Consider the following 54,323-nt stretch of genomic DNA (forward strand, 5'->3'; position numbering starts at 1 on the left):
CAGTCATCGATCTTGACGTACAGTGCGGTGAGAAGGGTGTTGATGTCTGTCGTCACAAACGGATCATCGACACCCTTCGCCCTTCCCCACAGTCCGCCTCAAAGCGACTTAGGACTTACTCGTCTAGAGGAGGCAACGATGAGACATCGGCACTCGCTCCGCGACCTGCTGCACGGGGCGACCCATCGCGTTCCGGGGATTCCCGCGCACGCCGAGCGGCCGGCCGGGCACCAGGGCCAGGCCCGCCACGGTCATGGGTGGCGGCACTCGCTCACGCACCGCCGTTCTCACCACCACGGGTTCAACCACTCTCCGGCCCGTCCGCCTCGCGTCCTGGCGGCGTGGCAGACACGGATCGCCCGCCTGTTCGGTCAGGAGCTGGGATGAAGGCAGCGGTGCTCCACGAGGTCGGGGCATCCCGCGCTATGAGGCGGCCGCTATCGAGCTCGCCCTCGCCGGGTCGAGCCTGCGCACCTCCGGTATGGAGATCTACGGCGCGGCCAATCACATAGACCGCAGGTCAGGCGCTACTTCGTTCAAGATTTCTTCATTGCTACCGCGATCCCCCGTTGTCCAGACCGTTACGGATCTCGACCATGGCAGAAGGAGGATCATCCGAAGAAGAGCGGAGAATCACGAGCATGGATCCGGTTGTCATCCGCCGTCTCGGCGGCGAGGACTGGCGTACCTGGCGCGATCTCCGGCTGGCGGCGCTCGCCGACGCGCCGGGCATCTTCCACGGGGACCTGGAAGAAGAACGTGCCTACGACGAGGCGCGGTGGCGGAGGTGGACCGAGGACGGCGTCAAGGTGGCCGCGTTCGGCGCGGATGTGCCGGTGGGTGTGGCCGCGGGGCGTGTCCCGGCGGACCGGGCCGGAGCCGTCGAGCTGTTCGGCATGTGGGTGCGTCCCGAGGTCAGAGGTGGGCGGATCGCCGAACGTCTGGCACTGGAGGTGACGGCCTGGGCGCGGGAGACGGGACGCTCCCGGGTGGAGCTGTGGGTCGTCTCCGGCAACGATCCCGCTGAACGCGTCTACCGGCGGCTCGGATTCCGCGGCACGGGCGAATACCAACTCCATCCGCGCGACCCGGGCCTGCGCAAGTACGTCATGGCCAAAGGCATCGGCTAAGGCATCGGCTGACGGTGGGCCGGATCCCCCGCTGAGTCGGGTGAATGCCGTTGTCGGTGAGGTCGCCGTGAGGCGCGGGATAATGCCGGCGTGTACCTGGAGAAAGCCTCGCGCGTGCCGGGGGCGGTGCTGTGGTGGAGCACCTCCCCCGGCTCCGGCGCCGCCGAGCGGCGGGTGCTGCCGGACGGGTGCATGGACGTGATCTGGGCGGACGGCACGCTGCTGGTGGCGGGCCCGGACACCGCCGCGCACGTGGTGAGCGACCGGCCCGGCGCCCGCTATGTGGGGTTGCGCTTCGGCCCCGGCACCGGTCCGGTGGTCCTCGGGATCCCGGCGTACGAGTTGCGCGACCGGCGGGTGCCGCTGGCCGGCCTGTGGCCCGGCGCCGAGGTACGGCGGCTGACCGAGCGGGCGGGCGAGACCGCCGACCGGCACCCGTCGCCGGATGTGTGCCTGGGCGCGGTGCTGGAGGAGGCGGCGGCTCGCCGGCTGGACGTCGCACCCCGTCCCGTCGACGCCGGTCTCGTCGGCTCCGTCGTGAACGGCGTGCGGGCGGGCCTGCCGGTGGCGCGGATCGCCGCCGACGCCGGGGTCGGCGAACGGCGGCTGCACCGCCGGTGCCTGGACGCGTTCGGGTACGGGCCGCGCACGCTCGGCCGCATTCTGCGGATGAACCGGGCGGTGGACCTGGCCCGCCGGGGCGCGCCGTTCGCCACGGTGGCCGCCGTGGCCGGGTACGCCGACCAGGCCCACCTGTCCCGTGAGGTGAGGTCGCTGACCGGTGTGACGCTCGGCGCGCTGGCCCGCTGAGCGTCACACCGGCCCCGGGGGGCGGGACCCGGCGGTGCGATGCCGCTGACCAGGGGAGATTCCGGGCAGCGAGAGTAGACTCGAAGCACTGCCTGAGACAGATGCCGGGTTGCCCAGCCTTCCGCGACAGATGATGAGGGGCCGGTGAGACCCGCGCGCGGAGGCATCGTGTCGACCAGCCGGATTCGGGGGTCTCGCTGTGACACGCGACTCGTCAACCCGTCCTCTCCGTTCCGGCGACGGGTGCGGTCTGTTTCGGCCACCACCGGGTGTGCGGCACCGAGGGCGCTGAGCGGGTGTGGCCCGGCTGCTGAGGGAAAGGGCGCGTCCGGCTCGTGTGCGGGGGCACCGGCACGCGCCGTGGTTCGCGGTGGCGGCGGTGTGCGTCGGTGCGTTCATGGGGCAGCTGGACGCGAGCATCGTCACGTTGATCTTCCCGGCTCTTCAGCGCGGGTTCCATGCGCCGCTGGCGGCGGTGCAGTGGGTGGCGTTGGCCTACCTGCTCACCGTGGTCGCCTTGCTGGCCGGTGCGGGCCGCCTGGCCGACATCGCAGGGCGGAAGCTGGTCTACCTGTACGGGTTCGTCGTCTTCACCGTCGCGTCGGCGGCATGTGGGTTCGCACCGTCGCTGCCCGTCCTCGTGGCCTGCCGGGTGGCGCAGGCGGCGGGGGCGGCGATGTTGCAGGCCAACAGCGTGGCTCTGGTGGTGACCAGTGTCCCCCGGCACCGGGCGAGGGCGGCGCTGGGGGTCCAAGCCGCCGCCCAGTCGCTGGGGTTGGCCCTTGGCCCGCTGGTGGGCGGACTGATCGTCGCCATGGCCGGCTGGCGATGGGTCTTCTGGATCAACGTGCCGGTCGGGCTGGTGGCCGTGCTCGCCGGACGTTATCTGCTGCCTCGCACCCGCGAGCGGGCGCATGGCCGTGCCTTCGATCTGGCCGGCCTGGTGCTGCTCGCATGCGCCACGTCGGGCCTGCTGCTGGCCGTCTCGGCGGCGTCCGGAATGGGATGGCCGATCTGGGCGGTCATCGCTCTGCTGGCGGCCGCCGCGGCGGCCGCGCTGGCCTTGCGGGGCAGGGAGCGGCACGCGGCCGCCCCTCTCCTCGATCCCGCCATGGTGGGCAGACGCACTGTGGCGCTGGGGCTGGTCGGCGCGATGTGCGGGTATCTCGTCCTGTTCGGCCCGCTGGTGCTCATCCCGCAGGTGCTGCTCGCCGCCGGTCTGAGCGAGCCCCATGCGGGGCTGGTGCTCAGCGCGCTGCCGGCAGGATTCGCACTGGCCGCGCTCGCGGCCGATCACCTGTTGCCGCGCCGGTGGGGGAATCGGCCGCGCTGTCTGGCCGGTGCTGTGGCGGCCGCCGCAGCGGTCGGGCTGGCGGCGGTCGCGCCCACCGCTCCCGGTCCGCTCGCCGTCTACCTGACCGTGCTGGGCGCCGGTCTCGGCGTGTTCGTCCCGGCCAACAACGCCGCCGTGATGGCCGCCGTTCCGACACGGTTGTCGGCGACTGCCGGAGGATTGATCAATATGTCGCGCGGTGTCGGGACCGCGCTGGGCATCGCCGTCGTCACCCTCGCTCTGTACACCGCGGGAGGACCGGGAGCCGCCGGAGCCCGGGTCGCGCTGGCGGGGCTCGGGGGCGCGGCGCTGGCCGCCGCGCTGACAGCGGTTCCGCCACCCAGGACGGGTGCCGCCCACGACGGGGAGGACGACCGTGGACATGACACGATCACATGAGGGGGACGACCTCGCGACACAGATCCGGCTCACCGCACGGCTCCGGTACCTCACTTCGCTCACCGCTGCCGCGGCGGCTGCGGTGATGCTGGGCTTCGCTCGCAACGACACGGTACTTGCGGCGGGCGCTCTCACGCTGACCAACGCCTTGGTGATAGCCGTCTATGCGTTCCGGCGCCGCCCGCGCCCCATGACGTCGGGCCGGACGCCGGGCCGATGGCGCATGGCCCAGCCCTCGGCCGGGTTCATCCACTTGATCGCTGTGTTGAGCACGGTCGCCGTGCTCCTCATCATGGTCAGCCTGCTGCCTGGATAGGCTGCACGGCCGCCGCCGATCATGAGGAGCCCGGCAGGCGTCGTGGGCTCGTGAGCGGGGCGGGTCAGTCGCCGGGCAGGGCGGCGAACAGGTCCACGCCGTTGCCGTCCGGGTCGTGCACCACCGCGTAGCGCTGCCCCCAGAAGGCGTCCCACGGCGGCAGGTGCCCCTCGTATCCGGCCTCGACCAGGTCCGCGTACACGCGGTCGACCTCCTCGGGGGCCTCGCAGCGGAAGGCGAGCGACATGCGCGTCGCGCCCTCCATGGGCGTCCAGGAGGGGTCCAGCGCGCGGACGGTGCTTTCGGTGTCCCAGGCGAGGCGCAGCCCGCCGGGCAGGGTCACCTCCACATGGGGCTCGGTGTCTGCCGAGGGCGGGATGTCCAGGCCGAGCCGGCGGTAGAAGGACAGGGAGGCGGCCATGTCGGTCACGACCAGGCCGATGAGATCGAACGTGGGTGCCATGCCTGCCACGTTAGGGGGCGGGCGGGCCGGCCGTCTTGAACGCTTCGGACAGTCAGCGGGAGAAAGGCGTGACGGCGGTGACGGCGGCCACCGGGATCGGGCCGTAGATGTGGGGGAAGGCCTCGTTCGCCCCTTCTGGCACCTCCCGCCTGACCGGGCAGCCGAGCCGGTCCTCGTCTATCTCCAGCAGCACCAGGGGCTCGGCGACGCCGGCGTAGTAGCGGCTCGCGACCCCTCGCGCCTGGGTCAGGTCGGCGGAGGCGTGGATGTAGCCCTCCTCCGCCAGGGTCCGGCCGAGGGTCGAGACGCGGTATTCGCCCGCCGTGACGGCCGCGTCCCAGTCGGCGGCCAGCGCGAGATGGAAGATCATGGGCTGACCCTAGCGGGCGGTCCGAGCGCGGCGAGCGCGCGGGCCACCGCCTCCCCGGCCCGGTCTCTGGAGTCGGGGCGGGCCTCGACGACGTCTTCGACCCACAGTCCCGACAGCAGCCCGGCGACGAAGCGGACCTCCGCCGGCCCGCAGGGGTAGCCGGCGCGCTCCAGCACCGCGGCGACGATCCCGTCGCAGCCGTCGGTCCAGGCGCGGGCGATGGCCTGCAGCGCCGGGTCGCGGCCCGCCTGGAGATACAGCTCCCACAGGCCGAGCTGGCGCAGCCGGTCGGAGGCGTACACGCCGGTGAGCGTCTCGGCGACCTCAGGCGGCGTACGGCCGGGCGGGCGGTCCACCGACTCCCGCATGCGGGCGAGTTCGCGCTCGACGAGCAGGGCGAACGCCTCGGCCAGCAGCTGGTCGCGGCTGGTGAAGTAGTAGGAGGTGGCGGCGAGGGGAAGGCCGGCCCGGCGGGCGACGGCGCGGTGGGTCACGGCGGCGAAGCCGCCGTCGCCGAGCAGGTCGACGGCCGCGTCGAGCAACGCCTCCCGGCGGCGTACGGCACGCTCCTGCGGGCGCCGCGGGTGGGGTGTGACCGCCCGCACGGCGACGCCGCGCGGGGAGGCCGCCGCGGGGACGGGTGCGGGCCGGTCCTGATCGGGCACGCCGTGATCCTCCCCTGGATCGTCAGGGCTCCCCCTCGTCCGGGGAGCCGTCCGGATCACCCATAGGTCGCTGACAATCATGCCCTGCCGTGCGCAGCTCCGCGTCCGGGTGACAACGGGAACGGCGGGATCACAGCCCGGTGGTGGTCCTCGTCCGCTCCCCCTCTGTGTCGGTCCAGGAGCCGTGCCGGTTCAGGAGACGTGTCGGTTCAGGGGCCGAGCGGGTGCCCGGTCGTCGCGTCGACGTGGCCGGGGATCTCGGCGTGGCGGTCGCCGACCGTCGATGTCCCGGTGGGTTCGAACATGAGGATCGCGGCTCCGGCGGGAGCCGACGGCTTGTGCTCGGTGCCGCGGGGGACGGTGAACACCGCGCCCCGGGGGAGCCGGACCGTGCGCTCGCCGCCGGGCTCCCGCACGGAGATGAACAGCTCCCCGTCGAGCACCAGGAAGAACTCGTCGGTGTCGTCGTGGGCGTGCCAAATATGCTCGCCTTCCACCTTGGCGACGCGTACGTCGTAGTCGTTGACGCGGGTGACGATGCGCGGGCTCCACAGGGCGTCGAAGGAGGCCAGGGCCTCGTCGAGGGCGATGGGTTCGTTGCTCACGAGTGCATCCTGGCCCCTGCGGCGCGATCGGCGTGAGTGCTAGGAATAGCGCATGACGCAAGGATCCTCGCACGACGCGCGCGGGGCCGGCCCGCACCGGGTCGTCGTGATCGTGGACGAGAACTCCAACCCCTTCGAGCTGGGCTGCGCGACCGAGGTGTTCGGCCTGCGCAGGCCCGAGCTCGGGCGCGATCTCTACGACTTCCGCCTGTGTTCCCCCGAGCCGCGCACGCTGATGCGCGACGGGTTCTTCACGCTCGCGGGCGTCGCCGGCCTGGAGGCGGCCGAATCGGCGGACACGTTGATCGTCCCCAACCGTCCCGACGTGGAGGTGCCGCGCCGCCCCGCCGTACTCGCCGCGATCCGGCGGGCGCACGCGCGCGGCGCCCGCCTGGTCGGCTTCTGCAGCGGTGCCTTCACTCTGGCGGAGGCCGGGATTCTCGACGGGCGCCGGGCCACCGCGCACTGGCAGTGGGCGGCCTCCTTCCGGGCCCGCTTCCCCGCCGTCCGGCTCGAGACGGACGTGCTGTTCGTGGACGACGGTGACATCCTGACCTCCGCGGGGAGCGCCGCCGCGCTCGACCTCGGCCTGTACATCGTCGGCCGCGATCACGGCGCGGAGGTCGCGAACTCCGTGAGCCGGCGGCTCGTCTTCGCCGCGCACCGGGACGGCGGGCAGCGGCAGTTCGTGGAGCGGCCGGTGCCCGATGCGCCGGACGAGTCCTTGGCGCCGGTCCTGGCCTGGGCGCAGGAGCGGCTGGACGCCCCGCTCACGGTGGCCGATCTCGCGGCTCGCGCCTCGGTCAGCGCGGCGACGCTGCATCGCCGTTTCCGGGCGCAACTGGGCACCACGCCGCTGGCGTGGCTGACCGGGGAACGGCTCGCCCTGGCGTGCCGGCTGATCGAGCGGGGAGAGTCGCGCTTCGAGACGGTCGCGCGGCACAGCGGGCTGGGCACGGCCGCCAACCTGCGCGCGCTGATGCGCCGCAAGATCGGGCTCACTCCGCTGGAGTACCGGCGCCGGTTCGGACCGGTGACAGCGGTGCGTGTGCCGCAGGGGTGACGGTCAGTGCGCGCCGGAGAGGTTGAGCACGGCGACCCCGGCGATGATCAGCGCGATGCCCGCGGCCTTGACCAGGTTCATGTGCTCGCCGAGGAACAGGGCCCCGATCAGCGCGATCGCGGCGGTCCCGGTGCCCGCCCAGACCGCGTACGCGATGCCGACGGGCATGCGGAGCTTGAGCGCCCAGGCCAGCAGGACGAACGAGGCGATGTAGCCGGCGGCCACCACGATGGTCCAGCCCCAGCGGCTGAAGCCGTCGCTGAGTTTGAGCGCGGAGGTGGCCAGGACCTCCGAGGCGATCGCGCCGACGAGCAGGAGCCAGGCCATGGGGAACCTCTCCGAACAAAAACTGTACGCTTGTCCCAATTTTACTCGGCAAGGCGCCGCAACACCATGGGCGGGCCAACCGGGTGCTCCAGGCTTGTGAAGCAGCGGGAGCACGGGCCCTGTTCGCCGGGCGGGCGGTGAGGGATGCGTTACGGCGGATGAACGCGCCCGTGACGACGTGGAAACGACGGCCCCGTACATATCTGTCAACCGACAGAAATCCCCCCAGCTCCGGGAGCCCCGATGGCCGTCACCGTCCCTCCCTCGCCCCCCACCGACGAGAGCGCCCTGCAGACGTTCGGCTACCGCCAGGAGCTGCACCGCAGCATGGGCAGGTACGCCTCGTTCGCCGCCGGATTCTCCTTCATCTCCGTGCTGACCACGGTCTTCCAGTTCTTCGCCTTCGGGTACGCCTCCGGCGGCCCGGCCTTCTTCTGGACCTGGCCCGTCGTGCTGGCCGGGCAGATCATGGTCGGCCTCTGCTTCGCCGAACTGGCCGCCCGCTACCCGATCTCCGGCGCCATCTACCAGTGGTCCACCCGGCTCAGCACGGCGGCGTTCGGCTGGTTCGCCGGATGGATCATGATTCTCGGGCAGATCGTCGTGATCGCCGCCGCGGCGCTCGCCCTGCAGGTCGTGCTGCCGGCGATCTGGCCGGGCTTCCAGCTGGTCGGCGGCGACCCCGCGCCCACCACCGCCACGGGAGCGGCCAACGCCGCGATCCTCGGCCTCGTCCTGCTCGCGCTCACCACGACCGTGAACGCCGTCGACAACCGCGTTCTCGCCCGGATCAACAGCATCGGCGTCACCGCCGAGATCATCGGCGCGGTGCTCATCGTGGTGCTGCTGTTCACCCACGCCGAGCACGGGCCGGGCATCACGTTCAGCACCGGAGGGCACGGCGGGGCCGTCGGCGCGCTGCTGGTCGGCTCGTTCACCGCCGCCTACGTCCTCATCGGGTTCGACAGCGCGGGCGAGCTCAGCGAGGAGACCCGCAGCCCACGGCGGGTCGCCCCGCGCACCATCCTGACCGCGCTCACGGCCGCCGGGCTGCTCGGCGGGCTCATCCTGTTCGCCGGGCTGCTCGCCGCGCCGAGCCTGACCGACGGAAGGCTCGCCACCGAGGGCCTGTCGTACGTGCTCACCAGCAGCCTGGGCGACTGGGTGGGCAAGCTGCTGCTGGCCGACGTGGTGCTGGCGATCACCGTGGCGACCATGGCGATCCAGACCGCCGCCACCAGGATGCTGTTCTCCATGGCGCGCGACGGGGTGATGCCGCTGTCGGGCACGCTGTCCAGGGTCTCACCCCGCACCGGCATGCCGACCGGGCCCGCGCTGGTCACCGGGGTGGCCGCAGCGGCCGTCCTGCTGCTCAACTTCGCCTCTCCCGAGGCGTTCCTGGCCATCGGCACCACCTGCATCGTGCTGCTCTACCTGGCGTACGCGATGGTGACGGGCCCCCTGCTGTTCCAGCGCCTGCGCGGCGGCTGGCGGGGCGGGGCGCCGGCCGGGTTCGCCGAGGACGGCAGCCCGCTGTTCAGCATGGGCCGCTGGGGCCTGCCGGTCAACGCGCTGGCCCTCTGTTACGGCCTGGCGATGGCGGTCAACCTGGCCTGGCCGAGGGCCGAGGTGTACGCCCCGATCACCGGCCACTGGTTCTTCCAGTGGTTCACGCTGCTCTTCCTGGCGGCGGTCGTGGCTCTCGGCGCGCTCTACCGGCGGCTACGCCGGCCCGTGGCCCTTCTTCCGCAGGTCGGGCAGATCCCCGTCGGCAACACCGGCCAGGCGTAGCGCCGCGTTGGCGGTGGCGGCGGCCAGCGTCTCCAGGACGCCGGCCGCCATCGCGCCCGGGGTGTCCCTGCGGATCAGGATGACGCCCTCGATCAGCGCGAACAGCAGATCGGTGCGCAGCGCCCGTTCGGCGGGCGTCAGCGCGGCACCGGCGGAGGTGGCGGCCAGCAGCCGCCCGTAGGTGTCCTTGAGCTCCCCGTGCATGCGCCGGAAGCCGGCGAACCGCTCGGTGTGCACCTCGGGCAGGAGGTAGAGCGCGCCCAGGTTGTGCGGGCCCGAGCACAACAGCCTGGCGTCGCAGTGGCACAGCTGCCACAGCCGCTCTTCCGGCGTGGCGCCGGTCAGGGCGCGGGCGGTCTCCAGCGAGGGCCGCACCGTGCTCTCCAGCAGTTCGGCGAGGATGTCCTCCTTGCCGTCGAAGTAGTGGTAGATCGACGCCTGCCTGATCCCGGCCCGCTCGGCCATCACCCTCGTCGAGGTCGCGGCGTAGCCGTGCGTCGTGAACAACTCCGCCGCCGCCATGAGGATCTCCTCCCGCGGGCTCAGGTCGCCGCGCGGGCGCGCGACGGCTCGCGGCCTGCCGACTCTCCGCACGCCGGAGCCGGTCCCGCCGGAGCCGGTTTCGCTGGAAATGGGCACGTCGGAAATGGGCAGGTCGGGACGGGCACTCACCCCACGATCGTCGCACACCTCCCCCGAACCCTCGCGGCTGTGCGATCTCGGTAACGGACGGGAAACCTCGCGACGCGTGAGAGGAAACACGCGACGCCTAATTTCTGTCGCACGACAGAAATTCCTGCCCCCTCTCACAGGAGATCGCGTCATGGCGACCAGCACGACGTACGGCGCGCGAGAGCACGCCCGCGCCCAGGAGGGCACCAGAAGCGACACCATGCCGGTGCTCCCGGCCTCCGACTGGCCCGCCCCGCCGGACGGTGTCGCCCCCGCCGACCTCGTATGGGCCGAAACCGTCGCCGGGGGCGGCTACACCCACAAGGTGCTGGCCCGGGGCACCGAACTGCGCCTCACCGACCTGGCCGGCGACGCCTGCGCGCACCTGCTGCTCTACGTGGCGGGCCTCCACTGGGAGCGGCTCAACGTCGCCGACACCGTCAAGGTGCTGTGGAACGCCTACCTCGGCGAAGGCCACCTGCTGCTGTCGGACCAGGGCCGCGTGCTGGCCTCCGTGGTCGCCGACACCTCCGGCCGCCACGACACCGTGTGCGGGACCTCCACCCTGCGGCGCAACACCGAACGGTACGGCGACGGCACGCCGCACGGCCCCGCCCCCGCCGGGCGGGAACTGTTCACGCTGGCCGCCGCCAAGCACGGCCTGGAGCCCCGGGACCTGCCCCCGTCCATCTCCTTCTTCCAGGGCGTCCGGGTCGGCCCCGACGGCCGCCTGACCTTCACCGGCTCCGCCGGGGCCGGCGCGTCGGTCACCCTGCGCGCCGAGATGCCGCTGACCGTGCTCATCGCCAACACCGCCCACCCGATCGACCCCCGTCCCGCCTACACCTGCACGCCGCTGGAGGTCCTGGCCTGGCGCGGCCGGCCGACCGGCCCCGGCGACCCCCTGTGGCAGGCGAGCCCCGAAGGCCGCCGCGCCTTCCTCAACACCGCCGAGGTGACCCGATGACCCCGCCCGACGTGCTCGCGCTCGACGTTCCCGTACTCGATGTCACCGTGCCCGCCCGCGCCCCCTGGTCGGCGATCGTCCGCGCGGGGCAGGAGCTGACCATCACCGACCTCGGCGGAAACCAGGCCGTCGACTGCCTGCTGTACGACGCGCACGACACCGCCGTCCGCTACAGCGCCCCCGACACCGTCCACGCCCAGGGCGGCATCTTCCTCACCACCGGCAGCGTGCTGATGTCCAACGAGCACACCCCGCTGATGACCGTCGTCGCCGACACCTGCGGCCGCCACGACACCGTCGGCGGCGCCTGCTCCAAGGAGTCCAACACGCTGCGCTACGGACACCACACCTCCTCCCAGCACGCCTGCGTGGAGAACTTCCTCATCGAGGGCAGCCGCCACGGGCTCGGCAAACGCGACCTGGTGAGCAACATCAACTGGTTCATGAACGTCCCGGTCGAACCCGACGGCACACTCGGCATCGTGGACGGCATCTCCGCCCCCGGCCTCGCCGTCACCCTGCGCGCCGAGACCGACGTGCTGGTCCTGGTGTCGAACTGCCCGCAGATCAACAATCCGTGCAACGGCTTCGACCCCACGCCCGTGCGGATGACGGTCCGATGAACACCCTCCTCGTCGCCAATCGGGGCGAGATCGCCGTCCGCGTCATCGCCACCGCCCGCCGCCTGGGCCTGCGCACGGTCGCCGTCTACTCCGACGCCGACCGGGGCGCCGCCCACGTCCGCCTGGCCGACCACGCCGTACGGCTCGGCCCCGCCCCCGCCCGGGAGAGCTACCTGGACGCCGGCCTGGTGCTGCGGGCCGCCCTGGACAGCGGCGCGGACGCCGTCCACCCCGGTTACGGCTTCCTGTCGGAGGACGCCGCCTTCGCCCGCCGGGTCGAGGCCGCCGGGCTGGCCTTCGTCGGCCCCACCCCCGAGCAGCTCGACCTGTTCGGCGCCAAGCACACCGCCCGCGCCGCCGCGGAACGGGCCGGCGTGCCCCTGCTCCCCGGCACCGGCCTGCTCCCCGACCTGGACGCGGCTCTGCGCGCCGCGCGGGACATCGGCTACCCGGTCATGCTCAAGGCCACCGGCGGAGGCGGCGGCATCGGCATGCGCGCCTGCCGCGACGCCCGTGATCTGGCCGAGGCGTGGGACAGCGTGCGGCGCACGGCCGCCGCGAGCTTCGCCTCGGCCGGGCTGTTCCTGGAACGCCTGGTCGAGGGCGGCCGGCACGTCGAGGTCCAGGTGTTCGGCGACGGCATGGGCGGCGTCGTCACGTTCGGCGACCGCGACTGCTCGCTGCAGCGGCGTCACCAGAAGGTGCTGGAGGAGGCCCCCGCCCCCGGACTGCCGCCGCGGGTGCGGGCCGGGCTCGCCGGCAGCGCCGCCGGCCTGTGCGCCTCGGTGCGCTACCGGTCGGCGGGCACGGTGGAGTTCGTCTACGACCCGGTGCGCGCCGAGCCGTACTTCCTGGAGGTCAACACCCGGCTGCAGGTGGAGCACCCCGTCACCGAGGCGATCTACGACGTCGACCTGGTCGAATGGATGCTGCGCCTGGCCCAGGGCGACGTGAGCCACGTGCGCGCCGCGCTGCGCAACCCGCCCCGGGCCGCCGGCCACGCCGTCGAGGCCCGAATCTACGCCGAGGACCCGAGCCGCGACCACCGGCCCGGCGCGGGCCTGCTCACCCGGGTCGAGTTCCCCGAGGGCGTACGGGTCGACGGCTGGGTGGAGACGGGCACGCAGGTGAGCAGCGCCTACGACCCGCTGCTCGCCAAGGTGATCGCGCACGGCGCCGACCGGGACCAGGCCCTGGACCGGCTGGCCGCGGCGCTGGCCGAGACCCGGATCGACGGCGTCGAGACCAACCTCGGGCTGCTGCGCGCCGCCGCGGGCGATCCCTCCGTACGGGCGGCCACGCACGGCACCGCCACCCTGGCCGGGCTCGCCGACGGCTCCCGCCGCATCGAGGTGGTCCGGCCCGGCACCCTCACCACCGTCCAGGACTGGCCGGGACGGACCGGCTACTGGCAGGTGGGCGTGCCGCCGTCGGGGCCGATGGACGACCGCTCCTTCCGGCACGGCAACACCGCGCTGGGCAACGACCCCGGCGCGCCCGGTCTGGAGTGCACGTTGCGCGGCCCGGCGCTGCGCTTCAGCCACGCTACGACCGTCTGCGTCACCGGCGCGCCCGCGCCCGTCACCGTGGACGGCACGCCCGTTCCCCAGTGGGAGCCTGTCACCGTGCCCGCCGGCGGCGTGCTGGACGTCGGCGCCGCAGAAGGGCCGGGACTGCGTGTCTACCTGCTGATCGCGGGCGGGTTCGACGTGCCCGCCTACCTCGGCAGCGCCGCGACGTTCACGCTCGGGGGGTTCGGCGGCCACGGCGGCCGGGCCCTGCGCGCCGGGGACGTCCTGCATGGAGGTTGTCTGAGGCACGGTGGGCACCTCGCCCCGCACGCGAGCGCGGAGCCCGGCGAGCGGCCCGAGTTCGGACGCGAGTGGCGGATCGGCGTGGTCGAGGGCCCGCACGCCGACCCCGAGTTCTTCACCGGCGACGACATCCGCGACTTCTACGCCGCCCAGTGGAAGGTCCACCACAACTCCGCCCGCACCGGCGTACGCCTGATCGGCCCCAAACCGCGCTGGGCGCGCCTCGACGGGGGCGAGGCGGGACTGCACCCCTCCAACATCCACGACACGCCCTACTCGGTGGGCGCGGTGGACTACACCGGTGACATGCCGGTCGTGCTCGGTCCCGACGGCCCCTCGCTCGGCGGTTTCGTCTGCCCCGCCACCGTCGTCACCTCCGAACGCTGGAAACTCGGCCAGCTGCGGCCCGGGGACACTGTCACTTTCGTCCCCGTGCCCTCTGCGGTCGGCGCCCCCGGCGACGGCGGCGTGCTCCACCGCCTTCCCGAGACCGGCGAGCGGCCCTGCGTCACCTACCGGCGCAGCGGGGACGACAACATCCTCGTCGAGTACGGGCCGATGGAGCTCGACCTGGGCCTGCGCATGCGCGTGCACGCCCTGTCCGAGGCCCTCCCGGAGGCGCTCGCCGCCCGGGATCTGCCCGGCGTCGTCGACCTCACCCCCGGGATCCGCTCGCTGCAGATCCACCTTGACCCGGCCGTGCTCTCCCAGCGCGACCTGCTGGACGAACTGCTCCGCGTCGAGGACGGCCTGCCGCCCACCGGGGAGCTGGAGGTGCCGAGCCGCGTCGTCCACCTCCCCCTGTCGTGGGACGACCCCGCCACCCGGGAGGCCATCGCCCGTTACATGGCGGGCGTGCGCGACGACGCGCCCTGGTGCCCGTCGAACATCGAGTTCATCCGCCGCGTGAACGGCCTGGAGGACGTGGCCGACGTGCACCGCGTCGTCTTCGACGCCGAGTATCTCGTGCTCGGGCTCGGCGACGTCTATCTCGGCGCGCCCGTGGCCACGCCGCTCGATCCCCGGCACCGGCTGGTCACGACCAAGTACAACCCGGCCCGCACCTGGACCGCCGAGAACTCGGTCGGCATCGGCGGCGCCTACCTGTGCGTCTACGGGATGGAAGGGCCGGGGGGTTACCAGTTCGTGGGCCGTACGACGCAGGTGTGGTCGAGCTGGCAGCAGCGCGGCGCGTTCCAGCCGGGCTTCCCCTGGCTGTTGCGTTTCTTCGACCGTATCCGCTGGTATCCGGTGACGGCCGAAGAGCTGCTCGAACTGCGCGCCGACCTGGCGGCGGGGCGGTTCGAACCCAAGATCGAAGAAGGTGTGTTCCGGCTCGCCGACTACCGCCGTTTCCTGGCCGAGCACGCCGAGTCCATCGCGGCCTTCCGCGACCGGCAGGCCGCCGCCTTCGCCGCCGAACGCGCGGCCTGGCAGGCGGCGGGCGAGTTCGACCGGGCGGAGCAGTCCCAGGGCCCGGCCGAGACCGAGCTGGAGCTGCCACCGGGCTGTGAGGTGGTGGAAGCGGAGTTCACCGCGAGCGTCTGGCAGGTCAGCGTCACGCCGGGCCGGCGGGTCGCGGCAGGGCAGCCGCTGGTGGTGCTGGAGGCGATGAAGATGGAGTCCGCCGTCCCGGCCCCGGCCGGCGGCGTGGTCGAACGGGTCCTGGTCGCCCCCGGTGACCAGGTGGAGGCGGGCGTCCCGCTGGTGGTGCTGAGGAGCGATCGTGGCTGAGACGGCACGGGAACGGGTCCGCAGGGCCTACGAGCGGATCACCGAGACGGACCGTCCGGAGATCTGGATCGACCTGCGGACACAGGCCGAGGTGGAGGCAGAGGCCGCCGCCGTGGACGCCCGTGTGGCGGGCGGCGACCACCTCCCCCTCGCGGGCCGGCTGCTGGCCGTGAAGGGCAACATCGACGTGGCCGGGCTGCCGACCACCGCCGGCTGCCCCTCCTACGCCTATCGGCCGGACGCCGACGCCCCCGCCGTGGCCGCTCTCCGGGCGGCCGGCGCGATCGTGCTGGGCACCACCAACCTGGACCAGTTCGCCACCGGGCTGGTCGGCACCCGCAGCCCGTACGGTGCGGTGCGCGCCGCCACCGACCCGGCGCGGATCTCCGGCGGGTCCAGCTCGGGCTCGGCGGTCGCCGTCGCGCTCGGCCTGGCCGACCTCGCGCTCGGCACCGACACCGCGGGCTCGGGCCGGGTCCCGGCCGCCTTCAACGGCATCGTCGGGCTCAAGCCCACCCGTGGCCTGGTCCCCGCCGGCGGCGTGGTCCCGGCCTGCCGGAGCCTGGACTGCGTCAGCGTCTTCGCCCGCACGATCCCCGAAGCCCAGCGGGCCCTGGCCCTCATGACCGGCTCTTCCGCACGGCCCGCGTCGCGCCCGGCCCGCCGCCCCGGGCCGTGGCGGGTGGCCGTGCCCGCCACGGCCGACCTCGGCGCGCTGGCCCCGGGCTGGGCCGAGGCGTTCGAGACGGCGGCCGGCGCTCTGGCCTCGGCGGGCGTGGAGATCCGCCCGATCGACCCCGCCCCCTTCCTGGAGGCCGCCACGCTGCTCTACCAGGGCGCGTTCGTCGCCGAGCGGTACACCGCGGTCGGCGCGTTCGTGGAGAAGGGCGGCCCGGACCTGGATCCCACGGTCGCCTCCATCATCACCGCGGCCCGTGACCTGCCCGCCCACCGCCTGTTCGCCGACCGGGAACGCCTGGCGGAACTCCGCGAGCGGGCTATGTCCCTGCTCGGTGACGGCGACGCCCTGCTCCTGCCGGTCACTGTCCGCCATCCCACCCTGGCGCAGGTCGCGGCCGACCCCGTCGGCGTCAACAGCGACCTCGGCCGTTTCACCAACTTCGTCAACCTCTTCGACATGTGCGCGCTCGCCGTACCCGCCGGGCAGGTGGACGGGCTGCCGTACGGGGTGATGCTGGCCGGCCGGGCCCACGCCGACGACGACCTGGCCGCCGTCGCCCGGCTGCTCCAGCCGGCCGCCCGCCTGGCGGTGGTCGGCGCGCACCTGTCGGGACAGCCGCTCAACCACGAGCTCACCGCGCGCGGCGCCCGCCTGCTGGCCGCCACCGGCACCGCCGCGCGCTACCGGCTGCACGCCCTGACCACCGATCCGCCCAAACCCGGGCTCGTACGCGTCGCCGAGGGCGGCGCGGCCATCGAGTGCGAGGTGTGGGAGCTTCCCGCCGGAGGGCTGGGCGACCTGCTCTCGGCCCTTCCCCGCCCGATGACGCTGGGCCCGGTCGAACTGGCCGACGGCACGGACGTGCCCGGCTTCCTGTGCGCGCCGGAGGGGCTGCGAGGCGCCACCGACATCACCGCGTACGGGGGGTGGCGCGCCTACCTCCGATCCGAGGGGGTCCGTTTCTGACGCGACGGGCACCGCGTCCCGCGGCCGCGCTCACACAGGCGGTCGCTCACAGGGTCACCGGCAGCGCGGTCAGCCGCCGCGTGCCGGGGTCGGGGGCGCGCAGCTCGTCGATCGGGGCGGCCAGGGCCAGGCCGGGGAAGCGGCGCAGCAGCGCGGTGATCGCGGCCTGGGTCTGCACGCGGGCGAGGGATGCGCCCAGGCAGAAGTGCGGCCCGTGGGCGAACCCCAGGTGGCCGGCGCCGGGCGCCCGGGTCACGTCCAGCCGGTCGGGGTCGGCGAACACCCGGGGGTCGCGGTTGGCCGCGGCGATCAGGGCGGTGACCTTCGCGCCCTCCGGCACGGTCGCGCCGTACAGCTCGACGTCCTGACGGGCGTGGCGCGGGATCGCCAGCAGCGCGGGGCCGCACCAGCGGATGAGCTCCTCGACGGCCGCCGGCATCAGCGCGGGATCGGCGCGTACGGCGGTCAGCTGGCCGGGGTGGGACAGCAGGGCGGCCACGGCGTTGGCGATCAGGTTTGTCGGCGTCTGCCCGGCGAGGACCAGGTGCCAGACCATGGTGACGATCTCGGTGTCGCTCAGCCGGTCCCCGTCCTCGGCCCCGTCTTCGCCCTGGGCGCGGGCGAGGTCGGCCAGCACGCCCCCGGAGGCGTCCGGTTCGGCGCGGGCGGCGGCGACGGCGGCCTTGGCGCCCGCGATGATGCCCGGGATGGCCCGCGCGAAGTCCCCGCCCGCCCCGGCGGCGACGGTGGCGCCCCATTCGCGCCAGCGCGGGCGGTCCTGTTCCGGGATGCCGGCCAGCGTGCAGATGACGTCCATCGGCAGCGGCCGGGCGAAGTGGCGCAGCAGGTCGACCTGTCCGCCTTCGGCGTGCGCGGGCAGGTCGTCGAGCAGGGCGCCGACGATGGCGTCGATGCGGGGCCGGAACTCGGCCGCGCGGCGGGGGGTGAAGGCCGGGGCGGCCAGTTTGCGCAGCCGCGCGTGCTCGGGGCCGCTCATCTCGCTCATCGTCCGCATGTACGGCAGGCAGTCGTCGGGGACCGGCGGACGCATGAAGCTGTCGGCGGTGAGGGCGAAACGGGCGTCGCCGAGCATCGCCCGCGCGCCGTCGTGCCTGGTGAGGGCCCACACGGGGCCGAGGCCGGGGATCAGCAGCCGCGCGAGCGGCGCGGCCTCCCGCGCTCGTCCGTACACGGTGAAGGGGTCGCGCAGGACCTCGGGGTCGGTGAGGTCCACCTCGGGCAGGGAAATCACGGGCAACTCCAAATGCTCATCCCAGATGTTCATGTCATCTGGATGGCGACGGTATCTTGGGCCTCGCCGTACGGCAAGCGGGCGTACGCGGACGAGGAGATCGATGGAACGCCTCACGAGGGCCGAGCTTCAGGCGCGAAACCGGGCCAGGGTGCTGGCCGCCGCCCGGGAGGAGTTCGCCGATCGGGGGTTCCGCGACGCCAAGGTCGACGCGATCGCCGACCGGGCGGGGCTCACCCGCGGCGCCGTCTACTCCAACTTCCCGGGCAAGCGGGCCCTGTACTTCTCCGTGCTGGCGGACCTGGCCGAGCGGGAGGCCGCCGTGGACGGCGCGGCGTCCGGAGCGGGCACGGCCCGGGAGGCGCTCGCCGCGTTCGCCCGCGCCTGGATCGCCCGGCTTCCGCTGGCCACCGACGGCCCGGCCAGGCTCGGCATGGACCTGATGCCGGAGGTGCTCGCCGATCAGCGGGTCCGCCGGCCGTTCGCGCAGCTGATGAAGCTGAACGCGATCGTGCTCGGGCTCGGGCTGGAGGGCCTGGACGGGCCCGGGCGGCGTCTGGTGCGGGTCGCGGAGACGGCCCTGACCACCCTGTACGGCGCGAGCCAGATGGCCGACGCGGCGCCCGGTTTCGCCGAGCCGTTCGACGTCGTCGCGGCGTGCGCCGCCCTGGCGGACCTGGATCTCGGCGACCGGTGGGACGCCCCCCACCTGCCGTTCGTCCCCCGCGCGCGGCCCGACGACGGGCCGTGGTCGCCGCCGCCCGCGGTGGACGCGCTCGGCGGCGAACCGGCCCCGCTCGCGCGCGACGGCGTGGTGGCGGTCCTCGGGCTGCACCGCCTGGGGGCCGTGGAGGAGGCGGTGCGGGCCGCGCCACCCGCCGGCGAGGTCACCGTGGCCCTGGTGACCGGCGACCCCGGCGAGCTGGGGCCGCTGGCCCGGCTGGCCCTCGCCGAGCTGCGTTCCTGCCTGCGCCGGGCGCTGCCCGCGCGGGCCTGGCCGCGCCTGCGCGTGGTGCACGACGAGGAGGGGGCCGTCGCGGCGGCGGCCGGGGTGACCGCCGTGAGCGACGGGACCGAGGCGGCCGTGCGGGTGCGGTCGGGCCGCGTGGTCGCCCGCGCGGACGGGTACGGCGCCTGTCACGCCGCCGCCTCCGCCGAGTCCTGACAGCGCGGGACGCGCGGGGCGTGGACACTTGGCGCAGCGGTCGAATGCGTGTTCTACTGAACCTCATGCGTCGCGACGCCACTTCCCGCGCCGGGGACCAGAGCCCGCCGCGGCCCCGCGTGCATGAGACGGTGCAGGAGCCGCTCGTCGGTGAGGGCGGTGAAGTGACCGCAACCCGCCCACGCATCGAACGGCAGGCCGTCACCCGCGTCTTCGACGGCATCACCTGCTACGAGGTGCCGGCCCGCGCGGCGCTGGAGCGGGTGCCCGAGGCCGCCGAGCTGCCCTTCGCGTGGGGCGCGAGTCCCTATCGCGGCTGCGAAGCGGGCTGCGGCTACTGCACCGCCCGTCGCGGTCACCGCTACCTGGGCCTGGACCCCGGCGGCGACTTCGCCACGAAGATCGTGGTCAAGACCGACCTGGCCCGGCGCCTGCGGCGTGAGCTCGCCTCCCCCCGCTGGGGCGGCGATCCGGTCGCGCTGGGCCTCACCGGCGACTGCTACCAGCCGGCCGAGGAGATCTACCGCCTGATGCCCGGTGTCATCCGGGCCCTCGCCGACGCGGCCAACCCGTTCACCCTGCTCACCAAGAGTCCTCTGGTCCTGCGCGACCTGGACCTGTTACGCGACGCCGCGAAGGTGACCCAGGTCGGCGCCCTGGTGTCGGTCGGCTTCGTCGACGACCGCCTGCGGCGCGCCGTGGAGCCCGGAGCCGCGACGCCGCAGCGGCGCCTGGAGGTCTGCGCCGCGCTGAACGAGGCCGGCATTCCCTGCGGTGTGCTGATGGCCCCGATCCTGCCGCTCATCACCGACTCCACCGACCACCTGCTGGCGACCGTACGGCGGGCGGCCGAGGCGGGCGCGGTCAGCGTCACGCCCATCGTGCTGCGCCTGCCGGCGGGAGCGCGGGAGTGGTACCTGCGGTGGCTGGAGCGCGAGCACCCCGGTCTCGTGCCGCGCTACCAGGCGCTGTACGGCAGGGGCCAGGTCGCCGAGGAGGGCTACCGGCTGCGGATCGCCGAGCAGGTGCGGGCCCTCGCCGAGACCTACGGCATCGGCAGGGACGCCCGGCGCTGGCGGCGGCGCCGCTCCCCCGCCCGCCAGCTCGCCCTCGTGTGATTCCTCGGGAGACCGGAGCCGCCACCGGTCCCGTACCGCCCGATCCGCGGGAAGGCCGGGCCGTGGCAGGGCGGGCGTGGCAGGGCCGGGCCGTTCAGGCGGCGGGGCGGACGGCATAGCCGCCGAGAGAGGGTTCCAGTAGGCCGAAGGCGGCGTCGATGTAGCCGGTGAGAGCCGTCTCGATCTCCGCGTCGTCCTGCCCCGCGATGGCGCGGCGGAGCGTCTCGTCGAACAGGAGCCGGTGGACGCCGCCGAGCTGGGCGGCGGCCGCCCGGGGCAGGATGTCGCCGGGCCCGGCGCCGGTCTCGGCGGCCAGCGCGTCGGCCAGGGCCTTCTCGCGTTCGTCGTGGAACTCCCGCAGCCGGGCCGTCAAGGCCGGGCTTCCGGCGATCATCCGGGCGAACGCGGGACCGGAGAAACCGATGACCGGGTCGTGCTCGCCGACCGCGGCAAGGTAGGCGCGCCGGAGCGCGGCCAAGGCGGAGTCGCCGGGCGCCCTGTCGCGGACGGTCCGGGCCAGGGACTGCACGAACTCCTCGCTCAGGTCGAAGACCAGATCCTCCTTGCGTGGGAAGTAGTTGGTGACCGTCATCTTGGACACCTGCGCCGCCTCCGCCACTTCGGCGATCGTCACCTTGTCGAAACCGCGCTCAAGGAACAGTCGGGTGGCCTCGTGGGAGATCTTCTCCCTGGTCTGCCGCTTCTTGAGCGCTCTGAGGCTGGTCTTCTCCGTGTCCATACGCCCACCTTACATTGATTCGACCTAATTTTAGCCTTGACATGATTCTAGGTTGGACATAAGTTTTGACCTTGCCAGCCGATCCGGGCTCGTGCGACACCGAAGGGACCTGCTTTTGACCACTGCCGCGCTCCCCGCCAGCCCCGCCCGCCATCCGAAGGGAGCCGTGGACATCGACCCGGTGAAGGACTATCTCAAGCAGATCGGGCGCACCCCGCTGCTCACCGCCGAGCAGGAGGTGGAGCTGGGCGAGCGCATCGAGGCCGGCCGGCTCGCCGCGGAGGGCTTGGCCGCCGATTCCGGCGACCCGGCCGAACGGTGCGAGCTGGAGCGGCTGGCCGCCGACGGCCGCCGCGCCAGGGACCACATGGTCGAGGCCAACCTGCGGCTGGTCGTGTCGATCGCCAGACGCTACGCCGCCAGGGGCGGGCTGCCACTGCTGGACCTGGTGCAGGAGGGCACCATCGGCATGATGCGCGCGGTGGAGAAGTTCGACCACCGGCGCGGGCTGAAGTTCTCCACCTACGCCACCTGGTGGATCAAGCAGGCACTCGGCCGCGCGCTGGCCGACCAGAGCAGGACGGTCCGCCTCCCCGCGCACGTGGTCGAGGATCTCAACCGGGTCCTCCGTGCCCGGCACGTGATTCAGCGGGAGCTGGGCCGTGAGGCCACCCCCGAGGAACTGGCGGCCGAGCTCGGCCTGACACCCGAGAAGGTCGAGCAGTTGCTGCGGCATGCCCGCGAGCCGATCTCGCTGCACACCCCCGTCGGCGACGACGGCGCCGAGCTGAGCGACCTTCTCGCCGATGACGCGCCCGGTCCCGCGGCCGAGGTGGCCGCTTCCTCGCTCCGCCGTGACCTGGAGGCGGTGCTGGAGACGCTGAGCGAGCGGGAGGCGGCCGTCATCACCCACCGGTACGGCCTGGCCGACGACAGGCCGCGGACCCTGGACGAGATCGGCCGGACGTTGGGGGTGACCCGGGAACGCGTCCGCCAGATCGAGGCCAAAGGCATGCGCAAGCTGCGCGAGCCGGCCTGCGCCCGCGCCCTGGCCGACCTCCTCGTCTGACCTCCCCCGCGAAAGGACTCCCCCCGTGATTCCCGACCCCAAGACCGTGCACCCGCTGCCCGCCCACGAGCGAGTGGTCTTCCTGAAACCGCTGGTCAGCTCGCCGAACATCGAGGTGGGTGAGTACACCTACTACGACGACCCCGACGGCGCGACCGGCTTCGAGCAGCGCAATGTGCTGTACGCCTACGGGCCGGAGCGGCTGATCATCGGCAAGTACTGCGCCATCGCCTGCGGCACCCGGTTCCTGATGGCCGGCGCCGACCACCCGACGATGGGCGTGTCCACCTTCCCGTTCACCATGTTCGGCGGCGAGTGGACCGAACGCACCCTCGACATCGTCACCGGCATGCCCAGCCGCGGCGACACCGTGATCGGCAACGATGTCTGGTTCGGCTACCAGGCCACGGTCATGCCCGGGGTGACCATCGGCGACGGCGCGATCATCGCCACCGGCGCCGTGGTCACCGCCGACGTCCCGCCGTACACCATCGTCGGCGGAAACCCGGCCAGGCCCCTCCGCCGCCGCTTCGCCGACGCCGACATCGAGCGACTGCTGCGGGCCGCCTGGTGGGACTGGCCCGTCGAGCTGGTGACCGAGCACGCGCGCGTCATCATGGCCGGCACCCCGGCCGACATCGCCCGCGTCGCCGCCGAGCACGGACTGGAGAAGAGCCTTTGACCCACGTGACCATCACGGAGCACACCGTGGCCGGCCGCGACGCCGGGCCGTACGCGATCACGACGGGGCCGGACGGCGCGCTGTGGAGAGCGCTGGAAATCGGCGCGCCCGCCCGCATCGCTCCGGCCCGCGACGAGGGCTGAATTCGAACCCCGTCACCTTCGGCGCCGTCCGGCCGCGCGGGCGAATCGGGCCGACAGCGTGCGCAGGTGACGGGCGAGTTCCGGCGGCGACTCGACGTCGAAGTCGACCCCGAGCGTGCCCACCGCGAGCGCGACCAGCTCGAGTGAGTCGGAGGCCAGCTCCAGCACGCAGGTCTCGTCGTCGACGGGGGTGACGATCCCGTCGACGCGCCCGGCGACCCGGGAGGCGGGTGCGTACACCCGCAGCCGCGAGCGATACGGCCAGACCTCGTGGCCGATCGATCTGCGCAGGTAGGCCGCAACGTCGCCGCCGGGTGGATCACGGTGGGCGAAGCGAGGCCCGTTGGGCGTGCGCAGCGAGATCCGGTCGGCCCGGAAGGTACGCCAGCCGGCCCGGTCGGCGTCCCAGGCGACCAGGTACCACCTGCGGCCCCAGGCGACCAGGCGGTGGGGTTCGGCGATCCGGGTGGACCGGCCCCCGTGGTGGCCGGCGTAGTCGAAGCGGAGCGTCTCGGCGGCGCGGATCGCGGCGGAGATCGCGGTGAGGACGGCCGCGTCCACCGTGGGCCCGCCACGCGGCGGGATCGCGACCATGGCCTCTTCCAGGGTCTGGACCCGATGGCGCAGCCGGGACGGCAGGACGTGCTCGACCTTGGTCAGCGCGCGCAGCGCGGCTTCCTCGATCCCGCTGACGCCGCTCGCGGCGCCGGTGCGCAGCCCGACGGTCACCGCCACCGCCTCCTCGTCGTCCAGCAGCAGCGGAGGCAGCGAGGCGCCGGCTCCGAGCCGGTAGCCACCCGCCGGGCCCAAGGCGGCGCGGACCGGATACCCCAGCTCGCGCAGCCTTTCCACGTCGCGTCGCACGGTACGGGTCGTGACGTTCAGGCGTTCGGCGAGCTCGGCGCCCGGCCAGTCGCGGCGCGCCTGCAGCAACGACAACATCCGGAGCAGGCGGGCGGAGGTGTCCGACATCCGTCCATGATTACCGGAGTGTAGGACCGTAGCTGTCCTCCATGAGCGCAATGCTTCAAGCCATGACCACACCGGAACCGTTCCGCGTCGACATCCCGCAGGCCGATCTCGACGACCTGGCCGTCCGCCTGGCCCGCACCCGCTGGCCCGACGAGCTTCCCGGCGCCGGCTGGTCCTACGGGGTGAACAAGGACTACCTCATGAAGCTGGTCGGCCACTGGCGCACCGGCTACGACTGGCGCGCGCACGAGGCCCGCCTCAACGAGGTCCCGCAGTTCACCACCGAGATCGACGGCCAGACCATCCATTTCCTGCACGTCCGCTCCCCCGAGCCCGACGCCACGCCGCTGATCGTCACGCACGGATGGCCGAGCACGGTGTACGACTTCCTGGACATCCTCGGGCCGCTGACCGACCCGCGGGCGTACGGCGGGGACCCGGCCGACGCCTTCCACGTCGTCGCGCCCTCGGTGCCGGGCTTCGCCTTCTCCGGCCCGACCCGCGAGACCGGCTGGGGCGTCGGCCGCGTCGCGCGGGCCTGGGCCGAGCTCATGCGGCGCCTGGGATACGAGCGGTACGGCGCCCAGGGGGGCGACTTCGGCAGCATCGTCTCCCCAGAACTCGGCCGCATCGCGCCGGAGCACGTGATCGGCGTACACGTCAACGCGCTGGCCAACGCCTCGACACCGGCCGGCCCCGGCGTGCTGGACAAGCTGTCCGGCGAGGAACGCGAACAGGCAGAGCGCAACCAGAAATGGTGGTATGCCCACTCCGGCTACGCCACCCAGATGTCCACCCGTCCGCAGACGCTGGCCTACGCGCTCAACGACTCCCCTGCCGGGCAGCTGGCCTGGAACCTGGAGTGGTTCGTGGACTGGGACCCCACCCGGACGGAGCGCACCCCCGTCGACCGCGACACCGTCCTGACCAATGTCACGATCTTCTGGCTGACCGCGACCGCGGGCTCGGCCGCGCGGCTGTACTTCGAGAGCGCGTCGGAGGCCTGGGGCCGGCGGCCCGCGCCCTCACCGGTGCCGACGGGGGTGGCGAACTTCCCCGGCGACCGGGCGGTCCGCGGGCTGGCGGAGCTGTCGAACACCGTCACGCACTGGTCGCGGTTCCCCCGTGGCGGGCACTTCGCCTCGCTGCAGGCTCCCGACCTGCTGGTCACCGACGTCCGGGACTTCTTCCGGAAGCTGGGAGCCCGGTAGCCGGGCGGCGGCGCCGCCGGCGTGCGCTCCGGCCGCGCGTCGCATCCTGGAGCGGGAGGCCGCGCGCCTCAGCGCCGGGCTCGACGCGACCCGCCGTCCGCCCGAGCTCGGCGGGTGTGCGGCATCGAGGGGTAAATCGATCGACATCGGGCGCGGAAGGTCGCTACCGTCCCGCCATGGCTGTGTTCAGCGAGACCGACCTCGACCGCTTCGTCTCCGACGGGTTCCTGAAGGTGGAGGAGGCCTTCCCCCGCGAGACCGGTGACCGGATCAGGGAGCGGCTGTGGCGGCAGATCGGGTTGTCCCCCGACCGGCCGGAAGACTGGACGCAGCCGGTGGTGTGGGCGGCCCCCGACCCGACGGGGCATGGCCCGTCCGGGGAGGCGATGCGGAGCCCGCGCCTGACCGAGGCGCTGGACCTGATCGCCGGTAAGAGCGGATGGGAGCCGCGCGGCACCATCGGCAACACCCCGGTCCGCTTCCCCCACCCCTCCGACGCCGGGGACACCGGCTGGCACATCGACCAGAACGACCCCGGACCGGCCGGCGCCTGGGGAACCGTCACGCTCAGGTCCCGCACCATGCTCGTGCTGGTCCTGCTGTCGGAGATCGGCCCCGACGACGCGCCCACCCGCATCAGGGCCGGATCCCACCTCGACACCGCCCGCGTGCTGGAGCCGCACGGCGAGCAGGGGCTGGAGTTCTTCGCCTCCGGCCCGCTGCTGGACGAGGCGACCGCGCACCGCCCCGAGACCTACGCCACGGGACTGCCCGGCGACGTCTACCTGTGCCATCCGCACCTCGTCCACGCCGCCCAGCCCCACCGCGGGACGCGGCCGCGTTTCATGTCCCAGATCCCGTTCTTCCTGACCGATCCGCTGGCCCCCGGCGACGCCACCCCCCTCGCGCGGGCCGTACGGCTCGGGCTCGGCGGCTGAGAGGATCGCGACGGGGCCGGCGGCTCTCGCCCAGCCACAGCCAGGGGCCGCATCCGCCTGCCGGAGCCGGCAGCCGCCGCCCGGCCATACCCTGAACGCTGGGAATTGTCAGTCTGTGCTGCTTGACCGTCAGGCGGGACCACAGCCAACCGGGAGCGCGAGTGCCCATCCGCCCGCCGTCGACCGCGCACGACACGACATCACACGACACGGCACGGCACGAAAGGTGCGGCACAGCCGTGGACCGCGACGCCGCCGTGCTGGACGACCCGGTGGGCGAATCACTGCGCGGTCACCACGCACATCTCGCCCGACGGCTCGGCGTGGCCGCCACCTACCCGCCGGAGGTCGCGACCTTCTCCGCGGTCACCTCCGACCCCGATCCGGAGGAATGGGCCGACCTCGCCCGGCTGCTCGGCCGGGGCGAGCTCGCCGACATGTTCAGCTGCCCGGCGGCACCGCCGCCGGACTGGGAACCGGTCTTCGTCCTGGAAGGCCGCCAGATGATCTGGCCCGGCGGCCGGCCCGATCACCCCGGCGCCGACGACATCGAGGTGGTCGAACTGGGCGCCGACAGCGTGCCCGAGATGCTCGACCTCGTCGCGCGGACCCATCCGGGGCCGTTCTGGCCGCGCACCCACGAACTCGGCACCTACCTCGGCGTCCGGGAGCACGGGGCATTGGTGGCGATGGCGGGCGAGCGGCTCCGGCCACCGGGATGGACCGAGATCAGCGCCGTCTGCACCGCCCCAGAGGCACGCGGGCGAGGGCTCGCCGCCCACCTGGTCAGCGCGCTCGTCTCGCGTGTCGTGGCCCGGAACGAACGCCCGTTCCTGCACGTGGCCGAGGCGAACACCGGCGCGATCGCCCTCTACGAGCGGCTCGGATTCGACACCCGCACGCCCGTGACCTTCCGAGGGTTCCGCACGCCGTGACGGCCTCCGGCGCCGGGACGCCCGCGCCAGGAGTGAGGCCGCTGCCGATCGCCCTGGGACTGCCGGGCGGCGGTCACGCCGGCTCCTCCACCAGCGTGGTGACGAGCCGGAACACCTCGGCGGTGTCGGCCACGCCGCCCACGATGATGATCTTCAGGCTGGCCCGCTCCTCGTCGTAGACGGTCTCGACGCGCAGGGGCCGGTCGGCGGGGGAACGGCTCGCGGCGGCGGCCATCAGCATGTTGCCCAGGGTCGTCATCTCGTCGGGGGCGATGGCGTCGATCTGCACGATGCTCGAGGCCTCGACGTGGCGCCGGGCGGTCTCGGTTACCGACGACTCGGCCGGGTGGCCCATGAACGTCTCCAGGTCCTCGCGGGCGATGCGGTACTGCTTGCCGATGCGCACCGCCTTCAGCCGCCCGTCGCGCACGTAGTTGCGCACGGTCTTCACGTGCAGGCCCAGCAGGTTCGCCACCTGCTCCACCGAGTACGGCTGCTGCGGCATCCCACTCCCCTCCGTCCGGCTCCCCCACGTACCCTATCCAGCTGTCCGACGAGGGACGTTAGGGAGTTTCGAGGGCGTGGACGGCCAAGGTCGCGAGAGGGGCGGGCGACACGGCCGGTAGTCTGCGTTCATGTTCCACCGCAAACCCATCGAAGAGCGCATCGCCGAGCGCGTCGCCAAGCGCCCTCCGCTCAAGGAGGGCAAGCATTTCGAACACCGCCCCGCGCTGATCGTGTTCTGCGTGGTCATCGCGCTCGTCGCGCTGAAGATCGTGGGCGCGTTCGCCCTCATGAAGTGGGGCGTCCAGTAGGACGCCCAGCTCACGCGGCGGATCGGACGCCGACGCAACTGATGCGCGCGACGCGAAATGGATTTATGTCCACATAATCCGATAAAACTACCCGATAAATTGCCGTGGTCACCGTTTCGCATCAATGCCTGGCCAAGACGGCGTTCCCTGCCGAGCCCGGTCAAGACCACCGGCCCGGCGACACCGACGGCCCGGACGCGCCGGCGGGAGGGGCGTTACCTGGCTCGGAGTTCGGCGGGCAGGACCCCGGTCACCTCCCCGGCCACGACTCCGGCCCTGACTCCGGCGCCGAGCACACCGCGCCGGGCACCGGCTTCGGCATGGATCACGGCTTCGCCGAGATCCAGCTGCGCACCGACCGGCGCCTGGACCTCACCGACCTGCCGACCGCGTAACGCCGGACGCTCGCCCGTTCCGGCGGCAGCACGGCTGGACCAGCCAGGCGCGCGATGCCGGCGGGGCATCGGCGATACTGCGGGCGTGGAGTACGTGTCCAGAGTGCCGCGACCGCCGCTGGACGGGCTGATCGACGACCTTTACTACCTGGAGGGTACGCCGCCGTACGCCCGGCTGACGCTGCCGCCGGGGCCCTCGGCGTTCCTCATCGTCAACCTCGGGGCGCCGTTCCGCATCCGCGCCGGCACCGACATCGAGACGGCCCAGTACGCCGACGGCTGCGTGGTCACCACGCCCACCCGCGCGTTGGAATTCGGCTACCCACTCCGGACCCGGTCCGTCGGCGTGCACTTCAGGCCGTGGGGGCTGGCGCCGTTCCTGCCGATGCCCGCGGCCGAGCTGTGTGACCGGCCTACGACGGTAGAGCAGGTTTGGGGCCGGCCCGCCGTTGCTGAGCTGCGAGACCGGCTGGCCACGGCGGACGGACCGCACGAGATGCTGACGCTGCTCGAGGAGGAGCTGATGCGACGGCTGTGCGAGACCGCCGGCCTGGGGCTGGTCCGCCATACGAGCAGCGTCATCGCGGCGACCAGCGGGGCGGTGGCGATCGGCGACCTGAGCGTGGCAGCCGGTGTCAGCAGCACTCATCTGGCACAGCGGTTCAAGGAGCTCATCGGTGTCACGCCGAAGCGGCTGGCCCGCACCTACCGCTTCGCCGCCACCGTGTTCGCGATCAACCCCGCCGGACCGATCGACTGGGGCGACCTCGCCGGTGGCGCAGGCTACTTCGACCAGGCCCACTTCGGCCACGAGTTCCGGGCGTTCACCGGGCTCACGCCGACCCGGTACGTCGAAGTCCGGCGGCGGTTCCTGCGCGAACATCCCGGCCACGCGCTGGACGGCTGGCCGCTGCCGGCCGATTGATTTCTTACAAGAGCGACAGCTCACGACACGCTAATTTGGGGCACCCCAAAGCAGAGGAGAGCCCCGTGGGCAAGGTGGTCATGTACAGCTCGGTGTCGGTGGACGGCTTCATCGCGGACGAGAATGACCAGCCCGGACCGCTGTTCGACTGGTTGTCCAGCGGTGACGTCCCGTTGGACGAGAGCGGTCAGCTGAAGGTGTCGCAGGCGTCCTACGACTACACCCGGCCGTACTGGGACCAGATCGGAGTCACGATCGTCGGCCGCCACGTCTTCGACATGACGGACGGCTGGGACGGGAGGCCTCCGGGCGGCATCGACCACGTGGTCGTCGTGTCGCACCGGCCGATGCCCGAGGGCTGGGACCCCGAGGCGCCGTTTCACTTCGTCGACGGCGTCGAGGCAGCCATGGCCAAGGCGCAGGAGCTTGCGGGTGACCGCATGGTCGAGGTCGCCGCCGGCGACGTCGGTGGCCAGGTGCTTGCCGCGGGCCTGATCGACGAGGTGCGTATGGACGTCGTACCCGTCGTGTTCGGGTCCGGCAAGCGCTACTTCGGCTCGGTCCACGCGCAGCACCTGTTGGAGGATCCTGACGTGGTGATTCAGGGCAACCGGGTGCTTCACCTGCGCTATCGGGTGCGCCGTTGACCGATCCGAGCGGGTACGCGAAGAAGTCCACTGCGAACACGGTGCTCGAACTGGACGTGCCGCTGCGGGAGCGGGTGCTGTGGACGCTGCTGTACGAGTCCACCGCCCGCGCCGAGGAGGTACCGCTGCTGAACGTGCCGGACTGGACACCGCGAACCGGCGGGTGGTGGTGACCCGAAAGGGCGGCGCGACCTACCGGGCGGGCCGTACACGCTGCACCAGCTGCGCCACTCCGGCCTAAGGTACTCGCGGAACTTGCGGCGCACGGGCGGCCGCTGGCCGCCGAGCGAGATGCCCGGCGTCGGGAACTGCTTGGCGATCTCCAGCGCGGTGAGAGGGCCCGGCGCTGCAGCTGTGTGACCAGGCGTTCGCGAGGGTGCAATCGAGATCCATGCGGTCGTGCTCGAGCCCGCCGAGTACGCCGTGCTGAGTCCGGAACGCGAGGACTACCCGCGGACGCAGATCGCGCACCGATTAGGTTTCCGCGCCGTGCCCGTCTGTACGTGTGAGATCGACTCAAGGGAGGCTGGCACGATGCGGAAACTGATCTTCGGCATGAACGTGACGCTGGACGGCTACATCGCCGCGCCCGGCGACGACATCGGCTGGGGTGGGGGGGAGGGACCGGACTCGTCGCCGAGCGCCGAGCTGTTCCAGTGGTGGTCCGACCGGGTGGACGCGACGGGCCTGGCACTGTACGGGCGCAAGCTGTGGGAGACGATGAGCTCCCACTGGCCGACCGGCGACCAGCAGCCCAACGCTACCCCGGCGGAGATCGAGTTCGCGCGCCGCTGGCGGGACATGCCGAAGGTGGTGTTCTCATCGACGATCGACAAGGTCGACTGGAACACCCGCCTGGTCACCGGCGACGCGGTCGCCGAGATCGCCCGGCTCAGGGCCGAGGACGGCGGCCCGATGGACATCGGCGGCGCGACGCTCGCCGGGGCGGCCATGCGGGCCGGGCTGATCGACGAGTACGCGCTGGTCACCGTGCCGGTCCTGGTGGGCGGCGGCACGCCGTTCTTCACGGCGCTGGACAGCTGGGTGAACCTGAACCTGGTCGAGACGCGGACATTTCCCGGCGGCGTGGTGCTGACCCGATACGAGACGAGGCGATGAGCACGGGCCGAATGCTCGGCTCGTAAGGCCAGGTCGAAATCCTTCCTGGCGTGCTCACCGCGCCCCTCGGCGATGAGGGAACCTTTTCCGGCCCTTCCTTGCGTTCCGAGTGAGCTGTTGACCGACTCGCTGAGGATGAGGACGACGGTGACGCCGGCCCGTGCGCTGGACTCGTCGACGAGGGGGACGTGTCTGATCACAGCGTCGCGGGCAGGCTCAGCCATGGTTTGTCGGTGGCGTCGAATCCGGTGAGTTCGGCGATCTTGCCGTCGACGATGTGCAGGACCGCGATGGTGAACAAACGGTATTCCGGGTCGTCGGGGGTGCGGAGGTACAGCGCGGCGGCAGGCATGCGGTTGACCGTGGTGGCGGTGCAGCGCCAGTCGTCGTAGCCGCGCTGGAACAGCCCACCGGAGACCCAGCCGTCCACCGCGTCCTTGGCCGTGACGGTCACGGTGCCCGGGTCGGGCAGCATCGCGAAGCGCAGGTCGTCGCGCAGCAGGGCCATCAGCCCGTTGAGGTCGTTGCGCTCATGGGCGTCCATATACGACTTCACCACGCCGCGCTCGTCATCCGACAGCTCGTGTGCGGCAGGGCTCCGCCAGTCGAGGCGGCGGTCGCGCAGCTGCTCGCGCATCGTCACGCGCGCCCGCTGCAGCGCGCTGGTCACCGATGCGACGGTCAGTTCGAGGGCGTCGGCGGCCTTCGACGCCGGCCAGCCGAGGACGTCGCGCAAGATGAACACCGCCCGCTGCCGCGGCGGCAAATGCTGGACGGCGACGATGAACGCCAGCTCGATCGTCTCCCGCGCCACCACCGATTCCTGCGGGTCCTCCGGGAGCATCCGGTCCGGGTAGGGCTGCAGGTAGCGCACTTCCGAGCCCGCGCCCGGCAGCTCGGCAGGCACGGGTGTGCGGTCGTTGCGCTTGTCCAGGAAGTCGAGACAGGCGTTCGTCGCGATCCGGTACAGCCAGGTCCGCAGCGCGGCGTGGCCCTTGAACGACTCCCGCTTGTTCCACGCCCGCAGGAACGTCTCCTGCGTCATCTCCTTGGCGTCCTCGTAGTTCGCGAGCATCCGGTAGCAGTGCACCTGCAGCTCACGCCGGTAGCGCTCCGTGGTGAGCGCGAACTGTGCTGCGTCATTTGAGCGGGCCGCCGCGATGAACGCGGCGTCGTCGTCGCCTGGCAGTCTGGCGTCGGTCATGGTCGTCAATCCTTCCGCAGGTGGCGAGGGGCTACCAGAACTGACGACGTGGCGGAGGATTTCTGAGCGGTGAAGCCACTGACACCGGGCCGTTCGTCAGGCCGGATGGGTCGGGTCGATCCAGGGGACGTGTTCGGGCCGGGTACACCCGGGTCACGCAACGGACGGTGGCTGCCGCCTCCGCGTACGCCCTTCTGCCGACGTCACGCGGCCGGGACGGCTTTCCCGGTCGCCGAACACGCCGTGGATGCTAGAGGGACTCCCCCAGCGTGGCGACGAGCCGGGCGATGCGCTGCTCGTCACGCTTGTAGTGGGTCCGCTTGCCCACCTGCGTGGCCTTCACCAGGCCCGGCCGCTGCAGCTCGGCCATGTACGCCGACACGGAGCGGATCAGGACTCCAGCGCGCTGCCCTGCTGCCACTTGCTGAACGGCATCTGCCAGAAGCCCCAGCCGTTGTTCCACTCCAGGGCCCGGTCGGTGCCGACGATCTTGACGACGTCGCCCCGGTGGTAGTTGTCGTAATACCACTTGGCGTCGTTGGGGTGGGCGTTGATGCAGCCGTGGCTCACGTTGGCCCGGCCCTGGGAGCCGACCGACCACGGCGCGCCGTGGACGTACTCGCCGCTGTTGGAGATGCGCACCGCGTGGTTGACGACCTCCTTGTAGTACCCGGGGTCGCCTTCCTTCTTCCCGGGAGAGATCATGGTGACCGGGTTGCCGCGTTCCATGGTCAGATGGATGCCGCTGGTGGTGGTGTACTCGCGGGTGGTCGCCTTGCCGGCGCTGATCTTCATGGTCTTCACGACCTTGCCGTCGCGCCGGACCACCATCATGTGGGTCCTGGTGCTGACCGAGCTGATCCAGGCCGCGCCGATCTTGATGGTCGTGCTGTGGTCCTCGACGCCGTAGGTGTCCTGCCCGGCCTTCACCCCGGTCAGGTGCGCGGTGAACTTGACCTTCTGGTGCGCGGGCCAGTACTTGGCCGTCCGGTAGATGACGAACTTGTCGTCGATCCACCGCCAGGCGCCCTTGACCGGCTTCTCCGCGTCCACTTCGAGGGCCTGTTCCACGGCGGCCTTGTCCTGCACCGGCGCGTTGAACCTCACCATGATCGGCATGCCGACGCCGACGGTCTCCCCCTTGATGCCGGGTGTGACGTCCACGACCTCCAGCCCGACCTTGGGCTTGAGGGTGGTGAAGCGGCTGGTCGCGGTCGCGGGGCCGCCCTCGCCGGTGGCCCTGGCCGACACCGTGTATCTGCTGGAGGGCTTGAGCGGCTGCTTGGAGGTCCATTTGGTGCGGGTGGCGTCGAAGTCGCCCTCGATCGTCTCGCCGCCCACCTGGACCGTGACCTCCTCCAGCTGGCCGTTGGCGGCGGTGACGACCACGGTCTTGTCGGGACGCACCTTGGCGCTGCCCGTCGCGGGGCTGATCTTGATGGCGGGAGCCGGGACGGCGGGCGCGGCGGCGTCGCCGGAGCCGCCGCCCGCCGAGCCCGGCGCGCCCGACCCACCGGAACACGCCGACAGAGCCGCGGTCAACGTCACGGCGACTGCGGCGATCGGCCACCTCGAACGACTACCAGTGCTCAGCACAACCACTACTCCCCCATGAGCGCGTAGGTGCACCATAAGACCTTATTCGGGGTTGCCTCTTATGTTGTCATTTTCTCCTGCGCTAAGGTCACATTTCGGTCGCTTCTCCGGTGGAGTCGTCTCTGTTGACGGTAAGGTGCGGGTCAAGACTGATCAAGCACCCAGTCAGCGCAGGTCGTGACGAGGTCCTGCACGTCCGCGTACGACGGGAGGCCGGCGGGGATGTCCCCGCCTCCGGCGACCGCCCGGGCGGTCCCCACCACGGCGTGCAAAGCGGCCCGCAGGAGCAGCGACCCGGTGCTGATGCGCCGGACGCCGAGCGTGGCCAGCCCGGCGACCGTGTGGCGGCCGGGCAGGAACAGCACGTTGAGCGGCAGATCGACCGCGTCCACCAGCGCCCGCACGTCGCCGGCGTCGGCGACCCCGGGAACGAACACGCCGTCGGCCCCCGCCTCGGCGAAGGCCCGCAGCCTGGCGATGGTCGCGCCCGGGTCCCCGGCGCCCAGCCAGTAGGTGTCGGTGCGGGCGTTGACGAACAACTCCGGCGCCCGCGCCTTGACCGCCGCGATCGTCTCGCACCGCTCGCCGAGGTCGGCCAGCGTGCCGTCCGGCCGGCCGTCCTCGATGTTGACGCCGGCCACGCCCAGGGCGGCCAGTTCGGAGGCGATCTCGGCCACCCCCTCCGGCGTGTCCGCGAAGCCGCCCTCGATGTCCACCGACACCGGGCACGGCAGTCCGGCCAGCCGCCGGGCCAGCGCCAGCGTCTCCGCCGCGGTCTCGCCGGTCGCGTCGGGCTTGCCCGCCGCCGCGGCGACGCCGAGGCTCGTGGTGCCGATCGCGGCGAACCCGGCGGCTGCCAGCGCGGCCGCCGAAGCGTGATCCCAGGCGTTGGGCAGCACCAGGGGGCGCTCGGCATGGTGGAGCGCCCGGAACGTCTCGGCGTGCGTGGTCATCGGGGTCCTTCCGCTGTCTCGGGGTTGTGAAGGCAGAGCCGGGCGGGCACGCGCAGGTTCGGCGACGGCTCGTACGGAATCTGCTCGTACGGAATCTGGGGGTCGGCGAGCCGATGGCCGGCGGCGGCCTCCACGACGCCCGCGGCCAGGGCGAGCGCGGCGGCCTCCCCCGGGCAGGGCCTGATCCCGTCGCCGAACCCCAGGTGCCCGCCGCTCCCGCCGCGACCCCGCCGGAAACGGGTGGGGTCGAAGCGGTGCGGGCCGGGGAAGACCTCGGGGTCCCGGTTGGCCGCCGCCAGGTCCAGCACGAGGACGGCCCCCGCGGGCACGGAGACTCCCCCGGCCGTGGCGTTCTCGGCGGCCACGCGGCGCGTCACCCGTACGGGCGGGTCCCACCGCAGGATCTCGGCCAGCATCGCCTCGACCGGCCACCGAGGGGCCGGGTCGGCGGGCATGCGCGTCACCACGGCGAGGGCGTTGCCCACCAGACCCGCGGTGGCGTCGCACGCCTGGACCAGCACCCCGGCCACGGCGGCCAGCAGGCCGGGTTCGGGCGCATCCCCTCCGCCGAGCGCGGCGGCCAGCACGCCCACCGCCGCGTCGGCCGCGTCCCGGGCGGGCGGCGCGTCGGAAACGGCGGGGAGGTGGTAGGCCGCTGCCATGGCCGTTACCGCGGCGACGACCTCCTCCCTCCGGTCCTCCGGGACGCCGAGCCGCGTGGCGAGGACCCCGACCGGGACGCGGCGCGCGATCGTGGCCATCACGTCGACGGGTGCCCCGCCCGCCAGTTCGGCGCGCGTCCGCTCCCGGGCCTCGCGGCGCAGCCGTACGGGGTCGAGGGTGTCGAGCAACCCCAGCACGCGCGCGCGGCGGCGGGCGTGCTCGGCCCCGTTGCTGAACCTGCTGACCGCTCCCCGCAGCCAGGCCATCCCCGGTCCCGAACCTGTTCCGAGCGGCACGGCGGGGGCGGCCGGGACGAGGAAGCGGGGGTCGGCGAGCACGGCACGCACGTCCGCGTACCGGGTGAGCCGCCGTTCCCATACGGCGGGCGGATCTGCTGTCATCGGTGGGCGGGGGCGCGTGGAGGCCGCCCCCTTCCCCCTTCCGTGGTGGTCGTCGCCTCCCGGGCAGGCTAGGGCCGCAATCCTTCGGCTCCGGTCGAACGATGAACGTTTCACGCCCGGGCATGCCGTGCGCGGCTTGTGGGTCTTTGGGCCTTTTCAACGATCGCCGCGCGGGTTATCACAGGGCGGGAGGGCGAATGTGATCCTCCCGCTTTTCTGAGCGCGTTCCACGGCTCCACCCGACGTACCGGCTCCACGCGCCGGATCACCGGCGTCGACATCTGCACGCCCACTGGGCACCACCGCGATGGAGGACGGCATGCGCCTGTTACGAACCGTGGTCACTCGATTACTCCTGTTGTGTGCGATGGTCGCCGCGGGCGCCACCGCCGGGGCGGGGGCCGCGAACGCGGCGGTTCCCGACGTGTGGGGATTCGCCTACATCGACGTCACCTCCGGCGTGCCGAACCTGGCCTACCAGGCGGGCAGCTGGGCGCCCGGGCCGACGGTCAGCGTCACGCCCGGCGGCTCCGGCGAGTACTTCGTGCGGTTCCCGAAGATCGGCATCCCCAAGGGCGGGATCGCGCACGTGACCGCGATCTCGCAGTCGGCCGAGTGGTGCCAGATCGAGAAGTGGGGGCCGGCCGGCTCCGACGAGATCGTGGCGGTGCGGTGCTACCGGTTCGGCGGAACCCCCGTCAACGCGCGCTTCTCGATCGTCTTCGCCAGCAGCAGCGGGGCGCTGGCCTCGGCGACGCAGGCGTACGGCTACGTCTACTGGAACGGCACGTCCATCGCCTCCGACTACAACTCCTCGCTCGGCGTGAACGCCGTCTTCCCCAACACGACCGGAGACTGGACCGTCTGGCTGCCCGGGCTCGGCTCCTCCGTGCAGGCCGGGAACATCCAGGTCACCGCGGTCGATTCGAGCAAGCCGGCGCGGTGCAAGGTGGGCGCCTGGAGCTGGGCGCCGTCGGGTCAGAAGATCCAGGTGCTCTGCCACGACGTGGCCGACAATCCGTACGACACCGGCTGGACTCTCACCTACCAGCGTGAGCGGGCGATCACCGGGGCGTTCGCGCCGCCGAAGCTGTTCGCCTACACCTTCGACAACGTCCCGGCCAACCCCGGGCCGTACGCGCCGGTTCCCCCCGGGGTCAACTACAACTCCCAGAGCGGGGTCAACACGGTGCGGACGGCCGGGACCGGCATGCGCCTGGTGTACTTCCCCAGGGTCGGGTCGCCGCCCAACAACGTCCAGGTGACGGCGTACGGCCCCGGGCCGGAGTACTGCAACCTGCTCACGCTGTGGACGACCTCCGGCGCCGACGTGTACGTGCGTGACGTGGTCTGTTACAAGGGAACCACCCAGGTCGACCAGCCGTCGTTCGTGACCTACGTCTCCAGGTACTGACGCGGACCGGGGCGGGCGCCCCGGCCAGGACCCGCGGATCAGGACCCGCGGATCAGGGCACACGAATCAGGGCACACGAATCAGGGCACGCGGAGGCGGTGGGTCAGCCCCGTGTGGCGGCGGCCCGCCCCCCGCGTGCGCACCGCCTGGCCGAGAGCCCGCCGCGACCCGACGACGACCACCAGCTTCTTGGCCCGGGTGATGGCGGTGTAGAGCAGGTTGCGCTGCAGCATCATCCAGGCGCTGGTGGCCAGCGGGATTACCACCGCCGGATACTCGCTGCCCTGGGAGCGGTGGATGCTGACCGCGTAGGCGTGGGCGAGTTCGTCGAGCTCGTCGAAGGAGTAGTCGACGTTCTCGTCCTCGTCGGTCAGCACGGTCAGCCTGCTCTCCTCGGGGGTGATGGCGGTGACCACGCCGACCGTGCCGTTGAACACCCCCGCCGCACCCTTGTCGTAGTTGTTGCGCAGCTGGGTGACCTTGTCCCCGACGCGGAAGACCCGCCCGCCGTACCGGCGTTCGGGCATGCCCTCGCGGGCGGGGGTCAGCGCCTCCTGCAGGGCGGTGTTGAGCGCTCCCGCGCCGGCCGCGCCGCGGTGCATGGGCGCGAGCACTTGTACGTCCCTGCGCGGGTTGAGGCCGAACTTCCTCGGGATGCGCCGGGCGACCACGTCCACGGTCAGGGCGGCGATCTCCTCGGGTTCCTCACAGGGGAACAGGAAGAAGTCGGGGAACTCGCGCACCAGCGGCTGCTGCCCGGTGTTGACGCGGTGGGCGTTGACGACCACGCCGGACTCCTGCGCCTGGCGGAAGATCTGCGTCAGGCGCACCCGGGGGACGGCGGGGGCGGCCAGCAGGTCGCGCAGCACCTCTCCGGCGCCGACCGAGGGAAGCTGGTCGACGTCGCCGACGAACAGCAGGTGCGCTCCCGGGGCGACGGCCTTGGCGAGCTTGTTGGCCAGCAGCAGGTCGAGCATGGACGCCTCGTCCACCACGACCAGGTCGGCGTCGAGGGGGTTGTCGCGGTCGAAGGTGGCGTCCCCGCCGGGGCGCAGCTGGAGCAGCCGGTGCACGGTGGTGGCCTCGTGCCCGGTCAGCTCCGCGAGCCGCTTGGCCGCGCGGCCGGTCGGAGCGGCCAGGATGACCTTGGCCCGCTTCGCGCGGGCGAGGGTCACCACCGAGCGCACGGTGAAGCTCTTGCCGCAGCCGGGGCCGCCGGTCAGCACCGCGACCTTCTCGGTCAGCGCGAGCCGTACGGCCTGGGCCTGCTCGGGCGCGAGGTCGGCGCCGGTCCGGCCGCGCAGCCAGTCGAGGGCGGCCGGCCAGTCGACATCCGTGAACGCGCCGAGCCGGTCGTGCCCGGCGGACAGCAGGGTGCGCAGCGTGCCGGCCAGCGACAGCTCGGCGCGGTGGAAGGGGACGAGGTAGATCGCGGGGACGGTGCTCTCGCCGTCGTCCCCGTTCTGCTCACCGTTTCCCCTGGCCGGGATCTCCTCGCGGACCACCCCCTCCTCGGCGACCAGCTCCTCCAGGCAGGCCGTGGTCAGGTCGGCCGGCACCTCCAGGATCTTCACGGCGTCGGCGACCAGGTTGGGCGCGGGCAGGAAGCAGTGGCCGTCGTCGGCGGCCTGGGAGAGCGTGTAGCGCAGCCCGGCCTTGACCCGCTCGGGGCTGTCGTGCGGGATGCCCACGGCCTGCGCGATGGTGTCGGCCGTCTTGAAGCCGATGCCCCACACGTCGTCGGCGAGCCGGTAGGGCTCCTTGCGGACCACGTCGATGGAGTCCTCGCCGTACTGCTTGAAGATGCGCACGGCGATGGAGGTGGACACGCCGACGCCCTGTAGGAAGATCATCACCTCTTTGATGATCTTCTGCTCCTCCCAGGCGGCGGCGATCATCTTGGTCCGTTTGGGCCCGAGGCCGGGGACCTCGACCAGCCGCTTCGGCTCCTCCTCGATCACCCGCAGCGTGTCGGTGCCGAAGTGGTCCACGATCCGCTCGGCCATCTTCGGGCCGATGCCCTTGATCAGGCCGGAGCCGAGGTAACGCTGGATGCCCTGAATCGTCGCCGGCAGGACGGTGGTGTACGACCAGACCTCGAACTGCCTGCCGTACTTGGGGTGGGAGCCCCAGCGGCCGGTGAGGCGCAGCGACTCCCCCACCTGCGCCCCGAGCAGCGGCCCGACGACGGTCAGCAGCTCGGTGCCCGACCGTTCGGTGGCGACCCTGGCGATCGTGTAGCCGGTCTCCTCGTTGGCATATGTGATCCGCTCCAGTACGGCGTCGAGCTGCACGCCGGGCGGCCTGCCCGCGGCGCCCCCGGGAGGATTCGTCATGGGTCGCATTGTCTCCCACCCCGCGGGGCCCGCCCGACCGCGACCGGTCGCGTGGGGACGAAGCCGTCCCCGTCCTGCCAGGAGGCCGGGGACGGCCGTTTTCGCGGTGCTACCCGGTGAAGGCCGCGGCGTGGTCGCGAGCCCAGGTGGCGAAGGTGCGGGGAGCGCGGCCGGTGACCTGCTCGACGTCGTCGGTCAGCGGCACGTGGCGGCCGTCGTTGGCCTGCCAGTAGGCGAGCAGGGCGTCGGCGTACGGACCGGGGATGTGGTCGGCCATCTCCTTCTTCCATTCCCCGGGCGTGACGTGGCCGACGGCGATGGACCGCCCGGTGACCTCGGCGAGCCGCTCGATCTGTTCGGTGAACGTGAGGCTCTCCGGGCCGGTCAGGTGCAGGCGCCGGCCCTGGTGGCGTGGGTCGGTGAGCACGGAGAAGGCCACCTCGGCGAGGTCCCGTTCGTGGATGGGGTCGGTGTGGGAGCCCGGGTAGGGCAGGCTCACCGGTCTCCCGGCCCTGATGGACCAGGCCCAGGCGCCCGCGTTGCCGGCGAAGGAGCCGGGTCGCAGGATCGTGGTGGTCAGCGGTGCGGCGAGCAGCGCGGTCTCGACGTCGAGGTGCGACTTGGCCAGCGGGTCGCCGGCGGCGCCGGGGTTCAGCACGCTGGCGGACGACAGCAGGACCACGTGCTCGACGCCGGCCGCGACGGCGGCGTCGGCGAACTCCGCGATGTGCGAGGCCTCGGCGTACAGGAAGACCTCCGTGACGCCGGCGAGGGCGGCCGGGAAGGTCGCGGGGTCGGTGAGGTCGCAGGTGACCGCCGTGACGCCGTCGGGCCCCCGCAGCCGGCCGGGGTCGCTGGAGGCCACGCGTACGGGGCGGCCGGCCTGAAGCAGCAGGGTCAGCAGGTGGGTGGCGACCGCGCCGCGGCCTCCGGTGACGAGAATCATGGGAATGCTCCTGTGAACGGTACGGATGTGGATGCGGATGCCTTCCGGGAGGCGGGGAAGGTTCAGCGGGCGTGCGCGCCACGGCGCGCGGGCAGCGGGATTCTCGTCGCGCATGCGGCGGTGACGGCCCTGGCCGGACGTGTCGACGGCGGCGCGACGCCGGTCACCGTGGCGCCGAGCGGGTCGAGCGCGTCGGCGGCGACCACGAGCAGGAAGATCGCCCATGTGGGCGGAGACAAGGGTGAGGACATGGCGAGGCAGACTCTCCGCTGAGAGATCCAGACAGCCTGTACTGAGGCTGTCGTGCCGGCCGGATGTCCCGACACGCTCATGAACGAGCGCCGCACCTTACGATCAAGAAGCTACCACGGCGGTCACGTGCCCGGCCCGACGGCGGATACGGCTAGCGGGGGTTGTCGTAGCACTCGAGAAAAGTCGGGCGAATATGGCCCTGACCTGGTGCTTCGCTAATCCTGGTGGAGCAGGTCGGCAGGAGCCGGAGGCTGCGGCGTCGTAGGTGTTACCGGCGCCCGCCCGGAGTCGAGGTCGCCTTGCGGCAACTCGACACGAGCGCGGCGATCGGTGAGGAAGACCGGCCCGGCCCGGCGTCCGGCCAGCAGGCGGGGCAGGAGCCGGGCTGTGGCGGTGCGCCAGACGATGACGTCGACGGCGCCGTCCTCGTGCCGCACCCGGGCGCGCCGGTTTACCACACCCCGTCGGCACCGCCGTGCCGCCGGCCGCGTGGGAGGCCGCACTGTCCGACGCGGTCGCACAGGCCGGCGGACTGGACGACGTGGCGGGGCTCGATGCGTTGCGCACCGACCGCAGCGAGGCCAGTGGGACTGGATACTGGTCGGCCGCGACCGGTGAGTACCGCCTGGACCTGCTCCGGTTGGCGTTCGGTCGCGACGATGTGCTGCTGCCGCAGGTGCTCGGGCCGACTTGTCAGGCCGGGCACCTGCGCACCGGCGCGCCGCTGGGCCCCGGCGCCGGCGACTGCGCCGCAGCGGCGCTGGGTGTCGGTGCCGAGCCGGGCGACGTGATCGTGTCGATCGGCACCTCCGGCGTAGTGTCCACCGTTTCCAACGTGCCGACCGCAGACCCGAGCGGGATCGTGGCCGGGTTCGCCGACACGACCGGCCGGTTCCTGCCGCTGGTGTGCACGCTCAATGCCGCCCGGGTGCTCGACGCGGCCGCGACCATGCTGCGGGTGGACCACGCAGAGCTGTCGGCGCTGGCGCTGTCCGCCCCGCCGGGCGCCGACGGGCTGACCCTGGTGCCCTACCTGGAGGGCGAGCGCACACCGAACCGCCCGCACGCCACCGGAGCCGTGCACGGCCTGGCCCTGCGGACCTCGACCCCCGCGCACCTGGCTCGCGCGGCGGTCGAGGGCATGCTGTGCGCACTCGCCGACGGGCTGGACGCAATGATCGCGCAGGGCACGACGGTCAACCGGGTCATCCTCGTCGGCGGTGGCGCCCGCTCGGAGGCGGTGCGCCGGATCGCGCCTACTGTCTTCGGCCGCCCCGTACTCGTCCCACCACTGGGGGAGTACGTCGCCGACGGCGCCGCCCGCCAGGCGGCCTGGGTGTTGTCGGGCGGGCAGCGGCCGCCGTCGTGGACGGTCGGGCAGGTTGAGATGCACGAGGCGGACGCCGTGCCGGCGATCCGCGAACGGTACGCCGTGGCCCGCGCGAACGTCCTCGACCGCGCTGGCTGACGGCGGAGCTGGTAAGGGCGGCGATCACACCCTGGCCGCGCTGAAGTCCATCCGGGCCGCCCTCCCCGGCGGCGCCCCGATCTACGTGATCCCGGACAACCTGTCGGCCAACAAGACCCCCGCGATCCGCGCCTGAGCGAACAAGAACAAGGTCGAGCTGTGCCTCACCCCGACCTACGCCTCGTGGGCCAACGCCATCGAGGCGCGGTTCGGGCCGCTACGCAGCGAGAAACAACGCCGCTGGGGACGACCCGCCAACGAACCCGCCTGACCAACCCTGCGAACGTTCGTGGTCACCGCATCAGCGGGGCAGGCGCAGTCCTGCGATGAGGATCCCGGCCAGCCGGCGCGCGTCGTAGCGGGGATCGCTGTCCGCGCCGATGCAGAGGTTCCCGACGCCGCGCATGAGTTCGATGGCCTCGATGTCGGAGCGGATCTCGCCGGCGGCGGCCGCGGCGTCGAGCAACTCGGCGCACACGGGCACGAGCCGGTCGAGGAAGTAGGCGTGCAGCGTCTCGAAGCCCCCGCTGTCGGAGCGCAGCACGGCGGCCAGGCCGTGCTTGGTGACCAGGAAGTCGACGAAGAGGTCGATCCATCGCCCGAGGGCGGCGTACGGGGTCTCGCCGGCCGCCAGCAGGGCCGGCCCGGCCTCGGCGCAGGCCTCGACCTGGTGCCGGTAGACGGCGATGATGAGGTCCGCCCGCGTCGGGAAGTGGCGGTAGATCGTGGCCGTCCCGACGCCGGCCTTGGCCGCGATGTCGCGTACCGGCGCGTCCACGCCCGAGGTCACGAAGACCGCGGCGGCCGCGTCGAGCAGGGCCTTCTCGTTGCGCCGGGCATCCGCCCGCCTGGGCCGAACCGCACGCCCCGCGCCCCGGTCGTCGTCGTTCATCGCGTCGTTCCCTCCACCGCCGAGCTTGCTAAACGGGACGTTGTTCCGTATCGTCAAACGGGACACGGTCCCGGTTGTTCATCTTGCCAGATCAGCGGCCCGGTCACCAAGAGCGCGCCGCCATGCCTCACCCGCGATACGGCCGTGCGTGCCGCCTCTCCTCATCCCCGCGAACAACTGAAGGACAATCCTGTGAACGAATCGCTCATGACCATCGGCGCGCCCACTCCGGTCGTCTCGGTGAAGCCGGTGGTGCTGCCGGCCCCCGGCCGTGGCCAGGACCTGCACGTACGGGTGTCCGCCCCCACGACCGGGCACGAGTTGCCGGTCGTCGTCTTCTCGCACGGCTTCGGCGAGTCGCTGAACGGCTACGCCCCCCTGGCCGACTTCTGGACCGCCCACGGCTTCGCGGTGATCCAGCCCACCCACCTCGACTCCAGGACGCTGAACCTTCCCCCCGACGACCCCCGTACCCCGCTGATCTGGCGGTCGCGGGTCGAGGACCTCAAGCGCGTCCTCGACCGGCTCGACCTCGTGGAGGACGCCGTCCCCGGCCTCGCCGGGCGGCTCGACCGCGGCCGCGTCGCCGTCGCCGGCCACTCCTGGGGCGCCCAGACGGCGAGCATGCTGCTGGGCGCGCGGGTCCTCGACGCCGAGGGCGTGCCGGGAGAGGACATGTCCGACCCGCGCGTCACGGCCGGGGTGCTGCTCGCCCTGACCGGCAGGGGCGGCGCGGACCTGGCCCCGTTCGCCGCCGAGCACTTCCCGTTCATGAACCCCGGCTTCGCGGAGATGACCACATCGGCCCTCATGGTCGCCGGCGACAAGGACCAGTCCCTTCTGTCCGTACGCGGACCGGACTGGTTCACCGACGCGTACCACATGAGCCCCGGCGGCAAGAGCCTGCTCACGCTGTTCGGAGCCGAACACTCGCTCGGCGGGATCTCCGGATACAACGTCACGGAGACGACGGACGAGAACCCCGAACGCGTCGCCCTGCTCCAGAGGGTCACGTGGGCCTACCTCCGCCACGCTCTCGGCATCGAGGATTCCGCGTGGTCGGCGGCGCGCACGGCCCTGGCGGACGGCGGCCATCCGCTGGGCCGGATCGAATCCCGGTGAATCCCGGTGAATCCCGCCGCGTACGACCCGGCGAGGCATCTTGCGGTGGCTAACTTAGCTTGCTAAGTTAGCTGCATGGAACGAAACCTCAGCCTCAACCTGCATGTGCTCACCGCCCGGCTGGACCGCGCCGCCGACCGGATCCTCCGGGCGGAGCACAACGTCTCCTACAGCCGCTTCCTGGCGCTGACCCTGGTGGGAGAACTGGGCGCCTCGACGCAGCGGACCCTCGCCGACTATCTCGGCGTGACCGAGCCGTCGGTGAGCCGCATGACGTCCGTGCTCGCCGCCGAAGGTCTCCTCGACGTCCAGCCCGACCCCGGCGGGGGGAACCGCCGGCGGCTCAGCCTCACCGACGGCGGGAAACGGCTGGTGGCCTCCATCCGGCAGGAGTTCGAAGACCGGCTGGCCGCGGTCGTCGCGCAGAGCGGCGTGCCGTACGCGGAGTACGCCGAGCACACCGCGCGACTGCTGGCGACGTTCGACCGGCTGGAGCGGGAGGCGGGCAAGTGATCCGGGACATCGACACCACGCCCTTACGCCGGCACACGGCCGTCTCGGCCGACGGCACGGAGATCGCCTACCGGACGCTGGGCGCGGGCCCCAACCTCATCCTGGTCGGCGGCAATCTCAAGACCTCCGAGGACTACCTGCCGCTGGCCTCCGCGCTGGCCCACTCCTTCACGGTGCACGTGGTCGACCGGCGCGGACGCGGCGACAGCGGCCCCCAGGGACCCGGCTACTCCCTGGCGAAGGAAGTGGAGGACCTGCGGGCCGTCCAGGACGCGACCGGGGCGCGCCTGGCCTTCGGGCACAGCTACGGCGGGCTCGTCATCCTCGAGACCGCGCGCTCGTTCCCGCTGTTCGACCGGATCGCGGTCTACGAGCCCGGGGTGCCCTGCGCGCCCGTCCCCACCGCCTGGATGGCGCCCTTCCGGGAACGGCTGGCCGCGGGCGACGACTACGGGGCGTTCATCCACTTCATTCAGGGGTCGGGCGGCGCGCCGGACTTCATGACCAGGCTGCCGCACTGGTATCTGCGGATGGTCTTCCGCATGGCCTTCCGCGGAGCGGCCTGGCAGCGGATGCGGCCCCTGCTGGGCGCCTGCCTGGCCGAACACGAGCAGCTCGCCGCACAGTACGGCCGGCTCCCCGAGTTCGCGGACGTCACCGCCCCGGTGCTGGTCCTGGTGGGCGGCCGCAGCAAGCCGGCGCACCAGGAGGAGTACGCCACGCTGGCCGGCACCCTTCCCAGCGCCGTGCTGCGAACCGTCGACGGCCTCAACCACATGGGCCCCTCGGAACGCAAAGCGGCCCCCGCCGTGGCCGAACAGACGCTGCCGTTCCTCCTGTGACGATCCGCCGGCCGCGGCTCCCCGCGCGTGCCTCCCGGAACGAGGCGTGGCCTGGGCCGTCTCCGGGGTCGCCGGGGCGGCGGGACGCTAACCTGGTGCGGGTCACGGAAAGGGGACGACCGGAATGGTGCTGGAGGGGACGGCTCGCGCGCTGCTGCGCAGGCTGGCGGTCGAGCAGGCGGAGGCGCGGGTGCCGTCGCTGGTGGCGGCGATCGTTCGGGGCGGCGAGATCGCCTGGTTCGGGGCGCGCGGCCGGGTGGACGGCGAACCGCCCACCCGCGACACCCAGTACCGCATCGGATCCATCACCAAGACCCTCGTGGCGACCGTCGTCATGCGGCTGCGCGACGAGGGCAGGCTCGACCTGCTGGACCCCCTGGACAAGCACGTGCCCGGCACGCCGCTGGGCGACGTCACGGTCGCCCAGCTGCTGTCCCACAGCGGCGGGCTGACCGCGGAGTCACCCGGCCAGTGGTGGGAGCGCACCCCGGGGGTTCCGGTGGGCGACCTGGTCGCCACGCTCGGCCCGGAGTCCGCCCGGCACCGGCCCGGGCGCCGCTACCACTACTCCAACCTCGGATTCGCCCTACTCGGCGAGCTGGTCGCGCGCAAGCGGTCGGCGCCGTGGGACGAGGCCGTACGCGAGGAGGTCCTCGAGCCGCTCGGCATGCGCGACACCACCCCGCGCCCCCGGGCGCCGCACGCCACCGGGTACGCCGTGCACCCCTGGGCCGACGCGCTGCTGCCCGAGCCCGAGAACGACCACGGCGCCATGGCCCCCGCGGGCCAGTTGTGGACCACCACCGCCGACCTGGCCCGATGGGCGGCCTTCATCGGCGGCGACACCGGCGACGTGCTGCGCCCCGCCACGGTCGCCGAGATGCGCGAGCCGGCCGTCGTCGAGGACGGCGACATCTGGGTGCGCGGCTACGGGCTGGGCCTGCAGCTCGCCCGGCACGTCGGCCCCGGCGGCCCGCGCCGGCTGGCCGGCCACAGCGGGTCGATGCCCGGCTTCCTCGCCAGTGTGTGGGCCGACCCCGCCGACGGCGTGGCCGTGCTGTGGATGGCCAACTCCACCTCGGGCATGCGCAACCTCGACACCGCCCTGCTGGACATCCTGGCCGAGCACGAGCCGCCGCTGCCGGCCGAGTGGTCGCCCTCCCCGGTGGACGAGGACCTGCTGGAGCTGACCGGGCCGTGGTATTGGGGCCCCACGCCGTACGTGGTCCGGGTCCTGCCGCACCGGGGCCTGTCGGTGACCCCGCTGAGCGGGCAGGGCCGGGCCTCCCGGTTCGTCCCCCAGGCCGACGGCACCTGGCTCGGGCTCGACGGCTACTACGCCGGGGAGACCCTGCGGGTGGTCCGCTCCCCCGGCGGGGTGACCCACCTGGACCTCAACACGTTCGTCTTCACGCGTGAGCCGTACGCCCCGGAGGCCCCGGTGCCGGGCGGGGTCGACCCGGCCGGCTGGCGGTGACCGGTCAGGTGGCGGCCAGCGCGACCGTCGGCGACAGGCCGGCGGCCCGCATCGCCGGGTAGAGGCCGGCGAGGGTGCCGACGACGAGCGTGGCGCCGACGGCGCCCGCGAACGCCCAGCCCGGGATCACCGGCGGCCACCCGCGCGACAGCGCGTAGCCGGCGGTGGCCAGGCCGCCGAGCGCCGCACCCGCGGTCCCGCCGAGCGCAGACAGCAGCAGCGACTCCGCGAGGAACTGCAGGCGCACCTGCCCGCGGGTGGCGCCCAGCGAGCGGCGCAGGCCGATCTCCCTGCGCCGCTCCAGCACCGAGATCACCATCGTGTTGGCCACGCCGACCCCGCCGACCAGCAGTGCGACCGCGCCGAGGCCGAGCAGCAGGCCGGTGAACGCGTTCGCGGCCGCCGCCCGGGCCGCCAGCGCGTCCGAGGGCCTGCTGACGGTGACCTCCTCCGGGTTCTCCGGGTTGACCGTGCGCGGCAGCACGGCCCGCACGGCCTCCACCACCTCCTCCGCGGACCGCTCGTAGATCGTCGTCGGGTGACCGTCGAAGCCCAGGTACTTCCGCGCGGCCGGGAACCCGACGAGTGCCGAGCGCTCGATCTCCGGGGCGAGCGGCATCGGGCCCAGGACGCCGACGACGGTGAACCACCGCTCGCCCATCCAGGCCTGTACGCCGGTCCGGGTGATGCCGAGCCGTTCCGCCGCCTTGGCGCCGAGCACGACGGCGGGCCGCGCCTCGGTGGCGGCGTTCAGCCAGGCGCCCGTCACCACCCGGCCCTCCAGGGTGGTGAGCAGGTCGGCGGTGGCGGCCTGGACGGCGATTCCGCCGGTCACGGCCTTGGGGATGCGGTCGGTGCGCCTGATCGTGGTGTCGACCGAGCCGGTGGCCGAGGCGGTGCGGACCGGCCCGATGCGCCGGACCATGCCGAGCGCCTCGGTCGGCAGCGTGGCCTCCTCGCCGAAGACCGACTGCCCGGGCGTGACGGTGAGCAGGTTGGTGCCGAGCCGGTCGAGCTGGCGCAGCAACTGCTCCCGGGAGGAGGACGAGACGCCCAGCACGGCGATCATGGTGGCGATGCCGATGGCGATGCCCAGCGCGGACAGCATCACCCGGGCGGGACGGGTGCGCAGCGCGGCCACGCCGGTCCGCAGGACGTCGGACGGCGCGAGCCTGGCGGGGGTCAGCCTCTGACCGGTCATCGTGGTGCTCCCTTCGGCGCCGTTCCGGGCTCGTCCGCCGTCTCGTGCATGGGTGCCGCCTTACAGGTGGGCTTGGGGCCGGCCCCGGGGGTGCGGCGTCCGGCGCCGGCCCCGGCGTCGGCGACGACCCGGCCGTCTCGCACGCGCACCTGCCGGGGGCACCACGCGGCGATCTCGGGATCGTGGGTGATGACCGCGATCGTGGTGCCGGCGGCGTGCAGGTCGCGCAACACCCCCAGCACCTCGGCGCCCGCCGCCGAGTCCAGGTTGCCGGTCGGCTCGTCGGCCAGCAGCAGCGGCGGGTCGCCCGCCACCGCGCGGGCCACCGCGACCCGCTGCTGCTCGCCGCCGGACAACTGGCCGGGCCGGTGGCCCAGCCGGTGGCCGAGGCCGACCCGTTCCAGCGCGGCGGCCGCCCGCTCCCGCCGCGCCCGCAGCGGCGTCCCGGTGTACAGCAGGCCGTCGGCGACGTTGTCCAGCGCGCTCGACCCGGGCGCGAGGTGGAACTGCTGGAAGACGAACCCCAGGTGGCGGGCGCGCAACGCGGACAGCTCGCGGTCCGCCAGGCCGGCCACGTCGTGCCCGGCGATCCGCACGGTGCCCGTGGTGGGCCGGTCCAGGGTCCCGATCAGGTGCAGCAGGGTCGACTTGCCCGAGCCGGACGGCCCGGCGATGGCGACCAGTTCGCCGCGTTCGATCAGCAGATCCACGCCGCGCAGCGCCCGCACGCCGCCGCCGTACACCTTGGTCACCTCGCGCAGCTCCACCACGTACGGCCCGCCCCGCGCGAGGGGCTGCCCAGGTGGCACGTCACCGAGGGGATCGGAAGCGTGCGCGGTGCCCGGCCGGCCGGGCCGGATCAGCCGGTTCATGTGGCGGGCACCCCGACCCTCATGCCTGCGGCGAGCCCGGCGCCGGTGATCTCGACCATGCCACCGCCGAAGGCGCCGAGCTCCACCGGGATCACGCGGGTGGATGCGCCCTCGACCAGTTCGACGCCGAATCCGCCCTCCCGCAGGGCCAGCAGCGCCTCCACGGGCACGGCCAGCACGTCCTTGCGCCGCTCGCTGACCAGCTCCACCTCGACCGGGGCCCTGTCGAGCCGGGTCCTGGGGGTCTTGCTCAGGGTGATGTCGACGTCGACCGTGCTGCCCGCATCCTGTCCCCGCTCGCCGGAGACGGCCTCGGCCACCGTGCCGACCGAGGTGATCTTCCCGGTGACGCGCTCGCCGCCGGGCAGTTCGACGGTGACTTTGGCGCCCTTCCTGGCCAGCGTCTGGTCGTCGGTGGACAGGTCCACGTGCACCAGCCGCCGTACGCCCGACACGGTCAGGGCCGGGCGCCCGGGAGTGATCCTGGCGCCGACCTCGACCCCGGTGTCGGTCACCCGCGCGGCGGCGGGCAGGAAGACCACCTGGGAGGCGTCCACCTGCCCGGTCTCGGGCAGCCCGGCGTCGTCCTGCCACCGCTTGACGGCCAGATGGGTCGCGTAGCTGAAGTGGTCGTCCACGGTCAGGTCGTCGCCGTAGCCGAGGATCTTGAGGTTGCGTTCGAGCTGCTCGACGTCCGGGCCGTCGTCGACGCCCTGCCGCAGCGGCCGGTACATCGGCAGCGTGCCGTACATGAGGACGACCGGCCTGCGGTCGACCCTGAGCAGCGGGCGGCCGCGCCGGACGACCGCGCCCTCGGCGGGCGCCCAGGTCACGGTGCCGGAGGCGTCGGTGCTGACCCGCCGTTCGCCCGAGTAGGTCAGCGCCCCCTCGACGGTCTTGGTGTCGACCAGGTCCTGGCGGGTGATCGGCGCGGTGGCGGGGACCGGGGGCGGAGACGGCTCGGCCGCGCCGGCGTCGTCGCCGCCCGCCACGGCGACGACCGTTCCCGCGGCCAGTGCGAGGAGGCCGGCGCCCGCGATCACCAGGCTCGTCCTCACCCGTTCCTCCCCGGGGCGGACTCCTCGCAGGCCTTCCGCGCCTCGTCCATCGCCTTCTCCTGACCCGGCTTGATCTTGATCTGGAGTCCCTGCCCGGGGGCCGGGTCGGCGACGTCGACGCCGTGCTCGCGCATGCACTGGGCGAACTTGACCATGCGGTCGCGCGCCTCGGGGTCGTCGCCGCCGAGCTTGTCGCCGACCGCGTCCTTCATGAAGTGCTCGCAGGCCTGCATGGCCTTACGCATCGTGGCCTCCTCGCCCTTCTTGCCGGTGATGCGGACGCGGCCGTCGGGGCCGGGGTCGGGCATGTCCACGCCGTGCTCGCGCATGCACTGGGCGAACTTCAGCTGGGCCTCCTGGCGGTCGGCCGGGCCCGGCGCGGACGGCTTCGCCGTCGCGGTCGAGGCGGCGCCGCCGGCCCTGGCGATCCCGTCGTCCGCGGGGGCCGCGCCGCAGGCGGCCAGTGCCAGCGCGAGCCCGAGGGCCGGTGCCAGGGCACGCGGCGGTCGTATGCGCATGAGTCGCTCCTCCTCTCCCGGGGCGTTCGCCCGGGACGCGGCCCAACTCCAGCGGAGGCGGTGCTAAACGCGGATAAGCGAGATCGGCTTATCCGTGCTTATCCGCGGCTAACACCTCCTGCGTCACTCTCGAAGCCGAGCGGGAGGTTGGGATGCGGGTGCTCGTGGTCGAGGACGAGGAACAGCTGGCCGACGCCGTCGCCCGGGGGCTGCGGCTGCACGCGATCGCCGTGGACGTGGCCTACGACGGCCGGGAGGCGCTGGAGCTGACCGCCTACGTCGACTACGACGTGGTCGTGCTGGACCGCGACCTGCCCGACGTGCACGGGGACGAGGTCTGCCGGGAGCTGATCGGCGCCGGAGGGGCGAGCCGCATCCTCATGCTCACCGCGGCCGGGCGGGTCAGGGACCGGGTCGGGGGCCTGTCCCTGGGCGCCGACGACTACCTGGTCAAGCCGTTCGCGTTCGCCGAACTGGTGGCCCGGGTCCGGGCGCTGGCCCGGCGCTCGTCCCGTGCGGTGCCGCCCGTGCTGGAGCGGGCCGGGATCCGGCTCGACCCCGCCCGCCGTACGGTCGTGCGGGACGGGCGGCAGGTGGCGCTGGGCCGCAGGGAGTTCGACGTGCTGCACGAGCTCATGCGGGCGGGCGGCGACCTGGTCACCTCGGCACGGCTGCGCGCGGACGTGTGGGACGAGCACTCCGACGCCGGAACGGGCGTGCTGCGCGTCACGATCACCTCGCTGCGCCGCAAGCTGGGCGTCCCTGCCGTGATCGAGAACGTGCCGGGCCGGGGGTACCGGCTGTGACCCGTGCCCTGTTCTTCTGGGGCAGGCTGGGCCTGCGCATGCGGCTCACCCTGCTGTACGGCGGGCTGTTCTTCGTGGCGGGGTCGGTGCTGCTGTGGTTCACCCACCTGCTGACGGCTCGGGCGCTCAACCAGCGGTTCGTGGTGTCGGTGGCGTCGAAGGTGACCGGCGCGGGCGCCCCCGACGCGGTTCCGGGGGGCGCGCTGCCCGATGCCGTCCAGGGGAGCGCGCTCCCCGATGCCGACATGCTCGCGCGGCGGGTGCGCACCGATGTCGAGCAGGGGGCGGCCGGCGTGCTGAGCGACGTCCTCGGGTCGTCGGTGATCGTCATGATCCTGGTCGGGGCCGTCGCGGTGCTGCTGGGATACCTGGTGGCCGACCGCGCGCTGCGCCCGCTTGAGCGGGTGACCGAGACCGCGCAGCGGCTGTCGGAGAGCACGCTGCACGAGCGGATCGCCCTGAGCGGCCCCCAGGACGAGGTCAAACGGCTCGCCGACACCTTCGACGCGATGCTCGACCGGCTGCACCGGGTGTTCGACGCCCAGCGCCGGTTCATCGCCAACGCCTCTCACGAGCTGCGCACCCCGCTCGCGGTCAACCGTACGGTGCTGGAGGTGTCGCTGGAGGAGCCGGCGGCGTCGGAGGACCTCAAGGCGCTGGCCCGGGCGCTGCTCGGCACCAACGCCAGGCATGAGCGGCTGATCGAGGGCCTGCTCATGCTGGCCCAGTCGGAGCAGGAGCTCACCGCCCGCAGGCCGGTCGACCTGCGGCAGGTCGTCCGTACGGCCATGGAGCAGATCGACCTGCAGCCGCGCCGCAGGAAGGTGGTCGTCCACGAGGACCTGTGCCGGGCGGTCGCGTACGGCGATCCGCTCCTCCTGGAACGCTGCCTGTTCAACCTGCTGGAGAACGCGATCAAGTACAACGTGCGGGACGGGGAGGTCTGGGTCCGGCTGCGGGAGGACGAGAGCGGAGTGAGCGTGACGGTGGAGAACACCGGGACCCTGGTCCCGCCCTACGAGGTGGACGACCTGTTCGAGCCGTTCCGCCGACTCGGCGGCGACCGCGTCCGCTCCGCCCGGGGGGCGGGGCTGGGCCTGTCCATCGTCCGGGCCATCGCGGTGGCACACGGCGGCACGGCGGAGGCGCTCGCCCGGCCGGAGGGCGGCCTGGCGGTGACCGTACGCCTGCCCGGGCCGGCCCAGGGGTGATCACATCCGGGCTTCCCTACCCACTGTCGCCCGGCCTCTCCCTACTCGCGAGTAAAATCCGAGTTGTTCTAACTTGACCGGTTTGACCTGGTCTATTACCTTTTAGGCAGCTCAGGGCGCACTTGCTCATTCAATGGCCAAGAAGCCCTCCTCAGACCGACGCGGCCGGCCGATCCCGGCCTGCCGCCCGGCCGCCGAGTCCGCGTCCGCGCGGAGCCGGGGACCCACCTCTCCTGGGGTGAATCGGCATGCCTGCCATGCCGTAGGGCGCCTTCCAGCCCGAACCCGTCAGCTAACCCGGTAGGCGGCATGGAAGTAAGGGAGTTCGCCCCACCATGCACGTCCTCAACACCTGTGTTCGCGCTGCCCTCGTAAGCGGGGCCCTCGCTTCGGCCGTGCTGGTCGCGGCGCCGGCCGCGCACGCCGACAACCCCGCCACCGGCAAGGGCCCGGCGGCCGCGCAGTCCATGGCCGAGATCGCCTCGACCCTGCCCAAGGTCAGCGCGGTCGACGTGCTGAGCCTGGCCAAGAGCCAGGTCGGGATCAGGGAGAACGCCTACGGCGGCGGGACCAAGTTCCAGCAGTGGTACATGTCCACTCCCCGTGCCCAGGAGACCCTCGCCCGCGACGGCGGCACCCTGAAGGGCTACCTGAACGCGCCCTGGTGCGACATGTTCGTCTCCTGGGTCGGCCACGAGCTCGGCATCGGGCCGGTCATGGGCTCCGACGCCTACACCGTCGAGCACGCCAACTGGTTCGCCGACCACGGCCGCTGGGGCCGGACGCCCAAGCCGGGCGCGGTGGTGTTCTTCAACTGGAACGGCAGCAAGGACATCGGCGACATCGTGCACGTCGGCTTCGTCGTCAAGGACAACGGCGACGGCACCATCCGGACCATCGAGGGCAACACCGGCAACGGCGCCGTCGAGGTCCGCACCCGTCCCACCTGGCAGGCTGTCGGGTACGGCTACCCGATGTACCCGGGCGAAGCCGCCGCCTCCGCCTGACGGCTGACGCCCCGACCCACGAAGCGCGCCGGTGATCCCGGCGCGCTTCGCCATACCCCCGCCGCGCAGGCGCCCGGCGCTGATGCTCAAGACGCCGGCCTCCGAGGTGGCGCAGCCGGTCTGGGGGCCACGCGCTCGAGCTTGGTCCAGCCCGTCCAGCCTCGCTGCTTCAGCAGCTCGATCAGCCGACGCGCCGGCGGCACGGTGTCGAACGCCAGCGTGTCCATGAGCTTGACGAGCGGTGACGCGATGTCGGTGTCGTCGACATAGTGCTCGCCCCGCTCGTCGGCCATACGCGTGATGTAGACGGCCAGCTTGTCGGCCAGCTCGACCAGCCGCGGGTCGTCGTCGTCTCGATCGAGAGCCTGGCTCAGGGTGAGGTAGAAACCGACGAGCCGCGGGTCGTCGATCTGCTCCCGCTTGCGTGCCATCCACTCCGCGACTCGCCCGGGTGAGTGCGCGGCCAGGGGGATCCAGCCGTCACGCTCGGCCCGGACGATCCGCTCGTCGACCCCGAGCGCCCGCAGCCGGTCGAGATACTCGACCACCTCCGGGGGGAGTGCCAGGCTGTCCCCGGAGGCGAGCCGGGCAATTCGCTCGCGATGCCGCTGCCGCTCCCGGATTTCCGCCCGCAGCCGCCTGTCGATGTCCGCGACCGCCGCGGCGAACTCCTCCTCACCGGACTGCAGCAGCTCCCGCACCCGCGCCAGCGGAAC

59 protein-coding genes, 1 pseudogene and 1 riboswitch (1 of these 61 running past the window's edge) are annotated in these 54,323 nt (G+C 72.7%); of the genes and pseudogenes, 35 read left to right on the forward strand and 25 right to left on the reverse strand.

The features are described from left to right. Positions 1-138: 138 nt before the first annotated feature. The 5 genes from HHX41_RS35055 (at position 139) to HHX41_RS35075 (ending at position 3,988) form a co-directional block, all read left to right on the forward strand. The gene (locus HHX41_RS35055) at positions 139-387 is read left to right on the forward strand and encodes a hypothetical protein (RefSeq protein WP_182909391.1); all 249 of its coding nucleotides are present in this window, start codon (positions 139-141) and stop codon (positions 385-387) included. 254 nt (positions 388-641) lie between these two features. Further along, on the forward strand, positions 642-1,130 hold the full coding sequence (locus HHX41_RS35060; protein ID WP_169982667.1) for a GNAT family N-acetyltransferase: 489 nt from the start codon (positions 642-644) through the stop codon (positions 1,128-1,130). A gap of 90 nt (positions 1,131-1,220) precedes the next feature. After that, on the forward strand, positions 1,221-1,940 hold the full coding sequence (locus HHX41_RS35065) for a helix-turn-helix transcriptional regulator (RefSeq protein WP_182909392.1): 720 nt from the start codon (positions 1,221-1,223) through the stop codon (positions 1,938-1,940). 337 nt (positions 1,941-2,277) lie between these two features. Next, positions 2,278-3,672, forward strand: coding sequence for an MFS transporter (locus HHX41_RS35070; protein WP_310742322.1), 1,395 nt, complete (start codon positions 2,278-2,280; stop codon positions 3,670-3,672). Further along, positions 3,650-3,988, forward strand: coding sequence for a hypothetical protein (locus HHX41_RS35075; RefSeq protein WP_182909394.1), 339 nt, complete (start codon positions 3,650-3,652; stop codon positions 3,986-3,988). The genes HHX41_RS35070 and HHX41_RS35075 overlap by 23 nt, the downstream gene beginning before the upstream one ends. A gap of 64 nt (positions 3,989-4,052) precedes the next feature. On the opposite strand, the gene HHX41_RS35080 is transcribed toward HHX41_RS35075, so the two are convergent. The 4 genes from HHX41_RS35080 to HHX41_RS35095 all read right to left on the reverse strand — a co-directional run bounded on the left by HHX41_RS35080 (position 4,053) and on the right by HHX41_RS35095 (position 6,091). Then, positions 4,053-4,451 carry a VOC family protein gene (locus tag HHX41_RS35080; protein ID WP_182909395.1) on the reverse strand — a complete coding sequence of 133 codons (399 nt, stop codon included), beginning with the start codon at positions 4,449-4,451 and terminating at the stop codon, positions 4,053-4,055. A 52-nt stretch (positions 4,452-4,503) separates the two neighbouring features. Beyond that, positions 4,504-4,821: a DUF952 domain-containing protein gene (locus tag HHX41_RS35085; RefSeq protein WP_182909396.1), complete on the reverse strand. Its 318-nt coding sequence runs from the start codon at positions 4,819-4,821 to the stop codon at positions 4,504-4,506. Then, complete coding sequence (locus tag HHX41_RS35090) at positions 4,818-5,486, reverse strand: TetR family transcriptional regulator (protein ID WP_211592061.1); 669 nt, start codon at positions 5,484-5,486, stop codon at positions 4,818-4,820. The genes HHX41_RS35085 and HHX41_RS35090 overlap by 4 nt, the downstream gene beginning before the upstream one ends. 209 nt (positions 5,487-5,695) lie before the next feature. After that, positions 5,696-6,091: a cupin domain-containing protein gene (locus tag HHX41_RS35095; RefSeq protein ID WP_182909397.1), complete on the reverse strand. Its 396-nt coding sequence runs from the start codon at positions 6,089-6,091 to the stop codon at positions 5,696-5,698. Between the two features lie 52 nt (positions 6,092-6,143). On the opposite strand from HHX41_RS35095, the gene HHX41_RS35100 reads away from it, so the two are divergent. Beyond that, on the forward strand, positions 6,144-7,154 hold the full coding sequence (locus HHX41_RS35100) for a GlxA family transcriptional regulator (protein ID WP_182909398.1): 1,011 nt from the start codon (positions 6,144-6,146) through the stop codon (positions 7,152-7,154). A gap of 3 nt (positions 7,155-7,157) precedes the next feature. Here HHX41_RS35100 and HHX41_RS35105 read toward each other — a convergent pair whose 3' ends face one another. Continuing rightward, entirely contained in the window at positions 7,158-7,481 is a 324-nt protein-coding gene (locus HHX41_RS35105) for a multidrug efflux SMR transporter (protein ID WP_169982675.1), read from the reverse strand. Positions 7,482-7,724: 243 nt separating this feature from the next. Here HHX41_RS35105 and HHX41_RS35110 point away from each other — a divergent pair, with 243 nt between their 5' ends. After that, entirely contained in the window at positions 7,725-9,272 is a 1,548-nt protein-coding gene (locus HHX41_RS35110) for an amino acid permease (protein ID WP_182909399.1), read from the forward strand. Here the strand turns inward: HHX41_RS35110 and HHX41_RS35115 are convergent. After that, positions 9,204-9,944: a TetR/AcrR family transcriptional regulator gene (locus HHX41_RS35115; RefSeq protein WP_310742315.1), complete on the reverse strand. Its 741-nt coding sequence runs from the start codon at positions 9,942-9,944 to the stop codon at positions 9,204-9,206. The genes HHX41_RS35110 and HHX41_RS35115 overlap by 69 nt on opposite strands. 151 nt (positions 9,945-10,095) lie before the next feature. On the opposite strand from HHX41_RS35115, the gene HHX41_RS35120 reads away from it, so the two are divergent. Genes HHX41_RS35120 through atzF form a run of 4 tightly spaced genes read left to right on the forward strand, consistent with a single transcriptional unit; the run spans position 10,096 to position 16,730 of the window. Beyond that, the gene (locus tag HHX41_RS35120; protein WP_182909400.1) at positions 10,096-10,911 is read left to right on the forward strand and encodes an urea amidolyase associated protein UAAP1; all 816 of its coding nucleotides are present in this window, start codon (positions 10,096-10,098) and stop codon (positions 10,909-10,911) included. Further along, entirely contained in the window at positions 10,908-11,534 is a 627-nt protein-coding gene (locus tag HHX41_RS35125) for an urea amidolyase associated protein UAAP2 (RefSeq protein ID WP_169982679.1), read from the forward strand. The genes HHX41_RS35120 and HHX41_RS35125 overlap by 4 nt, the downstream gene beginning before the upstream one ends. Next, entirely contained in the window at positions 11,531-15,082 is a 3,552-nt protein-coding gene (locus HHX41_RS35130; protein ID WP_182909401.1) for a 5-oxoprolinase/urea amidolyase family protein, read from the forward strand. Before HHX41_RS35125 ends, HHX41_RS35130 begins: the two co-directional genes overlap by 4 nt. Further along, entirely contained in the window at positions 15,075-16,730 is a 1,656-nt protein-coding gene (atzF, locus tag HHX41_RS35135) for an allophanate hydrolase (RefSeq protein ID WP_182909402.1), read from the forward strand. Before HHX41_RS35130 ends, atzF begins: the two co-directional genes overlap by 8 nt. A 46-nt stretch (positions 16,731-16,776) precedes the next feature. On the opposite strand, the gene HHX41_RS35140 is transcribed toward atzF, so the two are convergent. Beyond that, positions 16,777-18,015 carry a cytochrome P450 gene (locus HHX41_RS35140; protein ID WP_182909403.1) on the reverse strand — a complete coding sequence of 413 codons (1,239 nt, stop codon included), beginning with the start codon at positions 18,013-18,015 and terminating at the stop codon, positions 16,777-16,779. Between the two features lie 70 nt (positions 18,016-18,085). Between HHX41_RS35140 and HHX41_RS35145 the strand changes: the two genes are divergently transcribed. Continuing rightward, positions 18,086-19,147 (forward strand): TetR/AcrR family transcriptional regulator, encoded by a 1,062-nt coding sequence (locus tag HHX41_RS35145; protein WP_169982683.1) that lies wholly within the window; start codon positions 18,086-18,088, stop codon positions 19,145-19,147. 164 nt (positions 19,148-19,311) lie between these two features. Next, entirely contained in the window at positions 19,312-20,265 is a 954-nt protein-coding gene (locus HHX41_RS35150; protein WP_182909404.1) for a radical SAM protein, read from the forward strand. A gap of 94 nt (positions 20,266-20,359) precedes the next feature. On the opposite strand, the gene HHX41_RS35155 is transcribed toward HHX41_RS35150, so the two are convergent. Further along, a complete protein-coding gene (locus tag HHX41_RS35155) occupies positions 20,360-21,004 on the reverse strand; it encodes a TetR/AcrR family transcriptional regulator (RefSeq protein WP_182909405.1) in 645 nt (214 codons plus the stop codon). Between the two features lie 115 nt (positions 21,005-21,119). Here HHX41_RS35155 and HHX41_RS35160 point away from each other — a divergent pair, with 115 nt between their 5' ends. From HHX41_RS35160 to HHX41_RS39955, 3 genes are read left to right on the forward strand one after another with little or no spacing between them, the layout of a single operon-like run. Beyond that, positions 21,120-22,073 (forward strand): sigma-70 family RNA polymerase sigma factor, encoded by a 954-nt coding sequence (locus tag HHX41_RS35160; RefSeq protein WP_259401553.1) that lies wholly within the window; start codon positions 21,120-21,122, stop codon positions 22,071-22,073. A gap of 25 nt (positions 22,074-22,098) precedes the next feature. Beyond that, entirely contained in the window at positions 22,099-22,755 is a 657-nt protein-coding gene (locus tag HHX41_RS35165; RefSeq protein WP_182909406.1) for a CatB-related O-acetyltransferase, read from the forward strand. Between the two features lie 5 nt (positions 22,756-22,760). Beyond that, positions 22,761-22,898 carry a hypothetical protein gene (locus tag HHX41_RS39955; protein ID WP_211592063.1) on the forward strand — a complete coding sequence of 46 codons (138 nt, stop codon included), beginning with the start codon at positions 22,761-22,763 and terminating at the stop codon, positions 22,896-22,898. 12 nt (positions 22,899-22,910) lie between these two features. Here the strand turns inward: HHX41_RS39955 and HHX41_RS35175 are convergent, their stop codons facing one another. After that, positions 22,911-23,870, reverse strand: a complete 960-nt coding sequence (locus tag HHX41_RS35175; protein ID WP_182909407.1) for a YafY family protein — start codon at positions 23,868-23,870, stop codon at positions 22,911-22,913. 62 nt (positions 23,871-23,932) lie between these two features. On the opposite strand from HHX41_RS35175, the gene HHX41_RS35180 reads away from it, so the two are divergent. The 3 genes from HHX41_RS35180 to HHX41_RS35190 all read left to right on the forward strand — a co-directional run bounded on the left by HHX41_RS35180 (position 23,933) and on the right by HHX41_RS35190 (position 26,954). Next, positions 23,933-25,081: an epoxide hydrolase family protein gene (locus HHX41_RS35180; protein WP_220504705.1), complete on the forward strand. Its 1,149-nt coding sequence runs from the start codon at positions 23,933-23,935 to the stop codon at positions 25,079-25,081. A gap of 176 nt (positions 25,082-25,257) precedes the next feature. Continuing rightward, positions 25,258-26,019 (forward strand): phytanoyl-CoA dioxygenase family protein, encoded by a 762-nt coding sequence (locus HHX41_RS35185; RefSeq protein ID WP_182909408.1) that lies wholly within the window; start codon positions 25,258-25,260, stop codon positions 26,017-26,019. A 239-nt stretch (positions 26,020-26,258) separates the two neighbouring features. After that, positions 26,259-26,954: a GNAT family N-acetyltransferase gene (locus HHX41_RS35190; protein ID WP_182909409.1), complete on the forward strand. Its 696-nt coding sequence runs from the start codon at positions 26,259-26,261 to the stop codon at positions 26,952-26,954. Between the two features lie 73 nt (positions 26,955-27,027). Here the strand turns inward: HHX41_RS35190 and HHX41_RS35195 are convergent, their stop codons facing one another. Next, positions 27,028-27,459: a helix-turn-helix domain-containing protein gene (locus HHX41_RS35195; protein WP_182909410.1), complete on the reverse strand. Its 432-nt coding sequence runs from the start codon at positions 27,457-27,459 to the stop codon at positions 27,028-27,030. A 130-nt stretch (positions 27,460-27,589) separates the two neighbouring features. On the opposite strand from HHX41_RS35195, the gene HHX41_RS35200 reads away from it, so the two are divergent. The 6 genes from HHX41_RS35200 to HHX41_RS35225 all read left to right on the forward strand — a co-directional run bounded on the left by HHX41_RS35200 (position 27,590) and on the right by HHX41_RS35225 (position 30,855). After that, positions 27,590-27,769, forward strand: coding sequence for a hypothetical protein (locus HHX41_RS35200; protein ID WP_142623945.1), 180 nt, complete (start codon positions 27,590-27,592; stop codon positions 27,767-27,769). 104 nt (positions 27,770-27,873) lie between these two features. Continuing rightward, positions 27,874-28,164, forward strand: coding sequence for a hypothetical protein (locus tag HHX41_RS35205; RefSeq protein ID WP_182909411.1), 291 nt, complete (start codon positions 27,874-27,876; stop codon positions 28,162-28,164). Between the two features lie 85 nt (positions 28,165-28,249). Next, complete coding sequence (locus tag HHX41_RS42090) at positions 28,250-29,089, forward strand: helix-turn-helix domain-containing protein (RefSeq protein WP_220504707.1); 840 nt, start codon at positions 28,250-28,252, stop codon at positions 29,087-29,089. Positions 29,090-29,154: 65 nt separating this feature from the next. Next, positions 29,155-29,736: a dihydrofolate reductase family protein gene (locus HHX41_RS35215; protein WP_182909412.1), complete on the forward strand. Its 582-nt coding sequence runs from the start codon at positions 29,155-29,157 to the stop codon at positions 29,734-29,736. Further along, entirely contained in the window at positions 29,733-29,909 is a 177-nt protein-coding gene (locus tag HHX41_RS35220) for a hypothetical protein (RefSeq protein WP_182909413.1), read from the forward strand. Before HHX41_RS35215 ends, HHX41_RS35220 begins: the two co-directional genes overlap by 4 nt. Before the next feature lie 361 nt (positions 29,910-30,270). Further along, positions 30,271-30,855 (forward strand): dihydrofolate reductase family protein, encoded by a 585-nt coding sequence (locus tag HHX41_RS35225; RefSeq protein WP_182909414.1) that lies wholly within the window; start codon positions 30,271-30,273, stop codon positions 30,853-30,855. Positions 30,856-31,051: 196 nt separating this feature from the next. Here HHX41_RS35225 and HHX41_RS35230 read toward each other — a convergent pair whose 3' ends face one another. The 5 genes from HHX41_RS35230 to HHX41_RS35245 all read right to left on the reverse strand — a co-directional run bounded on the left by HHX41_RS35230 (position 31,052) and on the right by HHX41_RS35245 (position 35,672). Next, positions 31,052-32,059 carry an RNA polymerase subunit sigma-70 gene (locus HHX41_RS35230; protein WP_182909415.1) on the reverse strand — a complete coding sequence of 336 codons (1,008 nt, stop codon included), beginning with the start codon at positions 32,057-32,059 and terminating at the stop codon, positions 31,052-31,054. 250 nt (positions 32,060-32,309) lie between these two features. Then, positions 32,310-32,441, reverse strand: coding sequence for a hypothetical protein (locus HHX41_RS41350; RefSeq protein ID WP_259401554.1), 132 nt, complete (start codon positions 32,439-32,441; stop codon positions 32,310-32,312). Between the two features lie 8 nt (positions 32,442-32,449). Next, positions 32,450-33,607 (reverse strand): Ig-like domain-containing protein, encoded by a 1,158-nt coding sequence (locus tag HHX41_RS35235; protein ID WP_310742316.1) that lies wholly within the window; start codon positions 33,605-33,607, stop codon positions 32,450-32,452. A gap of 191 nt (positions 33,608-33,798) precedes the next feature. Continuing rightward, positions 33,799-34,608, reverse strand: a complete 810-nt coding sequence (locus HHX41_RS35240; protein WP_182909417.1) for an isocitrate lyase/phosphoenolpyruvate mutase family protein — start codon at positions 34,606-34,608, stop codon at positions 33,799-33,801. Beyond that, on the reverse strand, positions 34,605-35,672 hold the full coding sequence (locus tag HHX41_RS35245; RefSeq protein WP_182909418.1) for a cytochrome P450: 1,068 nt from the start codon (positions 35,670-35,672) through the stop codon (positions 34,605-34,607). The genes HHX41_RS35240 and HHX41_RS35245 overlap by 4 nt, the downstream gene beginning before the upstream one ends. Before the next feature lie 319 nt (positions 35,673-35,991). Here HHX41_RS35245 and HHX41_RS35250 point away from each other — a divergent pair, with 319 nt between their 5' ends. Next, positions 35,992-37,086: a hypothetical protein gene (locus HHX41_RS35250; RefSeq protein WP_182909419.1), complete on the forward strand. Its 1,095-nt coding sequence runs from the start codon at positions 35,992-35,994 to the stop codon at positions 37,084-37,086. Between the two features lie 80 nt (positions 37,087-37,166). Here the strand turns inward: HHX41_RS35250 and HHX41_RS35255 are convergent, their stop codons facing one another. The 4 genes from HHX41_RS35255 to HHX41_RS35270 form a co-directional block, all read right to left on the reverse strand. Then, positions 37,167-39,422, reverse strand: a complete 2,256-nt coding sequence (locus HHX41_RS35255) for an ATP-dependent RecD-like DNA helicase (RefSeq protein ID WP_182909420.1) — start codon at positions 39,420-39,422, stop codon at positions 37,167-37,169. 109 nt (positions 39,423-39,531) lie between these two features. After that, positions 39,532-40,368 carry an SDR family oxidoreductase gene (locus tag HHX41_RS35260; protein WP_182909421.1) on the reverse strand — a complete coding sequence of 279 codons (837 nt, stop codon included), beginning with the start codon at positions 40,366-40,368 and terminating at the stop codon, positions 39,532-39,534. 62 nt (positions 40,369-40,430) lie between these two features. Continuing rightward, positions 40,431-40,619: a hypothetical protein gene (locus HHX41_RS35265; protein WP_182909422.1), complete on the reverse strand. Its 189-nt coding sequence runs from the start codon at positions 40,617-40,619 to the stop codon at positions 40,431-40,433. A gap of 216 nt (positions 40,620-40,835) precedes the next feature. Continuing rightward, positions 40,836-41,078: a hypothetical protein gene (locus HHX41_RS35270; RefSeq protein ID WP_220504708.1), complete on the reverse strand. Its 243-nt coding sequence runs from the start codon at positions 41,076-41,078 to the stop codon at positions 40,836-40,838. A 17-nt stretch (positions 41,079-41,095) separates the two neighbouring features. Between HHX41_RS35270 and HHX41_RS42490 the strand changes: the two genes are divergently transcribed. Both HHX41_RS42490 and HHX41_RS42495 read left to right on the forward strand, forming a co-directional pair. After that, positions 41,096-42,088, forward strand: coding sequence for an FGGY-family carbohydrate kinase (locus tag HHX41_RS42490; RefSeq protein ID WP_396795666.1), 993 nt, complete (start codon positions 41,096-41,098; stop codon positions 42,086-42,088). A gap of 10 nt (positions 42,089-42,098) precedes the next feature. After that, positions 42,099-42,311, forward strand: a pseudogene (locus HHX41_RS42495) (transposase); the annotation flags it as partial. 78 nt (positions 42,312-42,389) lie between these two features. On the opposite strand, the gene HHX41_RS35280 reads toward HHX41_RS42495, so the two are convergent. Next, on the reverse strand, positions 42,390-42,980 hold the full coding sequence (locus HHX41_RS35280; protein WP_182909423.1) for a TetR/AcrR family transcriptional regulator: 591 nt from the start codon (positions 42,978-42,980) through the stop codon (positions 42,390-42,392). Between the two features lie 207 nt (positions 42,981-43,187). On the opposite strand from HHX41_RS35280, the gene HHX41_RS35285 reads away from it, so the two are divergent. The 4 genes from HHX41_RS35285 to HHX41_RS35300 all read left to right on the forward strand — a co-directional run bounded on the left by HHX41_RS35285 (position 43,188) and on the right by HHX41_RS35300 (position 46,934). After that, positions 43,188-44,102: an alpha/beta fold hydrolase gene (locus HHX41_RS35285; protein WP_182909482.1), complete on the forward strand. Its 915-nt coding sequence runs from the start codon at positions 43,188-43,190 to the stop codon at positions 44,100-44,102. Between the two features lie 75 nt (positions 44,103-44,177). Continuing rightward, positions 44,178-44,615 (forward strand): MarR family winged helix-turn-helix transcriptional regulator, encoded by a 438-nt coding sequence (locus HHX41_RS35290; RefSeq protein WP_182909424.1) that lies wholly within the window; start codon positions 44,178-44,180, stop codon positions 44,613-44,615. Next, the gene (locus HHX41_RS35295; protein WP_182909425.1) at positions 44,612-45,457 is read left to right on the forward strand and encodes an alpha/beta fold hydrolase; all 846 of its coding nucleotides are present in this window, start codon (positions 44,612-44,614) and stop codon (positions 45,455-45,457) included. The genes HHX41_RS35290 and HHX41_RS35295 overlap by 4 nt, the downstream gene beginning before the upstream one ends. Before the next feature lie 124 nt (positions 45,458-45,581). After that, the gene (locus tag HHX41_RS35300; RefSeq protein ID WP_182909426.1) at positions 45,582-46,934 is read left to right on the forward strand and encodes a serine hydrolase; all 1,353 of its coding nucleotides are present in this window, start codon (positions 45,582-45,584) and stop codon (positions 46,932-46,934) included. 4 nt (positions 46,935-46,938) lie between these two features. Here the strand turns inward: HHX41_RS35300 and HHX41_RS35305 are convergent, their stop codons facing one another. The 4 genes from HHX41_RS35305 to HHX41_RS35320 are packed head-to-tail and all read right to left on the reverse strand — an operon-like array spanning position 46,939 to position 50,583. Next, a complete protein-coding gene (locus HHX41_RS35305; RefSeq protein WP_182909427.1) occupies positions 46,939-48,135 on the reverse strand; it encodes an ABC transporter permease in 1,197 nt (398 codons plus the stop codon). Further along, positions 48,132-49,007: an ABC transporter ATP-binding protein gene (locus HHX41_RS35310; RefSeq protein ID WP_169982713.1), complete on the reverse strand. Its 876-nt coding sequence runs from the start codon at positions 49,005-49,007 to the stop codon at positions 48,132-48,134. The genes HHX41_RS35305 and HHX41_RS35310 overlap by 4 nt, the downstream gene beginning before the upstream one ends. Then, positions 49,004-50,065 (reverse strand): peptidoglycan-binding protein, encoded by a 1,062-nt coding sequence (locus HHX41_RS35315; RefSeq protein WP_310742317.1) that lies wholly within the window; start codon positions 50,063-50,065, stop codon positions 49,004-49,006. Before HHX41_RS35315 ends, HHX41_RS35310 begins: the two co-directional genes overlap by 4 nt. After that, a complete protein-coding gene (locus HHX41_RS35320) occupies positions 50,062-50,583 on the reverse strand; it encodes a hypothetical protein (protein WP_182909428.1) in 522 nt (173 codons plus the stop codon). The genes HHX41_RS35315 and HHX41_RS35320 overlap by 4 nt, the downstream gene beginning before the upstream one ends. 152 nt (positions 50,584-50,735) lie before the next feature. Here HHX41_RS35320 and HHX41_RS35325 point away from each other — a divergent pair, with 152 nt between their 5' ends. The 3 genes from HHX41_RS35325 to HHX41_RS35335 all read left to right on the forward strand — a co-directional run bounded on the left by HHX41_RS35325 (position 50,736) and on the right by HHX41_RS35335 (position 53,607). Further along, positions 50,736-51,389: a response regulator transcription factor gene (locus tag HHX41_RS35325; protein ID WP_182909429.1), complete on the forward strand. Its 654-nt coding sequence runs from the start codon at positions 50,736-50,738 to the stop codon at positions 51,387-51,389. After that, a complete protein-coding gene (locus tag HHX41_RS35330; protein ID WP_310742318.1) occupies positions 51,386-52,600 on the forward strand; it encodes a HAMP domain-containing sensor histidine kinase in 1,215 nt (404 codons plus the stop codon). The genes HHX41_RS35325 and HHX41_RS35330 overlap by 4 nt, the downstream gene beginning before the upstream one ends. Before the next feature lie 182 nt (positions 52,601-52,782). After that, positions 52,783-52,921, forward strand: a riboswitch (cyclic di-AMP (ydaO/yuaA leader). A 14-nt stretch (positions 52,922-52,935) separates the two neighbouring features. Next, positions 52,936-53,607 (forward strand): CHAP domain-containing protein, encoded by a 672-nt coding sequence (locus HHX41_RS35335; RefSeq protein ID WP_182909430.1) that lies wholly within the window; start codon positions 52,936-52,938, stop codon positions 53,605-53,607. An 86-nt stretch (positions 53,608-53,693) separates the two neighbouring features. Here HHX41_RS35335 and HHX41_RS35340 read toward each other — a convergent pair whose 3' ends face one another. Further along, positions 53,694-54,323 carry the 3' portion of a MerR family transcriptional regulator gene (locus tag HHX41_RS35340; RefSeq protein ID WP_182909431.1) on the reverse strand. The gene runs 174 nt beyond the window's last position, so 630 of the gene's 804 nt are visible here — the last part of the coding sequence; its start codon lies off the right edge, out of view; its stop codon occupies positions 53,694-53,696.

Origin of the sequence: Microbispora sp. H13382 (assembly GCF_014161445.1) — a bacterium.
Lineage (GTDB): Bacteria > Actinomycetota > Actinomycetes > Streptosporangiales > Streptosporangiaceae > Microbispora.

What these genes read in the sequence shown, in the direction of transcription:
- HHX41_RS35120 (WP_182909400.1), top strand. Translation starts at nt 10,096, where the DNA reads ATGGCGACCAGCACGACGTACGGCGCGCGAGAGCACGCCCGCGCCCAG.
- HHX41_RS35180 (WP_220504705.1), top strand. Translation starts at nt 23,933, where the DNA reads ATGACCACACCGGAACCGTTCCGCGTCGACATCCCGCAGGCCGATCTC.
- HHX41_RS35125 (WP_169982679.1), top strand. Translation starts at nt 10,908, where the DNA reads ATGACCCCGCCCGACGTGCTCGCGCTCGACGTTCCCGTACTCGATGTC.
- HHX41_RS35285 (WP_182909482.1), top strand. Translation starts at nt 43,188, where the DNA reads ATGACCATCGGCGCGCCCACTCCGGTCGTCTCGGTGAAGCCGGTGGTG.
- HHX41_RS35185 (WP_182909408.1), top strand. Translation starts at nt 25,258, where the DNA reads ATGGCTGTGTTCAGCGAGACCGACCTCGACCGCTTCGTCTCCGACGGG.
- HHX41_RS35265 (WP_182909422.1), bottom strand. Translation starts at nt 40,619, where the DNA reads ATGTCCTCACCCTTGTCTCCGCCCACATGGGCGATCTTCCTGCTCGTG.
- HHX41_RS35110 (WP_182909399.1), top strand. Translation starts at nt 7,725, where the DNA reads ATGGCCGTCACCGTCCCTCCCTCGCCCCCCACCGACGAGAGCGCCCTG.
- HHX41_RS35175 (WP_182909407.1), bottom strand. Translation starts at nt 23,870, where the DNA reads ATGTCGGACACCTCCGCCCGCCTGCTCCGGATGTTGTCGTTGCTGCAG.
- HHX41_RS35225 (WP_182909414.1), top strand. Translation starts at nt 30,271, where the DNA reads ATGCGGAAACTGATCTTCGGCATGAACGTGACGCTGGACGGCTACATC.
- HHX41_RS35260 (WP_182909421.1), bottom strand. Translation starts at nt 40,368, where the DNA reads ATGATTCTCGTCACCGGAGGCCGCGGCGCGGTCGCCACCCACCTGCTG.
- HHX41_RS35055 (WP_182909391.1), top strand. Translation starts at nt 139, where the DNA reads ATGAGACATCGGCACTCGCTCCGCGACCTGCTGCACGGGGCGACCCAT.
- HHX41_RS35085 (WP_182909396.1), bottom strand. Translation starts at nt 4,821, where the DNA reads ATGATCTTCCATCTCGCGCTGGCCGCCGACTGGGACGCGGCCGTCACG.
- HHX41_RS35100 (WP_182909398.1), top strand. Translation starts at nt 6,144, where the DNA reads ATGACGCAAGGATCCTCGCACGACGCGCGCGGGGCCGGCCCGCACCGG.
- HHX41_RS35300 (WP_182909426.1), top strand. Translation starts at nt 45,582, where the DNA reads ATGGTGCTGGAGGGGACGGCTCGCGCGCTGCTGCGCAGGCTGGCGGTC.
- HHX41_RS35310 (WP_169982713.1), bottom strand. Translation starts at nt 49,007, where the DNA reads ATGAACCGGCTGATCCGGCCCGGCCGGCCGGGCACCGCGCACGCTTCC.
- HHX41_RS35305 (WP_182909427.1), bottom strand. Translation starts at nt 48,135, where the DNA reads ATGACCGGTCAGAGGCTGACCCCCGCCAGGCTCGCGCCGTCCGACGTC.
- HHX41_RS35200 (WP_142623945.1), top strand. Translation starts at nt 27,590, where the DNA reads ATGTTCCACCGCAAACCCATCGAAGAGCGCATCGCCGAGCGCGTCGCC.
- HHX41_RS35240 (WP_182909417.1), bottom strand. Translation starts at nt 34,608, where the DNA reads ATGACCACGCACGCCGAGACGTTCCGGGCGCTCCACCATGCCGAGCGC.
- HHX41_RS35155 (WP_182909405.1), bottom strand. Translation starts at nt 21,004, where the DNA reads ATGGACACGGAGAAGACCAGCCTCAGAGCGCTCAAGAAGCGGCAGACC.
- HHX41_RS35195 (WP_182909410.1), bottom strand. Translation starts at nt 27,459, where the DNA reads ATGCCGCAGCAGCCGTACTCGGTGGAGCAGGTGGCGAACCTGCTGGGC.
- HHX41_RS35335 (WP_182909430.1), top strand. Translation starts at nt 52,936, where the DNA reads ATGCACGTCCTCAACACCTGTGTTCGCGCTGCCCTCGTAAGCGGGGCC.
- HHX41_RS35245 (WP_182909418.1), bottom strand. Translation starts at nt 35,672, where the DNA reads ATGACAGCAGATCCGCCCGCCGTATGGGAACGGCGGCTCACCCGGTAC.
- HHX41_RS35105 (WP_169982675.1), bottom strand. Translation starts at nt 7,481, where the DNA reads ATGGCCTGGCTCCTGCTCGTCGGCGCGATCGCCTCGGAGGTCCTGGCC.
- HHX41_RS35290 (WP_182909424.1), top strand. Translation starts at nt 44,178, where the DNA reads ATGGAACGAAACCTCAGCCTCAACCTGCATGTGCTCACCGCCCGGCTG.
- HHX41_RS35325 (WP_182909429.1), top strand. Translation starts at nt 50,736, where the DNA reads ATGCGGGTGCTCGTGGTCGAGGACGAGGAACAGCTGGCCGACGCCGTC.
- HHX41_RS35130 (WP_182909401.1), top strand. Translation starts at nt 11,531, where the DNA reads ATGAACACCCTCCTCGTCGCCAATCGGGGCGAGATCGCCGTCCGCGTC.
- HHX41_RS35320 (WP_182909428.1), bottom strand. Translation starts at nt 50,583, where the DNA reads ATGCGCATACGACCGCCGCGTGCCCTGGCACCGGCCCTCGGGCTCGCG.
- HHX41_RS35080 (WP_182909395.1), bottom strand. Translation starts at nt 4,451, where the DNA reads ATGGCACCCACGTTCGATCTCATCGGCCTGGTCGTGACCGACATGGCC.
- HHX41_RS35250 (WP_182909419.1), top strand. Translation starts at nt 35,992, where the DNA reads ATGCGCCTGTTACGAACCGTGGTCACTCGATTACTCCTGTTGTGTGCG.
- HHX41_RS35140 (WP_182909403.1), bottom strand. Translation starts at nt 18,015, where the DNA reads ATGAACATCTGGGATGAGCATTTGGAGTTGCCCGTGATTTCCCTGCCC.
- HHX41_RS35230 (WP_182909415.1), bottom strand. Translation starts at nt 32,059, where the DNA reads ATGACCGACGCCAGACTGCCAGGCGACGACGACGCCGCGTTCATCGCG.
- HHX41_RS35060 (WP_169982667.1), top strand. Translation starts at nt 642, where the DNA reads ATGGATCCGGTTGTCATCCGCCGTCTCGGCGGCGAGGACTGGCGTACC.
- HHX41_RS35145 (WP_169982683.1), top strand. Translation starts at nt 18,086, where the DNA reads ATGGAACGCCTCACGAGGGCCGAGCTTCAGGCGCGAAACCGGGCCAGG.
- HHX41_RS35280 (WP_182909423.1), bottom strand. Translation starts at nt 42,980, where the DNA reads ATGAACGACGACGACCGGGGCGCGGGGCGTGCGGTTCGGCCCAGGCGG.
- HHX41_RS35255 (WP_182909420.1), bottom strand. Translation starts at nt 39,422, where the DNA reads ATGACGAATCCTCCCGGGGGCGCCGCGGGCAGGCCGCCCGGCGTGCAG.